We start from the raw sequence: 51,942 nt of genomic DNA, 5'->3' as shown, positions 1-51,942 counted from the left end.
TGACCCATACCCTCAAATCATAATAGTAGCCCGGATGAAGCACAGCGAAATCCGGGAAGCCTATGCGCAGCATAGTACCTTTTTAATCAGTGCTCGCTTCGCGGGACTTCCCGGATTACGTGCTTCGCACTTCATCCAGGCTACTTTTGATTTGACGGCTATAGATCTCAACCTACGCTGCTATTTAATGAACGTTATTAAAAAATAATTAATTCACCATATACGTTTTAAAACATTCCTGGTTTTTAATGCGCGGACTTTTTACCCCATAAAACAAACCGGTTTCCATACTGTCGCATACTTCCTTTTTATTCATGGAATTTAAACATTGCGCCAGATCTGTATTCTTGCAATTGGGGAATATAGCATCTGGAGTTCCCATAGCATGATACTGTTCTGTACCCCAATCATTTAAATCAGTTGTGTAATACGTAATAAAATCTTTTATCTTAAAGTTTTGATCCAAAGAAAACACTTTCAGTCCAGGATTATTATGATGAATACGACTGACACCCGGTGTTGAGTAGTCATAAATATTCGTTCCATCATTTAAATGAATTTTTCTGAACTCATCCATATGCGTATGGGAAGCAAGCAAGGTAATTTGACCATAGCGATGATGATATTTATCCAATAACTGGATAAATCGAGCTAAATAAGCCTCATGCCAAAATGAGGATCCATTGTATGCCGTTCCAGGTGGCACATGCATTGCAATTAATAATTGCTTGGCCTGCTGAGTCTTCAACTGCTGCTCAAGCCAAAAAAGCTGGGTATAAGCATCACGTTGCTGATTTGGGTATTGAGGAATATAAAAGGGCAGCTTAGTAAATTGCACTGTGTTTAAAGCGAATAATATGATCTCTTTATTATCAGGGATTACATAACTGGAATAATAACCGTCTTTCCGCATATGGCTGTCTTCGATTGTTAGTCCCTCACAATGAACACAGGCTCCAGTCCAGTCAGTAGCAAAATTCAATGGGGATTTTCCATCCAGTTCAAAAGGTTGATAATTTCCGCTTAAGGAATCATTATTGCCTGTAATGTAAAACATGGGTTTTGAACTCTGATCTGCTTCAAATAAACCAGAAAATAAGGTCTTCTCATAAAGCTCTTTTTTTGCCGTAACAAATATCGAATGAGTAGGGAGATCACCCAGGTAAAGAATAAAATCTACATTTTTAGTCAACTCTTTAATCCGGTTCAGAGTAATGGCTAAAAACTCATTGCCAGTATCATAACCATCTAATGAAATATTATCGCTACCATAATGAATGTCTGAAACAGTTAAAAAACGAGGGGCGGCAATAACAGAATGAATAATACAGAGGAACAATAAAAAAACCTTAACCATAGAACGCAATTATATCTCTCCAACAATAATGGTGCCGTTAATATACTATGTAACCTATTATATGATGTAGTCCAATCAAAAGGTACTTATCAAATTATTGTTTTTACTCTACATATCAAAAAATAAATAGATTCAGGAAGGTGTGTTAACACCCACAATCAGCATTCACTGACTGCGGGCCATAAGTCAAATTAAATTGCTTCGCGAATTACCCAGGTTCTTCCTTTCTGATCTGCGTTAGCAGGTGTTTGTATCCAAAGCATCATGGGGTTTCCTTTAGGGGAAAAGTCTAATGAATCAGATGACAGGGCGACTGCAAATGGATATTTTCTTCCCAAAGGTTGCAATGCTGACCAAACTCTATTTGCATCGGATTGATTATCGGTAACGATTAACTCATTTCCTCTGTACACCACATTCACTGCTTGACCTTTAAGAGCCAATCGTACCGCGGATTCCAAGCGTCTCCACTTGGCTTGATGGCTTCGCTGTACTGCCCCTTGGGTAGGATTCGACTGAAAATTAATACGATTATGGGGTGCAAAAACTCTGGCAAATGTACTGTTGCCAGGACTTTGTTTCAAAAAATACGTCGTCAGTGCATCCAGTAATGGGCGTCCTGGGCCTGAAGATTTTCCAGGCAATCGATTAATATACATAGCAAAAGCCAAAGTATGGCCATTAACTGTATATAAATATCCGGAAAGGCTGTTCATCCCGGTCATTGTCCCTGTTTTTGCACGAACAAAACCCTGTTGACCTGGCTCCTTAAATCGTTTTTGCAAGGTACCATCCCTGCCTGAAATAGGTAAAGCCGCTATGTATTCATAGGATAATGGAAAACGTTGATACAAAAATTTCAACAAGGAAATTGTTTGTTCAGGAGTAACCAGATTATATCGGGATAAACCAGAACCATCGGTAAAAATTGCATTCGTCAAATCGATGCCAGTCTGTTTTTGCAAAAAGTTCTTGATGACCGGTTGCGCGTCATTCCAGTTGAGCGGGGACCCATTGATTTTAGCAGCAGCATGCAAATAAAGACTGTCAGCATACAAATTATCCGATGGCTTTAACGTATCCGCCATCAATTGGGTAATGGGTTTTGAATATTGTGTGGCAAGCAATAAAGTTCCCGCAGGGGCTTTACCTAATTGTACTTGACCATTTAATTGAATATCTGCTTTTGCCAATTCACTTTTTATCATTCCCTGGGCATACATTAATGGATTTATAATGGCCAGGCGTTGTTGTAAGGCCCATTGTCCTAGACCTACACAACCGCGAACAGTCAAGTGATTGTCTTTGTCCAGAGTGAATCCGACACCGCACCCCTTCTCACTGGCTTTTGTGGTTACCTGATTGTTTAAAACGATTGCTCCGCCACCGTCATCTACTTCAACAATTGCGGGAGAGCCAGTCTGTGCCCCAGGATTTACAGTGACAGTCAGTCGATTGGAATCAATCATCAATGGTGCTATCGGTGCGCCATAACTATAAGATAAATCCGATTTTAGCCAGCCGGGAGGATATGCAGTAACTGAGGCCAGGCTGCTGTCTATTATTACATTACCTTGAATAGAATGTATGTCCCACTCTTTAAGAGAAGTAAGGAGGGAATTTAAATCATCTCGAGTAAATGATGGATCGCCACTCAAATGCAAATAAAGATTTCCATTTAGAACCCCCTGGCTTATTTGTCCAGCACTGGTACTGAGTTGATTTTTAAACCGATAATCCGGTCCCAACGCCATCAGGGTCGCAGCTTCGGAGAACAACTTCATATTACTGGCGGGAATAAATAAACGTTCAGCATTACGTTTGTACAGTGTAGTTCCTGAAGTTAAATCTAATACTACAATTCCAAGATTTACATTAGGATTCAAACGTTTTATTAACTGATCTACGCCTGTTTGGAAACTGGCGCCAGATGATATCGACCATAAGGCCCACAAACAAACGCCAGTTAACGTCCTTTTCATCAATTGTGTTTCCTTAAATAATAAGAGTGAACGATACATTATAATCAACTAATCATATCTCAAGCCCAAGCGCTCCAAAAGCCCTGCAAGTGTATCATTATCAAAAAATTTAACTTTCAACCAACCGCCTTCGGCAGTATCGTTTACAATTTGAACAGGGGCACCGACCTGCTCGGATAAAATAGACTGCAATCGTTCAATATCCCTGTCTTTTTTGGCATTTTTGGGACGTTCTGAATCTTGATTTTTATACTCTTTCACAGCCTGTTCCAGCTGCCGCACCGACCATTGTTCTTCAATCACCTGTTGCGCAAACAGTTCTTGCTGATCGGTATTTAATCCCACTAGAACCCGTGCATGACCTAAAGATAACTGAGATTCACGAATCAGGTTTTTAACGGGTTCCGATAACGTGAGCAATCGTAAAATATTGGCGAGATGACTGCGAGATTTACCAACCAATACCGCTATTTCATCCTGATGATAATGAAATTCATCCATTAAGCGACGATATCCAGTTGCTTCCTCAATTAAATTCAAATCCTGACGTTGGATGTTCTCAATAAGAGTAAGCGCACAGGCTTGTTTATCAGAATACTCTCCCAAAAGACAGGGTACTTCTCTTAATCCGGCTATTTTTGCAGCACGCCAACGTCGTTCACCGGCAATTATCTCATAACGTTGTCTGGCAATGGCGCGAACAATCAAGGGTTCAATTAAACCCTGTGAGGCGATGGATTGAGCTAATTCATTTAAGGAATCAACATTAAAATCCTGTCTGGGTTGATATTGACCCGCATGCAATTGCTCTATGGGTATATAAATAAATTCGGTGTGCATGAGCGCGAAACACTAAAGAAGATTGATTATAATTGTTTCACAAACCAGGCAAGATTAACACTAGACTTTAGCCATTTATGTAAAACAGTAGATAATTGATTATTCTGCTGTAATCACAAGACGTGTTGTGATCACTTTAAGAACAGCACCAACACTCATCACCTTGATGTTAACGTTTTGCCTCGATTACAACAAATAAGAACTAAATTGCAAGATCATGGTGTAATTCGGCTGAATGATCGGTTGTTCTTTCCACTGCGCTGGAAAAGAATCTGATCTTGGAATTATAAGGTTCTGTTTTGACGTCACGTCTTAGTTCCTCAGCAAGTTCCGGATAAGCAGATAATAATACCCGGCTTTGTTTCATTATATGAGTATCCTTGGAGGCTTCTATCATCCTCATATAATATGCTGCGGTTTTCACATCGGATGGTGATCCTGACTTCAATAATAACTCAGTCATGGACAACATGGCATTGGTACACCCACTGGCAGCAGACTGTCTCATCATATTTTTATACTGTGGCGATGTAGGTGCGTATACTTGGGCCAAACGATATAAATTTAAAGGATTTTGTTTCGCCAAAGCTTTCATTTCTGCCATTCGGCTGACTACCTCCTGCTGAAGAGCAGGATTGTCTGGTTTTTTATGTAATTCCTTCACGAGTAGAGAAAAGTCACTACCGATGTTTAATAAACCAACCATAACTCAACCTTTAATTTTAAAAGTTAGTCTCAGAATAAATGCTTAAAATTAAGGCATCATTAAGGGGCAGTTTCTTTACAGTTTTTTTACACCTCGTGACATTTAATGGCTGATTTAATCCATTATTTGTTCAAAACTGATTCATCGTTTAACCTTAGTTTAAGCATCTATAAACTGGATATTTATCAAACATCCCATCGATAATTGAACTCTACAGCCTGAGTTAATAACCCTTTAATATCATGTTGAGCCACGTAAAAATTACTTTCACCAGGTAAACCAGGATTGGATTTAATGAGACTGTTACTTGCTTTAAATTCACTGGTACCCAAAAGTCGATATTGAATCAACAACGAACTATGCGCACTCATGGCACGAGAAATTCCTGCTTTAATTTGCCAGATAAAGGCTGTGCCATATAAAGAAGGACTGAGTTGGCTTGCTGGAGCAGTTTCATATATAGGTGTATTAGGATCATCAACTACAAGTATATTATTAGTCTGTACTCTTCCTGATTTAAGCCAGCTGACCCCAATTCCGCCACCAATAAACGGCGTCCAGTTTGCAAGACTGTTAAAATCGTAAGCAGCATTAGTCAGAAAAGAATATAAGTGGGCTCGAGTAGATACCGTACTGATTGGATTATTAACTTGTTGCGCATAAACCGCTCCGGTAACGCTGTTTTGCTCCATCCAACCATAACTGCCATAACTGTTGCGTTTAATATTCTGATAGAGGAATTCAGTTTCTGCACGCCAATGAGTATTAAAGTGATAACCCGCTGCAACATTAAGATCAAAACCATTTTTAAACTGATTGTTCCAATTTACATTAGGTAGAGAAAACAAGCTTGTTCCAATGGAAGTTGGCGAATACAGAATCGAAGTAGAGTTTTCAGTGAAACTGGTTTTTGTGTCGGAGAATGCAGCCCCTGCTCCCAGATTGATGTAGAATCCCGCATGTACTGTAGAACACCAGATAACAGGGATTAATGGTAACAGGTTTCTAATGGTATAATTCATAATTAAATCCTTTTATATTAATAAAAATCAAGAATCGATTAGTACAAATCAGAACGCATATTTTTGCTTATTTCTTATCATAATACCCCCAGGCAAGATGAAATAACATGTGACCCAGAATTGCTGAAACCAAACCATAGTACCAAAATAAAAAGCCAAAAAGTAACGATTGCCAGAGACTGAGCAATACTAATGAATACAGGAACCGTCTGCTTGCAATGCATCCTGCGGCAATGTACGCGGGAACTTGTCCGACTGCAAAGAGTAAACCACTAAGTATAATAGAAGTAACAATTACGGTATTATTCTTCTGTTTGGCAAACATTAAGCCAAAGTAAGCCACTACATTCATTAGTCCCCATCGTACAATAATTTCTTCAACGACCCCACCATAGAGCACGCAGCCATCGATACCTAAAGCCGCACGCAGTTTTGCCATAATTTGAAAGCTGTGTTCATCCAGGATGGAGCCTACTATTCCATAATAAAACACAAAAAAGATAACGGTACCGACGAGAGTATATAGAAATGTAGGAAATAAAATGGATTGAAATGAATCTAGTCCACCTTTCCCTGCTAAAATGGCCTCCAGCAAAGGGGCATTTAAACCCGTTTGCTCAGATAATACAGATCCGGCAAAACTCATAACAAAAACCATGAGCAACGTTTGCAAAACAGCGAAACGGCTGAACCGTTTTTTTAACACATCGCTATTTTGTGGCAATAAAAAATAAATGAGTCGGGACATGGCAATACTGACGCCAGGAATACACAAACAAAACAAAACAATTATTAGTGGCCAATTAATTATCATTCATTATCCTTAACTTATATTGAACAGCTGAATCGAGCCTAAGGGTTAGAGTCAACTGCTGAATTCAGATTTAACTAATACACTATAAAAAAAACCATCCATATCCTGTTCACCAGGTAAAATCTGCTGGCCATGGCCAGTTTTTCGCCCCCAGGACCAGTTACCCTGTGTCACTTGACAATCAGGATGGGTTGCCACAAATGCCGCAATTTGTTGTTCATTTTCAACAGCAATTACAGAGCAAGTGGCATAAACCATAATACCGCCCGGAGCAAGTAAAGGCCAAAGTGCATTCAACATCGATTGTTGAATTTGGGAAACGGCACGCACCTCTTCACTGGTTCGGAGTAATTTAATGTCAGAATGCCTGCGTATGACCCCTGTCGCGGAACAGGGTGCATCCAAGAGAATACGATCAAAAGGTGTCCCATCCCACCAGGTTTGGGGTAATGACGCATCCCCTTGCAACAAAGTGGCTTTAAGTTTTAATCTATCCAAATTCTCCTGCACTCTCTTCAGTCGTTTTGCATCGACATCCAAAGCGACGCATTGCGCCAGTTCCGGTTCTGATTCTAAAATGTGACAGGTTTTCCCACCCGGTGCGCAACAGGCATCTAACAGTCGCAATTCGGGCTTTAAGGACAACAAAGATACCGCCAGTTGCGCAGCACCATCCTGAACCGATACAACTCCATCAGCAAATCCTGGTAATTGACGAACATCACAGGGAGATACCAATGTTATACCCTGTGGGGCAACGGGATGAGCATTTGCCTCGATACCTGCCTTGGCTAATTCTTTTAAATAGTCTTCAACTGAAGTTGTTCTGACATTGACTCTTAGAGTCATTGGGGGATGTGCGTCATTCGCTTGAGAGACAGCCTGCCATTCATCTGGCCAGTCCGCCTTTAAACGTTGTAGTAACCATTGTGGTTGTCCATATATAAAAACAGGATGAGAGGCCAGCTTGGCTAAAATTTCCTGTTGTTGCCGGCAAAAATTACGCAAGACTGCATTAACTAATCCCTTTGCCCAACCCTTTTTTATTTTTTCAAGCAGCCCTACTGTTTCCTTGACTACGGCATAATCAGGCTTATTCATATAATGCAATTGATAAAGACCTATCAATAAAGCTATCCAGACCTCTATGGACTTTGGTCTTTTGTCTACCAGATAATCGGCTATTAGTTCCAGACGAAAATAATGACGGCAAAACCCAAAACACAGTTCTTTGGTCATTGGCGACACTTCTGCCGAAGCGGGCATCAATTGTGATAAAGAGGATTTTTCTTCCATCAATGCGGTTAAAATCTTTAAAGCATGTAACCGTTCATTATTTTTCATTACAACACTAAACCTACATGCAATTGTGTTTTTCCGGAATTCAACCAATCTGCTATGGAAATAGCTTTTCCTCCAGGAAATTGAATCACCTCAATTAAAATAGCCTTGTTGCCTGTAGCAACCAACATACCTTTCTTATCTATTTGAAGAATGGTACCAGGAGGTTGAGAACTGACTGTTTCGGATAAGTGCGCTTTATGAATACGGAGTATTTCATCCCCAACAAGGGTATACGCAATAGGCCAAGGATAAAACGCTCGAATTCTGCAATCAATCTGGTCGGCGGAATCATGCCAATTGATTCGTGCATCTTCTTTATTGATTTTACCTGCATAGGTGGCTAACTCATTATTTTGAGCTTCAGGATGCGCTTTATGTTCCGCTAACGCGGTCAAAGTCGACAATAAGGGTTGAGCTGACAACTGAGCGAGCTTATCATGCAGACTGCCTGCGGTATCGAACGAAGTAATGGGGCATTCGACCGTAGATAACATATCGCCTGTATCCATACCGACATCCATTTGCATAATGGTTACACCTGACTGCGCATCACCATATAAAATAGCATGTTGAATTGGAGACGCGCCTCTCCATCGTGGCAACAAGGACGCATGTACATTGATGCACCCTAAGCGAGGAATTTCAAGAACGGCTTTTGGCAATATAAGTCCATAAGCAATGACAATCATCACATCCGGTTTTAATGCCGCCAGCTCTGAAATTGTTTCAGGATTTTTAAAATTAAGGGGTTGATAAACTGGAATCTCATGAGCCAGAGCCCACTCCTTTACTGCAGAAGCCTGCAATTTTCGGCCACGGCCCGCAGGTCTGTCAGGTTGGGTGTATACAGCTTTCACCTGATGTGATGATTGGTATAAAGCGTCAAGGCATGGAAGTCCAAATTCAGGCGTACCTGCAAAAACAATCGATAATCCACTCATGATTTGCGTGCTTGCTGACGCTTGAATTTATCCAGTTTTCTACGAGCCATCATTCTTTTTAAAGGGGAGAGTAGATCAACAAACAATTTACCGTTTAAATGATCAATTTCATGCTGCAGACATTCGGCAAGTAAACCTTCACCCGATATTTCAAAAGGCTTACCTAAACGGTCCAACGCTTTTACTGTAACATGTTCTGCTCTGATAACGGTATCATAGGCACCAGGAACTGATAAACAGCCTTCTTCAAATTCTTTCTCGCCATGAGCTGATACTATTTCCGGGTTAATGATAACCATTTGTTGCGTTTTATCTCCGATAATATCAATCACCGACAACCGCAAACTAACCCCGATTTGTGGAGCAGCAAGCCCTACTCCCCGTGCGTGATACATAGTATCAAACATATCGTCAATCAAAGTTTGCAAACCATCATCAAAATTTACAACAGGTTGGGCAATCTTTCTTAAACGTTCATCGGGTAAATAAAGAATCTTTCTAATAGCCATTGCTTATCTGGTTCTCCACATCAAAGTCATGATATTATCTCCCATATAGAGTAATGCTGCAAGATGCCCTGAATCTTGGTCACAAATAAGGAAACTTGGGGAAAAGCCATATTTGCGTGCAAGAGCCAGAAGATGCCAAGGCCTGACAAAGGATTGATACATGAGATATTTGCTCATTTTATTATGTTTTTTATTATCTCCGGTGAACCATGCGTTAAGCCTGAGAGATGACTCTCCCCAACGGTATGTTGTTCAACATGGAGATAGCTTATGGAGCATTGCCAATAAATATCTCAAAAACCCATGGGAATGGAAGTCATTATGGAGGGCCAATCCCAACATCCAAAATCCCAATCGTTTATATCCTGGCGCGGTATTAATTCTGGATTATTATCAAAACCAGCCTTATATAAGAGTGTTGTCCAACGGCACAATCAAGCTTTCACCCAGAGTCCGCGCTCGTCCGGCTGATGAAGCGATACCACCAATACCCTTAGTGGACTTAAAACCATTTTTAGATGAATCATTAGTACTTGATGAAGATGTACTCACCCGCGCGCCCTATGTCGTAGCGTTCATGGGAGAGCACATGTTAGGTGGACAAGGAGATCAAGTCTATGTTAAAGGATTACATCCTTCTCCAGAAATGCCCAAAGGCGGTACGATTGCTTACTCAGTATTTAGGGGTGGAAAAAACTACATCGATCCAATTACCAATGAACTGTTAGGTTATAACGCCAATCTTGTTGGCTACGGTGAATTGGTTGCCGGTGGTGAGCCAGCTACCTTATTACTGACCAACATCCGGGTTGGAATCAAAAAACTGGATAAGGTACTGATCAACAACAGCCCAGAATTTGATATGTACTTCGAGCCCAAAGCACCCTCTCGAAACGTTTCAGGCTATATTATTGAAATGCCTGGTGGCATGCCCTTAGGTAACAGTCAGGTTGCGGTGGGTAGTGTCATCGTCATTAATCTTGGCGCAGTTTCGGGAATAGAGGCGGGTGATGTTCTTGGCATCTACGGTAAAAAAAGGATCATTCGCGATCCCAAGAATCCACTGATTCCAATTAATCTGCCTCCCGAACGGATTGGAGAAGCTTTGGTATTTCGCACATTCACCAAAACCAGTTTTGCTTTAATCGTTCGGTCTACCCGAGCTGTTTACTTAATGGATAGCGTTACGAACCCATGAACAATTTACCTTTTTTACTCGCATTAAACCGGATGAACAAAGTTGGTCCTCGCACTGTAAGGAAACTGCTTCAGCGCTGGCCGGATTTAAAGGAACTGTTTCGTCTCTCAAAACCAGACATGGAAGCAGCTGGCTTACCTTCCGTCTTAGCCCAAACAATTACTGAGTTTGATCTGGATCTGATTCAAGAGGATTTAGCCTGGCAAAATGCGGCATCCGATCATCATTTATTGACCTGGAATTCTCCGGATTACCCTGAGCTATTAAAAGAGATTAGTGATCCTCCCGTAATTTTATATGCAAAAGGCCAGTTATCCGCATTCGATCACCCCAGACTAGCCGTAGTCGGCAGTCGCAATCCATCTATTACCGGAAGTGAAAATGCCAGGAGCTTTGCTAAAGCACTTGCCTCCCATGGAATTACCATAGTCAGTGGATTGGCATTGGGTATTGATGGACAAGCACATACTGGGTGTATTGAAGCACATGGAACAACTATAGCCGTCTTAGGCACTGGAATAGATTGCATCTATCCCCGCCGACATACCAAACTGGCTGAACAAATTACTCAAAATGGTCTGATTTTGAGCGAATTTCCATTAAATAGTCCACCAATCGCTGGACATTTTCCACGCAGAAATCGTATAATAAGCGGTTTATCATTATGCATTCTGGTTGTTGAGGCAGCAATTAGAAGTGGATCTTTAATCACTGCCAAAATGGCATTGGAGCAAAACAGGGATGTATTGGCTATTCCAGGCTCCATCCATAACCCATTAGCCCGAGGCTGTCATTATTTATTACAACAAGGGGCTAAACTGGTGACCTCAGTAACCGATGTACTGGAGGAACTAAGAATTGAATCTCTGCAGTTAACTGCTGATAAATCATTTTTTTCCCTTGCCAGCGGGAATGAAAACCTAGTAAAGTTCATTGGCTTTGAAATGACGAGTATCGATCAAATCATTGTACGTAGTGGATATACTGTCGAACAAGTTACTGGTGAACTTGCAGAATTAGAATTACAAGGTGCTGTTAAGGCCGTACCTGGTGGCTATATAAGGTGTTAATATGAAAGATAACTTATTTGAAATGTTATTGAATTTATTTGAAAAAAGTCTAAATCAACTCCAAAAAAGCCATAAATCCAATGATCAGGGCATACCGGAACTCACAGAAGATGATGAGATATTCGATACAGAAGATCAGGCTTTATTTATTAAAACAGCCCAGGAAAAATCGATACGCATTTTTACTTATGAAGAACAAATGAAATTGACAAAAGCCAGTTATCAATTTCTAATGCGAATGAAATTATGGGGTATAATTGATGTTAATCTGTTTGAATTAATAATCAACCAATTACACAGTTCTGAATCTCGTATAGTCACTTTGCAGGAAACAAAATGGACCATCAGAAACGTTCTGGAAAACCACATGGATGAAGAACATTTGGCTTTTCTTGATCTTGTGCTATACCAAACAGAAGATGAACTAACATTAAATTAAGTATCTTTAATACATAGTCACCAATTATTTATAGTGTCAACGCTTGGTGAACACAAACTACCAATTTTAAGGAAAGGTTTATTTCATATGAGTAAACACCTGGTGATCGTAGAATCGCCTGCTAAAGCCAAAACAATTCAAAAGTATCTGGGTAACGATTATGACGTACTCGCATCCTATGGCCACGTTCGAGATTTGCCTGCACGTAAAGGTTCAGTCAATCCAGATAATCACTTCAATATGACTTATGCACCTATCGAAAAGAATGCACGACATATTGAAACTATAGCCAAGGCACTAAAAAAATCAGACTCATTACTGCTCGCAACTGACCCTGATAGAGAAGGCGAAGCCATATCCTGGCATATATTTGAATTAATGAACGATCGAAATCTGATTAAAGATAAACCTGTACATCGAATTTTCTTTAATGAAATCACCAAATCAGCCATTCAGGATGCCATCAATAATCCACGCACCATTTCCATGGATTTAGTCAATGCGCAACAGGCACGACGTGCACTGGACTATCTGGTTGGTTTTAATTTATCACCCCTGCTTTGGAAAAAAATCCGCCGCGGACTCTCAGCAGGACGAGTACAAAGCCCTGCTCTTCGCCTGATAGTCGAGCGAGAAGAAGAAATTGAACGCTTTATTTCGCAGGAATATTGGAAGATCCTTGCTCAATGCCATCATGCAAATACAGGATTCGAAGCCAGATTAACCCAATATAAAAATGAAAAAGTACAACAATTTACAGTCACTCAGCAAGAACAGGCTCACCAGATAAAAGATGAGTTAATTAAACAGGCTCAAGGTTATTTATCTGTTACTCAGATCGAGAAGAAACAACGTAAACGAAAGCCTTCCCCACCATTTATTACTTCAACCCTACAACAGGAAGCAGCGAGAAAACTGGGATTCACTGCTCGCAAATCAATGATGGTGGCACAGCAGTTATATGAAGGTATCGATATTGGAACAGGTACAGTAGGTCTTATCACCTATATGCGTACCGATTCAGTTAATCTAGCGGCTGAAGCTATAGATGAAGTTCGAGAATATATTACTCAACGCTATGGCGCAGACAATTGCCCTAAAACACCTCGACTATACAAAACAAAATCCAAAAACGCTCAGGAAGCGCATGAAGCAATAAGACCCACTTCGGTTAAACGTTCTCCTGAAATGGTACAGGAAGCATTGACCACCGATCAGTTCAAACTCTACAGCCTAATCTGGAAACGAACCATAGCGTGCCAAATGGAAGATGCGATTATGGATACGGTCGCAGTAGATTTTAGTTGTGGTGAAGGTAATCTGTTCAGGGCGAATGGTTCCACTGTCACATTTCCAGGCTTTCTTACTGTATATGAGGAAGGACGTGATGATTCTAAAGATGATGATAACGAAGGAAGCATACTCCCTCCATTTACAGTGGGTGATCAAGTTAAAATTGTTGATATTGAAGCCAACCAGCATTTTACAGAACCACCTCCACGATATTCCGAAGCGACTCTTGTAAAAGCGCTGGAAGAATATGATATCGGACGGCCTTCCACTTATGCGGCCATTATCCATACCCTGCAACAACGGGAATATGTAGTAGTTGATAAAAAACGTTTTCTGCCAACTGATGTTGGCCGTATAGTCAATCGTTTTTTGACCAGCTATTTTACCCGCTACGTTGACTATAAATTTACAGCAGGCCTTGAAGATACACTTGATGCAGTAGCTCGAGGAGAAAAAGAATGGATCCCCGTATTGGAAGAATTCTGGCAGCCCTTTGTACAACAAATTCAAAATATAGATGAACAGGTGCAGAGGAAAGATGTAACTACTGAAATTTTGGAAGAACTATGCCCAAAATGCCAAAAGCCATTATCAATACGACTTGGTAAACGCGGGCGCTTTATTGGGTGCACTGGTTACCCTGAATGTGATTACACTCAGGATATGGGTGGTCAGGACAGTGAAAAAACAGAACCTGAAATTGTAGAAGGCAGAAATTGCCCTCTTTGTTCCAGTGTTTTGCATATTAAAACCGGACGCTATGGTCGATTTATTGGATGCAGCAATTACCCTCAATGCAAGCATATGGAGCCTCTGGAAAAACCGGCTGATACTGGCGTTGTCTGCCCTAAATGCAATCAAGCCAAAATTCTGCAGAGAAAATCCAGGAAAGGAAAAATTTTCTATTCCTGCGGAGACTATCCCAAATGCGATTATGCTTTGTGGAATGAACCCATTGATAAACCCTGCCCTCAGTGTGCATGGCCTATACTTACTGTAAAAGAAAGCAAAAAATTTGGTCGTCAAATTTTATGCCCACGCGAAGGTTGTGGATATTCCCATAAGGAAGAATAGAGACTGGGATTTTTTCGCAAAAACAGGACTTACGAAAAAAGCCCAAGGTCGAGGCAAAAATTTCTTTTAACGAAGAGATTGGGAGATTTTTCATAAGTCCTGTATAAGGAATGCACATGTTTAGGGAACTAATAAACACCATACCATTTAACCTGTTAGTCATTTTGTTAATGTTGTTGTTTATGTGTATTACTTATATTTTTTCACGTATTTCAACTCCCTGGTTTCATATTTCTGCTGATACAGAACATGTAAAATTAACGAATACACTAATGGGTATATTGGCCAGTGGTTTTTTTGTTTTGCTTGCATTCATTATTATTAACACATGGAATTACCAGCAGGAAGCCAGGAATGCCGCGTCTAAAGAGGCCTATTATCTGGCAGTTATGCTTAGAAATATCGCCGCGTTTCCTCCCAAATATCAGCAAGAACTCAAACAAAGTATCATTAATTATACAGTCCACGTCCGAGTTGATGAATGGAATTCCATGCGTCATGGACAGGAAAGTCCTGCGGCATGGAAGAGCCTGGACAAACTGTATACTCAGATACAAAATTTACCGGCAAGTACTTACCAGGATCAACTTTATCATTCCTTGGTGACCACAAACGTGAACAATATTCTAATGAGCCGCAGGGACAGACTTAGTAAAATTGACAGTATTATCCCTAAAACCTTAATCAATACTGTATTTGCATACTCCATATTTTTGGCCATGATAGTGGGTTTGATTCGAGGGAAAGACAACATCATTAATCTGACACCAATACTTCTTTTTTCTGGCTTATTGGGTTTAAATTTAGCTCTGGCGCTTAATTTTGATTACCCTTATTCGGGAGAAATTAATGTAACCAATATCGATTATTATAAGGGAGCTTTGAGTGAGTTCCCTGATAAAACGACCGATTAGATTAAACCGATATAAGACAGTAGAGTGCGCCAGTGAGGTCAGGAAGTAGTATTCCCAACGCTCATTTATGGCAATTATTGAGGTTCATTCATCAACTGTTCAATGTAACGTCTACAGGTTAATGGATGATGTAAAAAATTGATTAAATGGCGTGTTCCACCTGTCCCAGTAATTACCAAAGAGCCGTATCGCAAAATACTTCCTAAAATGGATTGACGGATGTCTATGGTTTCAATTTTACTCAATGGGATGTCAACTGTCTGCCTGACTATAATTCCGGTTCGTAAAATAACCTGTTTTCTTTTAATTGTTATGGAAGAAAAATAGAAGGTAACCCAGGTCATCAAAATCCAAATTAATGCAAATACTACCAGGATGAGGCTAACTTGTCGCAATTGGACAATGTACACATAAAGTGCAATAGCTATTCCCAAACCCAGTATGGGTCCAAAAAATATAACCCAATGCAATCGGGTAAAGTAGATAACATTACTCTCTGTATTTGTCTCAGCCATTACACACCTTCATTTATGCTCTGAAAATAAACGACGCGATTGATAGTCTTTTGCTATTCTACACATAAAACAGTTTATTTAGCGATAGTTCCGTTCTTTATGTTACTATCAAACATAATGGGAATACAGTTTTGCTTAAGATCATTTTGAGAATAAATATATGCGTTCTATTAGTCGATGCCTGAATAAACAGCTTCTGGACATATGCCAGCGCTCAATGCAGCTGGAAGAACTGTCCAACAAGGTATCCCAAATCCTTCCTGAAAATTTAGCCTCTGTATGTCATGTTGGCAGTTTTTCAAAAGGTTGTCTTGTTCTGACCACATCCAGTTCAGCCTGGGCATCACAATTACGCTATGCCATCCCCGAACTACGCGACAAGTTAAGAAAAGAAGCCGGTATGTACCAACTCTCATCGATAAAAATTCAATTGGTTGAACCTGCCGTTCAATACACAAAACCACAGAACTCCTCTCATGAGTTAACGGAGAAAGCCAAAGCCTCAATCATTCGTGAAAGCGAACAATGTTCCTATCAACCCTTGCGAAAAGCCTTGCTTCACCTTGCCAATGGCGAAGAAGAAATTTAATCCTACCTTATTCTTATTCACAAACCTTCTTCCTAATTCTGTTCTTTACAATGTGCTTTAAAGACCTCATGAATAATAATCCGCTTTATCTATCTCTTCTTAATAATTTCTTAACCTTGACTCAATATAATAAGCTATTATTTTTTAACGAAAAGTACTCTTAAGTCAGGATATATTTTAAATGATTGATGTAAACATCTGGTTATCAACAACCGTTCTATTCAAAAAGCGTATTACCAACGGAATTTTTGGTCCTCTGTTTGCATCAGAATCTTCAGGGGAGAATGTAGGACATGCGAATCTGACTTTAGATGTCAATGAAAGTTCTGAACACTATCATTATATAGAAGCACATTTTGGTACACTGAATCCCAAAAAAACCTTGAGTATAATTCCCACTCCAGTAACAGCTAAAGAAAACTGGTCACATTTAGCACCAAAAACAGTTAAAAGCTATCAATTCACTCACAGTAAGTGGCCCAAATCCATACCCAGTTTCGGAAGCATTTTTATAAAGGATACCAAACGCCGTATGCATCTGAGTAGTGGAACAGTAGGCATAGAAGCTGATTTTAATACTCATGACAGTGACATGATGAGAGAAGATGAGGGCAAAACATCTCATGTAGTGAAACATAAGAAACCCAGTAAAGAGATGATTCAATCTGAAAAAAGCACGAATCTTGAACTTCTGACCAATGTAAGCACCCTGGAAGTTAATTTTGAAAATTTAACCAAATGGCAAAATAAGCTGGAACAACTTCAAATAGAGAGAGCACGTCTCACCGGACACCTCGAACACATTACAACTTCACATAAGAATGAAATTAATGCACTTAAATCAAGTATTCATACAAATTCATCCTGTCTGGACCAGATCAGCAAAAAATTAACTGCTTTAGGAAGAACTCACAGTTATTTAAACATCGTTCAAAATAGAGACCCAGATACTCAAAAGCAATTTTTAAGCATCAGAGCGCAAATTGAGAGTTTACAACAGGAAAAGGAACATCTGGTACATGACAACCAGGAATCCCTACGAGCCATTGATGAGCTTGAATTAATTTTTGCAGAACAAATCAATACAATTAACGAAGATATTAAGAGCAATGAAAACGCTATTCATTATTATGCTGACAGAATAGAACAGGTTCAGCAGGAAATTAATGGAAGAACCCTTGAAGATCTGGAGTTAATGCGTGCGGAATCTCGTAAGCGAGTGGATTACACCTCTCGTAAAGAACAGTTTTTACTGACCCATGAAAAAACTGAAGGCAGGCATCCTGATCACATCATCAAGCTACCCATTAAATCGGACGGTTGGGAGTATTATGTAGATGAAATTAAAATGCTTGAAGCCATGCAAAAAGAACGTCAAAACAGTACCTATTCCTTTATTTTCAATAACTGCGCTACCAGTGTTAAACGGTGTATATTAGCCGGTATAGACGATACTTTGCGTGATCATTTAATCGAAGCAGGATTGAAACAATCCTTTTTTAAGTTGAATACAATTGAAACGTGCAAAGGTTTAAGAACCTGGGTAAGGGCGTTGGAAGCCTGTTTGATACGACTGAATTTTCCACCCCTGGAACAAGAACATTCCAAACCAGTAAACCATCGTGCATTGGGAGCTTAAATCAAACAAATTTAAGCTGTCTCCAGGCTTCGAATAAAATAATAGCCACTGCATTGGATAAATTCAGGCTGCGGCTGTTCTCAACCATTGGAATACGAATGGATGTATATTGCGTTCTAATCTCGGCAGGCAATCCACGCGTTTCTGGTCCAAATAATAACACGTCTTCTGATTGAAAATGGACGTCGCTGTAGGTCTGCTCTGTCTTTGTAGTACAACAAAATATTCTACGTCCCATGTGCTGTGTTTGAAAATCGCTCCAATCCTCATAATGTTGAACTGAAGCCCATTCATGATAATCCAAACCAGCACGGCGCATCCGTTTATCATCCAAATCAAAACCTAAAGGATGAATCAAATGAAGTTGGGCGCCACTGTTTGCACATAATCGAATGATATTGCCAGTATTAGGAGGAATTTCAGGCTGATAAAGTGCAATATGTAACATGTGTTTGTTCCTCTTTCTGTTTCCAGGTTGATTAGCCCCATATTAATTGGCCGTAATGTACATGAAAAACGATTTACTGAATACTGTTGATTAAACAGGTCAAATAATTGGGTGGTTCTGTACGTGGATACCACGCCAAAGCGACTGAATTTGCATAAATTTTATTCTGGTTTAATACGTGGAGCTCACCAGATTTTAAATAAGGTTCTGCGAATTCTTTAGTTAAAACACCGTAACCAAAACCTGCGATAAATAATTGAGCGATACTTTCAGTATTGTTGATAAAATGACGTTCCGTTTGAATTTCTTCAAGCAAATCAAATTCTTTTAAATAAGTAAACGTCATGTCATCTGATGTATCAAAATCAATGATGTGTTCCGTCCTGATAATGTCCTTTAATTTTCGGTGCTTCCATTTGGAAGAACATACCAATAAATACTCTTCTTCAGCGAGTATTTTATGTGTCATTTCTGGTGAAATCTGTTCTGGTTTTAACAGAACCAAGTCACAGTCACCTGATTTAAGTTTTTGGCTTAAATCAGGTGAATCATCAATTTGATAGGACATGAACAGTTTAGGGAATTTTGTCATTACTGCCGCACATTGAGGGACAATTCGTGAACGAATAATACTGGCTGGACCAGCTATTTTGACACGAGCATTTGAAGTAACTCCTGAGCCATGAATATTAGCCAGCAATTCTCCACCCATCGCCAGTACCTGTTGGCAAAAACGATGTAACTCCTTACCTTCTGCTGTGAGCTGCATACCGCGTCGACTTCTAATAAATAAAGTCGTCCTCATCTTCTGCTCCAACATGCGCAACCGTTGAGTTATTGCGGTTTGAGTTAAATGTAATACAGCAGCAGCGGCATGAACCGTACCTTCTTTGATAATGGCTTCAAATGCGATTAACTGAGGGTCGAGTAAAATCAATTTATTTCATCAAATAATAAAATTAATGAATTATATTTGTTTTAAGCTCCTGAGTACAATAGAACCCTCAACATAATCATTTTTTATACCCTATAGAAGGAGTCCTATATGACAAAACTAACTTATGCTGAAGCACAGGATCCCGGTGCACCTTGTATTGTATTCGGCGCCAATACTCAGAATGCAGGTACGGCACCAACCTTTTCCAAAGCATCCGAACGGGAGATATTCTCTGCTGATTTTATTAGGCAAGTGGACAACACGTTATATTCCCTTCCAGAAAATTTTAAATCAGGAGCACAATTATTTGATGCCGGAAACCTAGAGATCAACCACCACAACATGGAAGAAGAAATAGAACTCGTCTCATCATTCATTAGCCAACAATTGAAAAATAAACAAATACCCATCTGCCTTGGTGGTGATCATACAATAAAATACGCCGCTTTAAAGGCTTTGGATCAGGTGATGCCCGGACAATACGGTGTTGTGTATCTGGATGCCCATCCTGATTGCGAAGAACAGAGCAGATTATCCTACAGTTCTATTTTACATCATGGGTTTTTATTACCGTCTTTGAAACCGCAACAGATCATGTTGACGGGTATTCGACAATTTACATCAAGTGAAGCTAGAGCACTATGCCGTTATCAACCAGAAATTGGCATCATTAAAGGAAGTGAGTTTAATTGTACCCATATTATAGAAATAGGTCAGAAAATTGTCGCGCAATTCAAACATCTGGACTATCTCTACTTTTCCATAGATCTTGATGGTTTGGATCCATCCTGCGCACCGGCAGTAGAAAGTCCATACCCAGGAGGACCTAATTTAAATCAGCTGATCTACCTCATCCATTATTTAAGGGAATATTTTACATACGTTGGAATGGATATCAGTGAATTCATCCCCTATCTGGATGCACAACACATTACTGCCTTATCTGCGTCCCGCATCCTGAAGGAATTTTATAGTGCACTTTGACCTATGAATGTCTGAGGTTCTTCATGCGAAAAGAAAGAACCGTTGGTTGATGTCTGTAGCTGATTGATAATCAGATTGTAATGATGTGTTCTTTTCCTACAATTCTGATAAAGAAAATGAAGGGAAGAAAAAGAGACGTATTTTGACAACACAACATCTGATTATCATGTTTCATCGGTTAAAGCGCTTGAAAACCGTCGTGCTACCCAATCCTGATCGAGATAATCAAAACAATCCTGCAAAAAATCAGTTAATTCGTCCTCTTCCAGGACATGTTCAAAACCTATTGGTTCTACGTCGTGGTGAACATATTCACCAAAATAATGCATTGAAAAATCAATATAATCCCGTGTATGCAAAATAAACGTATGCCACATCTCATCTAAAATCAATAATGGACCAAAAAGATAAGTTTTTTTGCCCAGTTCAGATCGCTTATTGTTCAACCACATCCAGGATAATAAATCTTCTAATAAACACTGGCCATCATCCAAAGAAAACTCGGGATGATGGTGACAGAAATAAGTTATAACTTTATGATTTTTATATTTTTTCAGTTCGTCAAGCTTGGAATTCATTATCTACAACAGGTCTTTTTAGCACTAGGCTTCTTTGTAACAAAACGTATAATTCGGCACATCATTTCTTCTTTAGTCATAATCATCTCAATAAATGAATAAGAAGTGATAGTTTATCCTATTGTTTAGAAAGGACGCAATTGGATGTTCTTATTTTCATCAATTAGCAGCATGTGTTGTTCGGGCACATCCTCCCACCCTTCAGCCAAATCATTGAGTTTTTCAGAGGATACGACAATATAAGCAGGTTTTCCCTCTTCCTTGATCCATAATCCATGAGTCGCTAAAACATATCCAACCAGATAATGTAATGTTAAAGGTTTCTTTTTTTTATGACTGGTATATCGTGTTGCGACTATTCTCTTTCCATCGGTAAGACATACATTATAATAAGAAACTCCAGTATGTCCGAACTCTCTTATTACATCCTCAATTCTAAGTATCGTTTCCTGCAAAACATCGGCAACAACTGTCATTTGACTTAAATCTCGCCCTTTAGCGAGCTGCAAAAATAAGCCAAATAAATGCTCGGAATCCGTATCACCTTTTACCCAGTGATAAATATCATCATCCAATAAATGCCGTATATGTCGTTTAACGTCGATAAAATCATTAATTTCACCGTTGTGCATTAACATCCAATCGCCATAAACAAAGGGGTGGCAATTAAAATTGGTAACTCCACCAGCGCTGGCGGATCGGACATGAGCAAAAAAACAAGGGGATTGAATTTTGGCGGTTAAATTCAACAAATTTCTATCATTCCAGGCTGGAAAAACAGAGGTAAATAAAGCAGGATCAGAGCTGACTTCAGGAGCATACCATCCGACGCCAAAACCATCGCCATTAGTTCGTAAATTGGTTTCACGGGCATGCAGGCTCTGCATTATTATTGAGTTTTTAGGCGTGACTAATACATTTTCCAATAAAGTTGGACGTCCCAAATATGCAACGAGTCGGCACATAATAACCTCCATCAATCAATAAACTAACTATAGCAAATTTAACCAGTTCTGAAGATGTATCGACAACTCAGAGGTCGAAGTTCCGCAAACACGCCCTGCGCGATTCTCACAAAATTGAAGCATCTTTTAAGTGCCTACCTACCGCGCTTTATGCGCGATATCCATAGTGATGGTAGTGCTATGCACATACTTTTTTCCTTAGGATCAAGATCTGGATACCGCGCATAAAGCGCGGTACGTAGGCTTCAGGACCAAATATCAAGAGACCCTGGTTACCATCACATTCTGTGACCATCTCTCAGGAACAAGCTGCGAGAGGCTAAACGTCATTTGATGAATTGTCTACCCTAATCATTTACCAAATAACACATCTGTTTTTATTCACCATAGGACTGTTGTCCGGAAGTTTATAGGCTTCTTGAAATTGAGGCATATTGGCAAAACTTCCATTAACTCGATATTGAGCTGGCGGATGAGGATCAGTTGTTATCTGGTTCTGTAATTGTTGCGGCCTAATATTTTTTGCCCAAACATGTGCTGCGCCCAGGAAAAACTGCTGAGAGGGGGTAACACCATCAATTGTTTTGGCATGTTTGTAATCATCTGATTGTAAAAATGCTTTATAAGCTAAAATCAGACCACCTAAATCGGCAGCAGCTTCACCAACAACCAATTTACCCTGTACGTTCAGATTACCATCAACCTTATACTTGGAAAATTGATCTGCAATGCATTGAGTCGCTTTTTTAAATTTAGTCAAATCTTCGGGCTTCCACCAATTATTCAGATTTCCATAACCATCAAATTGTGCCCCCTGATCATCAAAACCATGGGTAATTTCATGCCCCATAACAAATCCTATAGCGCCATAATTCACTGCTGCAGGTGCATCAGGGTCAAAGAAAGGAGCTTGCAATATCCCGGCGGGCATATTGATGTTGTTCATGGAAACATCATAATAGGCATTGATCGTTTGTGGTGTCATCTCCCATTCGGTTTTATCTATGGGTTTACCAATTTTATCCAGATCTCTATTGATTAAAAATTCATTAGCTCTTATGACATTTAAAACATAAGGTCCTCTATCCACTTTAAGTTTGGAATAATCCCACCACTTTGTAGGATAACCAATACGCTCCTGCATTAAATCGAGTTTCTTTAACGCTTCTTTTCGAGTTTCTGGTGACATCCAACTCAAGGAACTTAAATCTTGCCGCAAAACACCGCGAATGTTCTTCAGGATTTCTTCTACCTGCTCTTTAGCCTTGGGAGGGAAATACTGTTCTACGTACATTTTACCAATTGCAAATCCAAGAGCGCCATTTTCAGTACTCACTACTCTTTTCCAGCGAGGTAATATTTTTTCAATGCCAGTAAGAGCGCTAACCATTTTAAAATTCTGCTCAACAAAAGGCTTTGAAAGATATGAAGCAAAAGCGTCAATCAAATGCCAACGCAAATAGATTTTCCACTCATCCAGACTGATGGTTTTTAATAGGTTATTCATTCCCTTAAAAAATTCCGGCATGGCTAAATTAATACTGGTAAGTTGACCCTGGCCTATAGCCTTTAAGTAGAATTGCCATGAAAAATCAGGAGTAATTTGCTCCAGCTCGTTAAGAGTCATAATATGATATACAGCTTTAGGCTCACGACGCTCTATTATAGGCATGGAAATTTTGGCAAGTTTGGTTTCGATATCCATTACAATTTTTGCTTCCTTGGCCGCTTTCTCAGGGCTATCACCAAGTAACTGAAACATCTTGTCCAGATGATTTACATAAGCCTCACGAATTTTTTTAAATTTTGGATTGTCGCTTAAATAATAATCTCTTTCAGGCAAACCTAAACCACTCTGTACGGCAGCCCCTATCATCAACGTACTGTTTTTATAATCCTGCATACTGCCAAAACCGAATAAAGCATCAACACCAATTTGATGTAAATGAACCAGTTCTTTTTGTAGATCTTCTAGAGTGTTTATTGCCTCAATTTGAGCAAATTCGGATTGAATAGGCGCAATACCTACTTTATTGATGGTTTCTTCATCCATACCACTAAAATAAAAATCCCCTACTTTTTGTTCGATACTGCCCGGTTTGGCATTGGTATTTTGGGCGGCCTTGATGAGCATCTGATGAATAATATCCTGAATTTTTTCATTAAGAATATTAAAACTGTCCCAAGAAGCATATTCAGCAGGAATAGGATTATTTTTTTGCCAGGTTCCATTGGCGTAAGAATAGTAATCCTGGCCTGGTGAGACTTTAGAATCTATCCATTGCAGACGCAGAGCGTTACGTTGTTTCGTATTAATATCTGAATCTGCTGAACAAACTACTGAACTATATATCAGTGGAAGAGCAATTAATCCTATTTTGAATTTCATCGTGCGACTCCTTTGCCTTTATATCGAGAGTATTTTACTAATTAATAGAATACAACCAATCAATTCAATAGTATTGAGATTTATACGTATCTTTTAAAGAACTAATTTAATGAGAACCATCATATAACAGTAATGGAACTCTATTACTGCGGGGAACAACTGATTAATAAATCGTACCATCACAGTTTATCAGCCTTTATTCCAGAAAAAGGCTAAAAATTAACCAGACGGTACACTTTATCTTGTATTAGGCTTCGACAGGATAATATTCAGATTGCATTGATGGCAAATAATTTTCTGCATCAAAATAGGTATATTCCCAAGCATCTTGCCTGACCATTAATTCACGTAATAGCCTGTTATTCAGTTCGTGACCTGATTTATACCCTTCAAATGCACCAATTAAACTGGAACCCAACAGATATAAGTCACCAATGGCATCCAGAACTTTATGAGTCACGAATTCTGACTCAAAACGTAATCCATCTTCATTAAGGACACGGTAATTATCAACAACAATCGCATTATCCAAACTACCGCCTTTAGCTAAATCACATTCCCGTAATTTTTCATAATCGGAAAGAAAACCAAAAGTCCTGGCTCGGCATACTTCTTTAACGTAGGAAGTGCCTGAAAAATCAAAACATACAGTCTGTGGCTTGTCATTAAATACGGGGTGATCAAAATCAATCGTGAAAGAAACCTTATACCCTTTGTGTGGCAGGAACTGCACGTATTTACCATTGTCTTCAACACGAATAGGCTTAAGAATACGGATGTACTTCTTGGCAGCATTTTGCTCTTTGATACCAGCAGATTGAATTAGAAAGACAAATGGTGCTGCGCTGCCATCCATAATGGGCAGCTCGGGTGCATTAACATCAATATAGGCATTATCAATACCTAAACCAGCCAAAGCAGACAGAAGATGTTCCACAGTTGCAATTTTAACGCTTCCATGATGTAGCGTAGTACAGAGCATGGTATCCCCGACATACTCGTAGGAGGCTGGAATTTCAACAACTGGTGACAGATCCACTCTTCTAAAAACTATCCCTGTATTAACAGGAGCGGGTCTTAAGGTTAAAAGCACTTTCTCACCGGAATGCAACCCAACGCCAGTAGCCTGGATTACCTTTTTAGGAGTTCTTTGTTTTATCATTCAGTGCTCACCTTTCTTCTTTATTTATTTTGCGCGCAAAAACCTCTTGATCTTAGCAACAATTTATTGATTAGTCTAATTTTTTTCTATACTTAAATAGTATAGAACTATTTTATTCCTAATAAAATTGTCGGGACTTACGAAAAAAGCTCAATCTCTTCGCGCTTCCTGAAGGTATCTCAAATCTAAAATCAAAATCTTTAATCAAGAACAAATCACTTAATTGAACAACCCAATTCAAGTGTCATTCAAAAGATTACAACCTTAAAATACACAGCCTACCCAAGGCTGTGCTCTTTTTTCTGATTCATAATCGTTCAAAATACACTTGAGTGAACGTTCAACTAGGCTTCCTCTTCCTGACGACGAAGAAAGGCAGGTATATCCAGATAATCAACATCCGGAACACTGTCACTTACAGAACTTTTTTGTTTTGCAGAAGATGTAGATACAGCGGCACTCTGGGCTTGTTTACGAATTACTGCAGGTCTATCCAATTGATGATAATCAAGAGAACCATCACTTCGAGTGGATTCCATTAATCGAGCACGTTGCCCTTGTTGTTGTGGCTGTTGATGACGTTGTCTCATATCACCCAAACCAGTAACGATCACAGTAACCCTCATTTCATCAGTCATTTCAGGATCAATTACAGTACCTACTACTACAGTCGCATCATCAGATATAAATTCTTTAACCACGTCACCAACTTCTTCAAACTCGCCTATAGACATATCAAGGCCGGCTGTAATATTGACCAGTATTCCTCGTGCTCCGGAAAAATTCACATCTTCCAATAATGGAGAAGCGATTGCAGCCTCAGCTGCCTGTCTGGCTCTTTGCTCACCGACGGCACTTCCTGTTCCCATCATGGCCATGCCCATTTCTGACATTACAGTTCGCACGTCAGCGAAATCCACGTTGATTAAACCGGGACGAGTGATTAAGTCAGAGATACCTTTTACAGCACCAAGCAATACGTTGTTTGCCGCTTTAAACGCATTCAGCAAACTGATATTTTTGCCTAAAACACTTAATAATTTATTGTTAGGTATCGTGATCAATGAATCGACATGTTCTGCCAAACGACGAATTCCGTCTTCAGCTGCAAGAGCGCGTTGTTTCCCTTCAAATGAAAATGGTTTGGTTACCACAGCAACAGTCAAGATTCCCAATTCTTTGGCAATCTCGGCAAATACTGGAGCAGCTCCTGTTCCAGTCCCGCCTCCCATACCTGCTGTAATAAAAACCATATCAGCACCACTTAATATTTCTCGTATATGATCTCTATCTTCTTCCGCAGCTTCACGACCTATTTGCGGATTAGCTCCAGCACCCAAGCCTTTAGTCAGTTCGTCGCCTAATTGAATATGAATTTTGGCATTGGAGCCTTTCAATGCCTGAGCGTCTGTATTAGCACAAATAAACTCTACACCGTCTATATTTTCAGCAACCATATGTTCCACAGCGTTACCGCCGCCACCGCCAACACCTACAACCTTTATTACAGCATTATTATCTTGATGGCTGCTTTCCATTAATTCAAACATAACCCCGCTCCCCTAGTGTGCTGCTTTTTTTCTGCTTATCACTTTAAAACAGTTTTGTGTATGTTGCATTTTGATGCAACCCCTAATCATTTACTTAATCTTCGTGAGTAATCTCTAAGCGTTTACTTAATAATTTTTAAATTAATTAAAAATTACCTTGAAACCATTCTTTCATTCGTGACCAAATTCCCTTGGTATTATCATTCAATGCCGGCACATTATATCCTCCTTCATATTGCTGTTGGAAGCCATGAAGTAACAAGCCAACACCGGTAGCAAAAGATGGATTTTCAGTAGCTTCTGCCAAGCCTGAAACATGATGAGCGCATCCTTTTCGGACTGGCATTTCAAAACAAAGTTCCGCAAGTTCAATAGCACCTCTAACATTAGAAGCCCCACCGGTGAGTACAATTCCTGCAGCCATTCTGTCTTCAAATCCACTGCGTTTTAATTCATTGCGAACCAGAGAAAATAATTCTTCATATCGAGCGGAAACTACATCAGCCAGCGCCTTGGCTGATATTTTTCTACCTGGTCGTTCATTGACACTTGCAACTTCAAGCATTTGGTTTGAATTAGCCAATTCAGGTAAAGCACACGCATGACTCAATTTAATTGCTTCGGCAGCCTTGGTTGGCGTTCTTAAGGCCATGGCAATATCATTAGTCACCTGATCTCCTGCGATAGGTATTACTGATGTATGTTGAATTGCTCCTTCACAGAATATGGCAATATCAGTGGTACCCCCACCAATGTCAATCAAACAGACACCCAGATCTTTCTCATCTTCAGTGAGTACTGCATGACTGGATGCCAGTTGCTCCAGAATGATGTCATTAACCTCCAGTCCACATCGACGTACGCATTTTACTATATTCTGAGCAGCGCTGACCGAGCCTGTGACTATATGCACGCGAGACTCAAGTCGGACTCCAGCCATACCTATAGGTTCACGAATACTTCCCTGGTGATCAATGATGAATTCCTGAGGCAGAATATGTAGAATTTTTTGATCTGCCGGTATGGCCACAGCCTTGGCTGCGTCAATAACCCGTTCGACATCAGCCTGAGACACTTCCTGATCCCGAATAGCAACAATTCCGTGAGAATTCAAACTGCGTATATGACTACCAGCGATCCCTGCATAAACAGTTCTGACTTCACAGCCAGCCATTAATTCAGCTTCCTGCACTGCACGCTGTATGGAATTAACTGTGGCTTCTATGTCAACGACGACTCCACGTTTTAAACCGCGAGAAGGATGGCGGCCAATTCCAATTATTTCAATCGCTCCATCGGAAGTCACTTCACCAATTAAGGCAATTATTTTTGAAGTGCCAATATCCAATCCAGTGATAATATTTTTTTCAATTTTTTTAGCCATTATCGTCCCGTTTGTTGTTTCCACTGCACTGCCATACCACGCGGATAACGTAAATCCACGCTTGCCAACTGATCTGCTTTTTCAGCAAATACTGCAGGATATGCTTTACAAAAACGCAGCAATCGCGCCTCTAACTCTTTCTTTCCCAAGTATATTTTTACGCCATTACCCAGTATTAATACCCAGGCCTGATTGTCTCTTAAGCTCAATCCGGAAGCATTTAAACCATACGATGATAATATCTTACTCAATTTTTCGTAAACTTGTAAGACGTCTAATTGTTGACCTGTCGGTCCTTTTAGTTTTGGAACGTTTAAATCTACTGGAACATTGCCTTCATTAAACAATGTGCCATCCTCAGTCATCAAGGCATTTCCCCAAATGGCAACTGGATTCTTTTCCACAAGTTTTATTTTTATAGTATCAGGCCAGACTCTTTCTACATAGGCACTGTCTATCCAGTTTATTGCATTAAGCTCATTCTGTAATCGACTCACCGGCAAAGCAAAAAAACTGGCACTTAAATGTTTTGCCAACACGGCTTCCAATTCTTTATGACTCACATGTTCATAACTGGCAGCTACTTTAATCGTAGTAATTGGGAAACGATCTGCATCAGCAAGATATAAATAGCCCAGGCGCCCGGCTAATAGCACAGCGCTTAGAATTAATAACCCCAACAGGCCGACATAGCGCAGCCCATCGGAATCAACATCCTTTCTCTTGATGTTCTCTTTCACAGGTAATTGGTCACTAAATGTTGTCGACAATTTTGATGTGTCATTGCAATTTGAATCAGTTCATCAAGCAGATCAGGGTAAGTCAAACCACTTGCCTGCCACAATTTTGGATACATACTTATCGAAGTAAAACCAGGCAATGTATTGATTTCATTAAAATAGATTTCTTCTGTTTTATCATTCACAAAAAAATCAACTCTCGCCATTCCTTTACATTTTAATCGGGAAAATATCTCAGCGGCAGCCTGTTTTAATCGTTCGTCCAGTTTATTATTCAATAGCGCTGGAATAATTAAATCGGTCTGACCACTTTCCAGATACTTCGCAGTATAAGAATAAAAGCCATCGGGATGATTCACCCGAATTTCTCCCACAACACTGACTCGTGGCTTGGCAGAAGGTTTGATATTTTCTAATACCGCCAATTCAATTTCTCGACCCTGAATGAATTCCTCAACCAGGATTTCCTCGTCATAACGTAAGGCATCATCTACAGCGGCAACCAATTCAGCCATATTTTTGGCTTTATGAATACCCACACTGGATCCTAACGAGCAGGGTTTTACAAATAGGGGCCAGCCAAACTCCGCGGAAATTTCGTTACAGAATTGCTGTCTTTCAGCCGAAGTGGTATGCCATGATAATAATTTATACTGAGCTGAATGAAGACCATTAATACATGCTACTCGTCTTGCCATATCCTTATCCATACCAATGGCTGAAGGCAATACATCACAACCAACATAGGCAACTCCCGCCAGTTCGAGCAAACCTTGCAAACTGCCATCTTCATATAATGGACCATGTACTACAGGAAAAACCACATCGGCTTCAACGGCCAGGCGACCGTTACTTACCAGGCTATCCAAGGGTTTCGAATGTTCTGTTATTACAGGGAGTTTTTCTTTATAGTTCAGTAAATCAGCATAAGTGTGCAAATGAAACTGGCCATTTTTATCCATTGCTATGGGAATAATATGATATTTCTCTGAATTCAAATGCCTGAGAACCGATGATGCTGAAATTAATGACACTTCATGCTCACCTGATTTTCCACCATAAAGCAAAACAAGGTTGATAAGCTTAGACATTAACAGTCTCCAATAATATGTACTTCGTGCATCAACTCTATAGTTGTTTGCTCTTTAACTTTAGTTTGCACCAAATGAATCAATGCTTCAATATCCGCAGCAGATGCAGTACCCTCATGATTGATAATAAAATTAGCATGCTTCTGAGAGACAACTGCTCCTCCTATCTGAAATCCTTTCAAACCACATGATTCGATAAGCCGCGCAGCATAATTTCCAGGAGGATTTCTAAATACTGAACCACAATTGTATTCATTTGTTGGTTGAGTATTGGTGCGATGTGCCAACAAATCTTTTATTACCTGTAGCGAAGTCTCTTTGTTACCCGGGGACAATTTAAAAGTAGCGGAAATAAACCACTCATTGTCTAATCCTGCCACATGTCTGTAAGCGACTTCAAATTCTTCCGGTTTTCTTACTCTAATCTCACCATGACGGTTAATTGTTTGAACCTCGATTACTGATTGCCATGTTTCGCCACCATGACAGCCCGCATTCATTCTCAAAGCACCGCCCATAGTACCGGGAATACCAGCCCAGAATTCTCCGCCGGAAAGATTATTTCGTGCAGTAAACCGTGCCATACTGGCACAGGACACGCCCGCCTCAACTCGGACAGTATCCGCATCTAACAGGCTTATTTCTTTTAAACAGCCCTGAGTAACCACTACTGTACCTGAAAAACCTTTATCACGTATTAAAGAGTTAGAGCCTAAGCCCAACCATAACAAAGGTTCATTCTTGGGAAGCTGGCGAAGGAAAACAACTAAATCAGCCAGATGAGCTGGCTTATAGAGTCTGGTTGCAGGCCCGCCCACACGCCAGGTTGTATAATCAGCCAACGGCTCATTAAACAGCAATGTACCCTGGCATTCAGCAGCAAGACCACAATCCTTTTCCATTATGCTCATGTTAATTGTCACCCTTTTTTCATCAGGTTTACTGCCATTTGGCCAATATTTCCAGCCCCCTGCATCAGAATCACATCGCCGTCCTTAATAGATGCATCCAGCTTTTCTTTCAGAGACTGTTCAGTAACCATGGTCACTCTTCTGTCTTTATCCCTGATTCCTTTGGCTAATCCCTCACTGGAAATACCTGGAATTGCTTTCTCACCGGCGGCATAGATATCAAATAAAAACAGCTCGTCAGAAAGACTTAAAACATCTATAAATTGATTATATAAAGATTGTGTTCGTGTATAACGGTGCGGTTGAAATACATGCACCAACCGTTTATCTGGCCAAACACGTCTGAACGCATCGATAGTCGATAATATTTCTTGTGGATGATGTCCATAATCATCAACGACTATAGCTGATCCGTGTTCAAACTGTCTTTCACCCAGCATTTGAAATCGTCGTCCTACACCCTGAAATTTTTTCAGACCACGAATAATGGAATCATCATCGACACCCAGCTCTGTTGCAATTGCAATCGCAGCCAGGGCATTCAAAACATTATGACGACCAGGATACTGGAACTCAATCGATAATTGCGAATAAGGTGCAGGTCTAATCACTGTGAACTGGCTGAGCATTTCATTTTGTGTCCAATTTACAGCGCGATAATGAGCGTCCTCTTTAAATCCATAAGTTAGAGTAGGTCTTTGGATTGCCGGGAGAATTTTTTGAATTTCTTCGTCTTCAATACACACCACAGCCAAACCATAAAAAGGTAAATGGTGTAAGAACTCAAGAAAGGTGGTTCTTAATTTATCAAAATCATCCTCATAGGTATCCATATGATCAGCATCGATGTTGGTAACCACCGCCATCATAGGTTTTAAAAATAAAAATGAAGCGTCGCTTTCATCTGCCTCAACTACAAAATAAGCTGATTTACCCAGTTGCGCGTTGCTGCCACAGCTGTTTAATTTTCCACCAATAACAAAACTGGGATCGAGTCCCCCTTCAGCAAGCAGGCTACTGACCAGACTTGTAGTCGTAGTTTTACCGTGAGTACCCGCAATAGCGATCCCATGTCTGAATCGCATTAACTCAGCCAGCATTGCTGCTCTTGGAATCACGGGAATCATTAATTCACGTGCGGCAATAATTTCCGGATTGTTCATATCAACGGCCGAAGAACGCACGACAACATCAGCACCTTGAATATTCTCAACTCTATGGCCTATATGAACCTGAATACCCAGTGATTTTAAACGCTGTACCGTGCTGCTTTCACCAATATCAGAACCCGTGATACGATAACCTTGATTATGCAACACTTCTGCAATACCGCACATGCCAACGCCACCAATACCAACAAAATGAATTTGTTCTACACGCCCCATCCTTGTAGATAAAAATGGTCCTGAATTATTCACAATTCCCCCTTATGCCGTTTGCGTTCTCAATCCAAGAGACTGCCAACGATTTTCATGGTCTATACGCAATAACAATGCGACAACCACACAATTAATCACCATACTGGCACCGCCATAACTAAGTAATGGCAGAGTTAACCCTTTTGTAGGCAACAAACCCGCATTTACCCCCATATTGATTGCAGCCTGCAAGGCCAACCAAAAAGTCAGACCGTATGCCGTAAATGAAGCAAAAAGGCGATCTTGTACATGAGCTGTATATGCGATATTTAGTCCCCTAAATACAAGTATACTATACAATAGCATTACTACTAAAATTCCAAACAAACCTAATTCTTCAGCAAGTACAGCAAATAAAAAATCTGTGTGTGCTTCGGGTAAATACATCAACTTTTGAATGCTTTCCCCCAGACCTGAACCAAACCAGCCGCCACGACCAAACGCGATCAACGACTGGGTGAGCTGATATCCGCTGTTATATTGATCAGCCCATGGATCCAGAAAGGCTGTTAACCTGGCGACACGATAAGGTGATGAAATGGCAAGAAGCGCTAGAGCACCGATCACGACTATCATTAAACCAATATAATACCTTAATTTCACTCCCGCCAGGAAAAGCATGGCCATTACCGTACCTGAGATAACAACAGTAGCTCCAAAATCCGGTTCAAGCAGTAATAAGAATGAAACAACGCCCAGAATCATCATTGGCTTGATAAAGCCGAAAATACTTTCACTGACTGCTTCCTGCTGCCGTACCAAATACCCGGCCAGATAAAAAATCATGGTTAATTTTGCCATTTCCGACACTTGAATGCCTATTGGTCCAAAGGCAAGCCAACGTCTGCTCCCATTCACGGTTCTACCGATCCCCGGAACCAATACTACAAGCAACATGACCAAACAGATGATCAGCATGGGCATGCTTATTTTTTCCCAAAAACTGCTGTCAGTACGCACCACAACCAAAGCCAGCATCAGGCCAAAAAATAAATAACAGGCCTGACGAATTAAAAAATGAAACGGTTGATGGAAGTATTTTGTCGAGATCATCACCGAGCTGGAAGCGACCATCATCAAGCCAATAATCAACAAACCAAAAACAGCGCCAATCAGCCACTTATCATAAAGTGATATCGGTTTACTTATTGGTTTACCTCTTTGATTTAAATGTCTCGGTCGCATTCTGCCTACAATCCATTTACGGAGGAAGCAAATACATCCCCCCTATGATTAAAGTCACGAAACATATCCAGACTCGCGCAGGCTGGCGATAACAAAACAACATCGCCCGGTTTTGCACAGGTTTTTGCCAAAACCACAGCATTATCAAGCGATGACGCACGAACTACAGGCACAACATGAGCAAGTGCGGCCTCCATTTTGTCAGCATCCTCACCAATGAGCACTATAGAACGAACGAAATCCGCAATCGGTTTTGTCAAATCGCTAAAATCAGCGCCTTTCCCTTGCCCTCCCGCGATAAGAACAATTTTTCCTTGCATAGCCCCCCCTATTCCATTAATGGCAGAGATTGTTGCACCTACATTTGTTCCTTTTGAATCGTTTATCCACTCTACACCATCCAGAGATCTCACCCATTGACAGCGATGAGGTAATCCTGCAAATGTTTTTAAAACATGAAGAATATGGTGTTCTGGAACTCCGGCTGCTTCAGCCAGAGCACATGCTGCAAGCGCATTGAGCCAATTATGTACTCCTTTGATCAATAAGGAGTCTACAGACAAGAGACATTCACTGCCTTTTGCCAGATAAATGGTTTCATCTTTGGAAATTAAACCCCAATTCCCCTGGGTAGGAACATCACTACCAAAAGTTACAAGACGTATACCTGGATTCGATGTTTCATTGGGGATAGTCACCCCATCTTGACGATTTACGATGGCTGCTTGAGCCCGATGATAAATACGTTGTTTGGCCTGTATATAGGCTTCCATAGTATGATGTCTGTCTAAATGATCAGGAGTTACGTTAAGAATCGTTGCCGCGACAGGAGATAAAGAATAAGTCAGATCCAGCTGAAAACTGGATAACTCCAGAACCCATAAATCATACTGATGCTCATCATCCAGCATATCCAGTACGGGTGTACCAATGTTACCTGCGACAGCAACACGAAACCCAGCAGCCTTCGCCATATCGCCTACAAGGGTGGTCACAGTAGACTTGCCATTTGTTCCTGTAATCGCTATTACTGGTGTATTAATCTCTTTAGCCAAACATTCAATATCGCCATAAACGGCTACACCTGACTGTATCGCCTGTTTTATAAAAGGTGTATCAAGCGATAATCCAGGACTGGTAATAATATCCGTTAATTGGCTTAATTGTTGATCGGGTAGCGATTGAAGATAAACAGGAATATGAGGAAATTCTGCTTTAAATTCAGCCAGACCAGGTGCCTCTTTTCGAGTATCAAACACTATAAAGGATTTATTCTTCCTATGCAGATACCGTGCTATCGATAATCCTGTTTTGCCTAAGCCTGCGACTAAATATAAAGAATGATTCATGAATGCACCTTGCCTATCGTAGTTTTAATGTAGCCAAACCGCATAACACAAATACAACAGTAATAATCCAAAATCTGACTATGACTTTAGGTTCTGACCAACCTTTTAATTCAAAATGGTGATGTAACGGAGCCATGCGAAACAATCGTTTACCGTGAGACATTTTAAAATACCCCACTTGCAAAATAACCGAGATTGTTTCAATAACAAATAATCCACCCATTATTAATAACACAAGTTCCTGTCTTACGACTACAGCCACTATTCCCAATGCTGCGCCTAAAGCCAGTGAACCTACATCTCCCATGAATACCTGCGCAGGATAACTGTTATACCAAAGGAATCCTAAACCTGCTCCGACAATTGACGAGCAAAAAATGGTTAACTCACCTGTATTGGGTACAAACGGGATAGCCAAATAATTGGAATACACCGAATTACTGGAAGCGTATGCAAAAACACCCAAGGCGCCCGCTACCATAACTATAGGCATAATTGCCAATCCATCCAATCCATCCGTTAAATTTACTGCATTGCTACTACCTACAATAACAAAATAAGCAAGAATTGGAAATAAAATACCCAGATCCCAGGTTACTGTTTTAAAAAATGGTAAAATCAATTGGGTGTTCACTGGCAAATTGGCATTCATATATAAATAAAGTACTGCAATCAGCGCAATAACGGACTGCCAAAAGTACTTCCAGCGACCTGGAAGACCTTTACTGTTTTTTAATACCAGCTTTCGATAATCATCAACCCAACCAACGACACCATTACCCAGAGTAACCAACAGTACCAACCACAAACTGGATTGTCTTAAATCACACCAGAGCAAACAGCTGACTGTAACAGCCAATAATATTAATACGCCCCCCATAGTGGGCGTGCCTGCTTTAGATAAATGCGATTGAGGGCCATCATTACGTACCATTTGGCCAATCTGCAATCCACGCAACCAGTTAATCATCAAGGGACCGCACAATAGACCGACCATTAATGCCGTTAAGGAGGCTAATATGGATCTGAATGTCAGGTATTGAAAAACTCTTAACGCATGATACTGTCCTTGGAATAGCTGCGTTAGCCAATAGAGCATAATTTTTCCTCATGTTAATAATTAGGGCTGTGCTTTTTTACACTACTGACAAACACAAACCCTGAGTGGGGCAAAAAGCGACCAAGCATATCACATTCAAATCGAATCAATTAAGCAGTTTATGCACAATTTTTTCCATAGCGCTAGAGCGGGATCCTTTTACTAATACAGTTGTATTATCTGAAAGCTCCTCGAGCAAACTTTGAACCAATTCTTCCTGGCTGGAAAAATGTTGTCCTTTGTCGCCAAATGCCTGTGAGGCTAACAGACTATGTGTTCCACAACTCAACAATTGATCAATTCCTAATTGGTTTGCAGCTAATCCAACTTCCTGATGGTGTTGTGTCGCCCAATCACCTAATTCACCCATGTCTCCAAATACAAAAATCCTTTTTCCTGGCCGCATTGCCAATACTTCCAAAGCAGTTAACACGGAGCGTAAATTTGCATTATAAGTATCATCAATAATCGTTGATTTATTTTTCCCGGGTAACACGGTCATTCGCCCTTTTACCCCACTGAACTGGTTTAAACCTTTTTGAATGTCCTGAATTGAAATACCAACAGCATAACAACAGGTTGCAGCCGCCAAAGCATTCTTGACATTATGTAGACCAGGAACCTGTAATTCAATATCAGTCCTGGCGTTAGGCAATACTAAAGAAAAATGACCTCGTCCATGTGTGTCCAAACGCACATCCTGCGCATAAACATCTGCTGAATGAGTGGCTGAAAATCTTAATATTCTCTTATCAACAATCAAACTATCCCAGAAATGGGAATATGCGTCATCATCATTGATAACAACAGTTCCATGAGCTGCAACACCTTGATGTATCTCTCCTTTAGCACGGGCAACACCATCAATAGAACCAAATCCCTCAACGTGAGCCGGAGCAATATTATTAATCAAAGTTACATCAGGATGAACAATTGCCACAGTATGAGCAATTTCTCCAGGATGATTTGCCCCCAATTCAAAAACAGCGTACCGATGTTGATGATTTAACTGCAACACACTCAAAGGAGCGCCAATATGATTATTTAAGTTACCTTTAGTTGCATGTGAAGGAGGAGGTAAAATAGCGGCTATCATTTCTTTTACTGTAGTTTTTCCATTTGAACCAGTTAATGCAATGACTGGACAATGAATTTTTTGTCGATGTGCTTCCGCAATTTTGGCCAGAGCCAAAACAGGATCATCTACGACAAACTGAGGTATCTGCACACCGGGGATAGCTCGGTTAACCACCGCAGCGATAGCTCCCTTTGCTTCAACTTCCTTGATGAAGTCATGCCCATCAAATTGTTCTCCTTTAATGGCAACAAACAGATTTCCTGGCTTAATGGTGCGGCTATCGATACAAACACCAGTAACTTCAGTGTTTATCGGACAGGTTTGAGAAAGCAATGACGCAATAGTATTTAGATTCATGGTATCAACATAAGGCTAAAAGTCTAGTGTACTAACACTCGCGCTAAGAGTTCAAGATGAATCGTGATCAGAAATTCTCAGAATGTAATGAACATCATTAATTTACAGAATTTCCACCACGTATTAATGCTGAAATTGAGAAGAACGTTCAGGCTAAATCCATGGCACATAATGGACTGATTCACAACGACCTGCAAATTACTCAGGCCGTTGCACAATCTCTTTCTAATTGATCTATTTTCAACATTCTGTAATAACGGGCAACACGCTCTTCAGTCAATGGTTTTCGTTGATCATCAAGTAAATGAGCATCCAGGCCTTCACTTAATTGTCGTGCTGTCTCTAGCATTATTGCAAAACGCTCTGCGTCGATACTTGGATTTTTAGAAGTTTGCATGAACAGGCATAAACCACGCACACTAAATGCACCTATATTCTGTAGATCAAAAACCCCTGTAGAGGTAGCTGCTGCCAGGCTGCAAATCACCGGTCCCTGACCATTTGCACTTTGATGGCGATGAAATAAATGTCCTTCACCAAAACGTAATCCCGCTGCGAGAACTGTTTGTAATAACTCATATCCAGCGAATTGTCTGTTTTCTTTTGCCAATAAAAACATCATTAGGGTTGCAGGAGTATGTGCTTTTGATTCTTCCGCCACGAGATCCACTCTGATTTCTTCCTGAGGAATCAATTGAGGCTGAGAAGGTCTGGAAGCTGGATTTTTTAATATGTGCGATTCCGGTTCGTCTTCGTGAGTCAAATCAAGCGAAACGTCTTTATTTACTTTTCGCACCGCAATAATATCATCATTATAAGGTTGTGCATCATAAGGACTATTCACTACAGGACCTAACGACGGTTGATACTGCTCTGGATTTAAACTCTGCTTTCTCGCTTTCATTAAGCGTCCAATGGCTACTATAACGCCAATTAACAACAGGACATTAAGAATTAAGCTCCAATTTGCCTGCATGATTTACTCCATAGTCAAAGCGTTTTTCACGTCTACCGCAACCAAACGCGACACCCCAGGCTCACGCATAGTCACCCCAATTAAATGATCTGCCAATTCCATAGTTACCTTATTATGTGTAATAAACAAGAATTGTACGAATTGTGACATCTCTTTCACTAAATCGCAAAATCGCCCCACATTTACGTCATCTAATGGTGCATCCACTTCATCTAACATACAAAATGGTGAAGGATTCAGCTGAAAAATCGCAAACACCAATGCAACAGCAGTCATCGCTTTCTCGCCACCGGATAACAAATGAATCGTACTGTTTCGTTTTCCTGGTGGTTGAGCCATTACGATTATGCCCGCTTCCAACAGATTATCACAAGTTAATTCAAGCTGCGCCCTTCCACCTCCAAATAATCGAGGAAAAAGAGCTTTAAAAGAAGTATTCACCTCATCAAAAGTATTTTCAAGACGTAAACGCGTTTCTTTATCCATTTTTTCAATGGCCGTTTCCAAAGTAGCCAAAGCCTGACTTAAATCGTCATGTTGCTCATCCAGATAAAGTTTTCTCTGCTGCTCGGTAGCAAACTCTTCGATCGCAGCCAGATTAATTGCTCCGAGCCGTTTAATCCGCTCAGTAATAGCAATTAACTCATCTTCACGCATACTTTGAGTCGTTCCGGAGGGAATTTGCTCCAATAGAGTCTGAGCCTGTAAACCTAACTCATCAAGCGACTCCTGAACCGAACTGGCACGAACAGATAGAGCCTGTTCATCCATTCGGGTTTGTCCTATGACATCCTGTATCCGTTTTACCTCCAGATCATGATTGATTGTTAATTTTTCCAGAGCTTCCAATTCCATTCTGATGTGTGCCAAACGCTCCCGGCTTGAAGTTAATTGCGATTCGACCTCACCATGTTTCATTAAATACTCAGCCAATTGTTCTTGCAATACGGCATCGGGTTCTGCTGATTGCAAACAAAGCATGGCTAAATGTTCCAATCGTTCCTGCAAAACATCAAGACGCTCTTGTTCTCGATTGATGCGATCTGTAACCTGTTGAATTTTTGTAATTTCTCTATCGTATTCCAATTCGGTCTGATGCAGAATTCTGCGCAACTCATCAACAAGCTTGTTCTGTTCGGTCACGGAATCCAGCCAGGCTTGTTTTTCTTCGATAACCTGAAGTTGTTGTTGCTCCGCTTCTTTATATTGATTTTCCAAACGATTTAATTGTTCGTTTAGTTCTAATTGTTCTGCTGCCAAATCTTCAACTAAGGCCAGTAACTCATCATTTTCCGCAGCAATATTGGCCATAAGTCGTTCAGCATGTTGTATCGCCTGTTCGTTTCCTGTTAATGCAGAGATATTTAATCTTAAGGCTTCATTGCTGGCATTCAGATTTAACTGATAAATTTCCAGATAATTTAAACTCTGTTGTAACTGTGCATGACTCTGATCGCGAAGCAACCGAATGGATTCAATTTTTTGCTGTAATTCTTCAACAATTAATGTCAGCTCAGCAATCCTTTGCTGTCGAGCAAGCAGCCCCATGTCATCCTGCTCCCCAGGATTGACCAGCTTGACCCAACCTTTCCCTAGCCAAAATCCATTCACGGTCACTACAGACTCATGATCCAACAAATCCGGCAACCAATTTCTCGCTTCATCCAAATGCTGGGCAGTATAAATATGCTGCAGATTATTGAGTGTGGCCGGAACCGTTCCTTTAATTTTATCAGACAGTCGTGGATGTGTGCTTTGATTACCCGGTGCAGCGTTCAGGGTTACGATACTTTCTCCCAAACTGGCACACTCCGACCACTGAGGCCATACTTCCTCAAAATCCTCTAAAACATAAGCGTGCAAAGCTTCTCCCAATACCATTTCGCAAACGGATTGCCATTGGGGTTCAACCTGGAGAATATCCATTAATCTGGATTTATCTGCCCACGCCTTAATGCCTTCCTTATTCGTCCTATTGGCTTGTCTTGCTGCTTTTTGCGTCGCAATTAAAGCAGCATGCTCACTATTTAAACGATGAAATTCATCCTGCAATTGATGCAATTGCTGTTCTGTTTCCTGCAGCTGAATACGGTGTTGATTGATTAGTTCATTACCCAATCTTAATTGGTCTTCATCAAACAATTGAGTTTCTTTCAATTTTATTTGTTTCTGTTCCAAATCGAGTTTACTTTCCTGCAAGTTCTCAAGGGAAATTGAATTGCGTTCTGAATCCAGCTTTTCCAGTCTGATCTGGGTTTGATGACGTCTTTGTTCTAAATGCTGCAAATTGATTTGTGTTACCTTCAATTCACTTTTTATAGTATTAGTATGTGTTTGTACTTCCTGCCAACGAAGTTCCCATTGCTTTTGCTGCTGTTGGGCATTCTGCCGTTGCATGTCCTTTTCTTTAAATTCACTCTTCAGTCGGTGTAAATCAATCTCGAGATTCTGTGCGCTTTGCTGGCAATTAAGTAATTCTTCCTTATCTCGTTTTATTTGGCCTTCAGCAATTTGCCAATCCTCCTGCATTTGTTGTCGGTCCTGTTCAAGACGTTTTTTATCTCGCTCTTTCTGCTGTATGGTTTCTTCGAGACGAGCTATCTCTGTACCTAATTGGTAAAAGGTTTCCTGAATCTGTTGTGATTGTTCCGTTGCATCATGTAATTGTTCATTTAACAGAGTTCGTTCTTTATTTGATCCGGTTAACACACTTTGCTGTTCTTCATAACGGACGGCCCAATCATGCAATTCACGTTGTTTTATTAACTGTTGCTCAGTTAATTCATGCCATCTGAGCGCCAGTATTTCAGCCCGGCATAATTGTTCTTCTTCTTTAAGCACAGTATAACGCTCAGCTGATTTAGCCTGACGTTCCAAACGTTGTAATTGTTTATCCAGTTCTTCTCTGATGTCCGCGACTCGCGTCAAATTCTCACGCGTATGTTCTATACGCTGCAAGGTTTCGCGCCGTCGTTCTTTATATTTTGATACGCCTGCCGCTTCTTCAAGAAAGGCTCTTAACTCTTCAGGTTTTGCCTCAATCAATCGAGAAATTGTTCCCTGACCGATAATCGAATATCCTTTTGCGCCAGCTCCAGTACCCAGAAAAATATCGGTAATATCCTTCCGTCGGCATCTGCTGCCATTTAAATAATAAGATGAATCACCATCACGGGTTACAATCCGCTTTACAGCAATCTCTCCATAACTGGCAAATGGTCCTGTTAAACGCCCCAGGCTGTTATCAAAAACCAACTCGACGGAAGCCTGACCTACAGATTTACGATTAGACGATCCATTGAAAATAACATCGATCATGGATTCACCACGCAAATTTTTTGCTGAACTCTCTCCCATGACCCAACGTACCGCATCGATTATATTAGATTTTCCACAGCCATTAGGACCCACTACTGCCACAAGCTGGCTGGGAAAATGAACTACAGTAGGGTCTACAAAAGATTTAAAACCAGCTAATTTTAGTTGCTTCAAATGCATGGTGATTGCAAAAATAATAAATTATTGACCATTATAACTTAGGATGGAGAGTATGACTATTTTAGAACCGATGGAATGACAATAATTGCCACAACGAAAGTCAACATGAGCAATTGACAAACAGTATTATCATTATATAATGCACCATTCTGTAAATTTATGGATGGACAATGAAACAACAGTTCAATGTATTGCCAAAATTATTAATTACCCTATGTCTTACCCTGTTGATTTCAACACCTCTATGTTCAGAGCCCCCTAATCTGAGTCTGGTCAGAAAAGAAATAATAAATTACTACGACACAGGCCTCTATTACAAAGATCTGGAAAACAAAATAAAGCAAGCGCAACAATACATTATTGACCAGGCTAAAATTCATAAACACGATAAATCATCCAAAAAGCTGGCGCTGGTTCTTGATATTGATGAAACCAGTCTGTCCAATTATGACAAAATGGTTAAACGTAATTTTGTTGGCACCAAAGAAGAGATACATCAAGAAATTATGGCTGCAAATGCTGTTGTAATAAAACCGATGTTAGATCTGTATAACACTGCCTTAAAACACAATATTAAAGTATTTTTCGTAACCGGTCGTCATGAATCGGAGCGTGATGCCACAAGAAAGAATCTTATTAACGCAGGTTATAAAAAATGGTCAGGTCTCTATCTGCGTCCCAATAATTACCCATACCCTTCAATCATCCCTTTTAAATCAAAGGCAAGAGAAACAATAACAAATCAAGGGTATACGATTATTGCGTCTATTGGTGATCAATTCAGTGATATTCGTGGTGGCTACGCAGAGAAGGGATTTAAATTACCTAATCCATTCTATTATCTGCCTTGATTTAAGAAGTCGCTGTTTCGACAGTTTTAATCCCCCTCTCCCCCACGATACGCGTAGTGGAGAGGGGAACGAGTTAGAGAAATCTGCAAAAACGCCAGTCATCCCGCGAAAATTCCACAGAGATGTGATTAAGAGACAGTCCTTAACGGAAGGTCTATTATTCTAACTGACTTGCACTCTATGCCGTTTTACCTTTCAAACGAACTGCCATTACTTCCAAAGCAAGGAACTTGACGTAATCATAAGTAACGTAATAATCGCCTTGATCTCCTGCTAATTTGGACCAGGAGTTACGCAAAGTAAACACACCACGATTCACATGACCTTCATTATCAGTTACTTCCAGATCATCATCATATCCAGTGATAACGAGTTCGTGACCAGCATAAATGTTTCCATTCATTGCATCCATCACAATTTCAGGAGTCAACATCCAGGTGTCGTTGTAAGCACGGTTAGTACCAACAGCTCCTGCATCGCCCACATAGACATCTAACAACATGCCAACAGTCAGACGATTGCCTTTAGCCAGTTCTTCTTTAATTTGAAAAACAATCTCATTCATATCTGCTTTAGCAGAAAATGCTTCTTCGTCCTGTAATAACGCTTCCCAACTGATTACATTGGACACAGGAATACTATGGGATAGAAACTCACTATCAGACATTGGCTTGCCTTCATTGTTTTCTTCTTGCAGTGGATAGTCTCTAACGCCCGCACAACCGTTAAGTTTTTGATAATTTTTGCTAATAATGCCGTAATCAGAAATTTGCTGCAGAACCCATGATCCATAAGAACCATTCCAACCACTGGCTTGAGCCTTATCATGAATAGCTAAATAACTGCCTAATTCAAGACTGCATAATTGACTGATATAGTCACCGGCACCCAAAGTAGCATCCAGTGCCGCAGTGACTGCGAATGTCACACAGCTGCCATGATATCCTTGATCCAGAACTGGAGTTAATTGCATCCCTACATTTACTTTTCTGGGTAATTCAGACGCAAAAGAAGCCGTAGATACAGCATTTTTGGGATATTGAGATAATTGATCATGCAAATAAGATTTGGCATTCGCGGATAATTCATACTGTGGAAGTTTGAATTTCAGAGTTTTAGAAACACCGCTAAGATTTTTAGGAGTGATATTAACTTCAACCTCTCCTTTGAGATTCACCTGACTGGCAAAAGCCAATGAAGTAGATAACGACAAAACAGCTAAATTAATCAATTTATTCATAAATTATATCCCTATAGTTAACTCTCTAGCATCATATCAAGAGCAAAACTAAATGCAACCAATTATAGGAAGGCAAGCTCCACAGAATAATTAAAAATCAGAGGGAAACCCAACCTGGCGATCCTCAATTTTGACTGTATTAGCGTGTGATTACGAGCTAAACTTATCAATACATTCAAGATTCACATACGCTATGTACCTTTAAAACAAAACATTCTGAAATCCTCTACTTGTGGTACAATATTGCCCACTATTGATTTTTATTAGACATCGGTAACGAAGAGAATTATGCCCAATACCCTACAAATTATTAATCCAACTCTCGAAAAAAATATGAATCTCACGGTTGAATTGATGCGCTCAATTCATGGAGAAAATCCGGGACATTTAATTCCTTACGAAGTCTATATCCTGCCCAATATCGATGGCGAACCCATAAAATACGTCTTAACGCATGGTGTGATACAATTTGTTGCTGATCCATTGATGCTCTCTGATGCTCCCCCGATACGACTTGATGTGATTGAACTTACTTTTGAATCAAAAGGTCATTACGGTTGTATTCTCCCGGTCATTCAATCCATTATTTTTAACAACGGACAACCTGTTTTTGATACTACGGGTAACTATGTTGTTAAACTTATTTTTTTCGATCCTGAAGAACCAACAGATAAAGCAGACAAGCCAAATTATTCCATTCGAGCGGCTTATAGAGAACACTATTTAGCCAGTAATATGCCGCGGTTAGGTGCTTATTACCGTTTGGTACACGGTTCATCATCGTCTTATCTTCACATGAATCGCGCGCCCGGTTTACCTCTCCAGTCTTATTTTAATAAACTGGATGCTGAATCATTTTTAAAACTGGCCTGCGCATTACTGGAACAAGTACCGCAACAAATGCAAGAAATAATCCGCTCCGGGAAACATGCAGGCAAGCGTATTGTTCACCGTGATCTGAAACCGCAAAACATCCTGGCTGAATACAAGGATCACAATTGGATTATTACCGTCATCGACATGGGATTAGCTAAGGCATTACCAGGGGAGCACTACACAACAGAACGTCCCAGAGGTAACTTGATGGTATTAGATCGCCTCATGTTTAAAGCAATACAAAACCATCAACCAATCACCTATTCTTCTCAAACGGATTTGTATGCACTTTATATGATAATATTTACCCTCGCTGGCGCAAGCTACAGATATAACCTTAAAAGTATTTCAGCTTTAGCCAAAGATATTGAACACCCCAATTTTCATGGATTATTCTACTCCATGATTCTGGATGCGCCTATTCGAACAAAACTACAGGAACTATTTGAACGGATACTAGGTTCAAATTCTGATGAAATGCCTTCATTGGACGAAGTATTAACCAGTTTTCAAGAAGCACTTTTAGCTCATCAATCCAAAGCAGTACACGACGTTTGTGAATTACATCCTGCTTCACTGCCTCCCGTTACCGCTGAAATGTTAAAAAGCAGTTTGGAAGAAAATCTGGATTATACTATCGGTGAGCAAGTGTTCTTGGGAAATAAACCTACCGCAACACTAATGTCCTGGATATCCAGACACCATGCACTTCTAGCCAGGGCTTCAGCAGAGGAGCTGGAACGATTTAAATCCTTATTAACTATTCCAGATCACATAAAAATTAGCAGTCACTATATTTTGAATCTTCTACGATTCAATTTAATTGATGAGTGCGATGATAATGCCTGTGTCCGTTTAATATCCCGACATCATGAATGTCTAAAACCAGTTAAAAAATCACTGTCTCACAATAAGCATAAGCTGCCCGCAGAATGGTTTACTTTATTTACACATATTCTTAATGAATTCCCACTTCAACTCACTATCGAACAGGAGCAGTTTTGTATTAAGTTCAGCAAGTTAATCAAAAATACGGCAATAATTTTAAATTTGAACCTTGAACCCACTATTTCTCCAATCATTCAAACACTAAAAGCAACTCTTGATTCGTGTTTCGTCATGGAACCTGCGGAGCGAGGCAAAAAATTATCTGTTTGGGTTGAACAGGTTAACGCGCAATTTCATTGTTTAGAGCAAATCGCCGAGATTCTTAGTAAATACAAAACAACGAGACATTGGAATGACCAATGGCAAAAAAAAACAGAAGAGTGGATTCACTATTTCAATGAACACCAGCTTAGTGAAGCAGGAACAAGGGATCTCTCCCCATATTTTGCAGCACGAAGTACTTTAGCAACTCAATTAGCCAGGATTTCTGAAAATCAACTACACCTTAGATCCCTGTTCGTACAATACCCATCATTAAAACAATCCCCTTACAGTATGGACGCCCTCAATGAATCGATTCGAACACTGCGCATTCAAGACGATCATGACGTTTCCCATCTTATTCAAAAAACACATATACTATTCCTTTTATTTAATTTACACGTGGTTTTTTCAAACAGCGATCATCCGCTAAAACAACATAACGATATTTATGAGCACTGTTTCAATCAGTTCAAAGCACAAATCGAGCACTATTCTATTTTGGATGAGTTTCTTTTAAAGAACTTATTCATTTATTTATGTGCCATAGAAAAGCTGCTGCATTTTATTGATAGACTTCATCGATATGGAACCTATCAAGTAATTGAACAGGTGTTAACTCACTTAATGACTGATCAAAAACTAATAGGAGATCTTAATAAACTACTGCTTAAAGGTATTAATTTAGTCCATTTAAAAAAATTAAATTTTGGATTAGAAACACTTTTATCACAACCGAAACAAGACCATTTGAATCAAAGATTATTTACTGAAATTGCACAATATTATGCGTCTCCTGAAAATTATCGACCATACTCTCCACCAGTTGCAGCTTCAAGTTCTTCTTTTGGTATGTTCCCGATTCAAAAAATAGCTGATTATTCAATCTCAGCTATTGAATTGCAATTATAAAAATAGGGTGACAACAGATCACGAGCAAGTTTCTTTGTGTTCAGATATAATGACATCTCAAACTACAATAGGGTGTACTAAAATGCGTAATTTCCTTTCATGTTTATTAATTGCATTACTGTCTTTTGGTCTGGTCATTAATGAAGCGTCTGCAAAACGCTTTGGCGGCGGAAGAAGTTTTGGTGTGCAACGGTCACAAAGCAGCCTGTTTTCATCACATAAACCACAAAATACTGCATCAATGGGACAAAAAACCAATAGAAGCAAATGGGGTGGTATGTTAGGTGGACTTTTGGTTGGTGGACTTTTGGCCAGTCTGTTCATGGGTAATGGTCTGGCGAATGGGTTAATGACCTGGTTAATTCTTGGTTCAGTGATCTTTTTTGCAGTAAGTTATTTACGCAGAAGAATGCAGCCAGGACTTCAATCCTCCCAATCGAATGCATTCAGACACAATTCATTTAATCAATTTGCTCAACCTAATTCAGACAGCAGCAGTAGTAACAGCACTCATTTCAGCTCTAATGCAGTCGACTTTGTTTCAGAAAGCTTTTTACGTAATGCCAAAGTGAATTTTATACGTCTTCAAGCTGCATACGACACAAAAAATCTCCAGGATATTCAAACCTTTACGACTCCTGAAGTCTTCGCTGAAATTAAAATGCAGATTGATGAGCGCGGTGATGAGCCCAATAAAACTGAAGTTATAAATTTGAATGCTGAATTACTGGATGTATCCAAACAAACACTGTCTACTATTGCCAGTGTTCGGTTTACTGGATCAATAAAAGAAAACGATGAAGCAATCGCGCCTCTTGACGAAATCTGGCATTTTTATCAATTTACCAACAGCAAAGAATGGGTGGTTGGCGGAATCCAGCAAGAAGTGTATCAACCTTAATCAAACTCAGTATTAATACTTGCATAAAGGATACAGCACTGTTAAACCCTGAACAGTGCTGGTCTTGATACGGTAAGCTCAGTTTATGGCGTTGCTTGCTTTATCCATCCTTCTATTTCGTCCAGTTGTTTTGAAGAATCTGTTTGATGTACATAAAAGAAGGATCTATTAAACGCCAGGTTGATCCCCCCTTTTACAATAAGACCCAATCCCGCAGTAATAATCCCAATTGCCAGATTGATCAAAAATTCAGACCAACCTCTGTGCACATCCAGTATTTTATGCGCTTCCTTGATATGACGATCGCAATTCGCTTTAAAAATCGAATAAGTTTCCGTTGTGGGATTGGCAAAATACACATCTCCATCTGTTTTTAAAGCCTGATGAAGTTTTAGTACCGCGTTATAAGCTTCATTCAGAGCATGGAATGTCCCCTTATGCTGTATTTGATCTACTCTATCTCGACGTAATTTAAAATCACTTCCTTTATTGAGGAGCAATTTAAGTTGCTTATTAAAGCTTCTTTCTTGCGGCGATTTTTCTCGAGTCGTAGTTCTATTCCTTTGTTGATCACCTTTATTCTCAATGGGTTTCTTCACTTTTGATTCTTCGTGCCCTGTGACCAAAAGATCTTCAGAGTGATTTTGCAATTGCTGTTGATCAGCCAATTTCTGCAGACGTTGTTCTTCTTCAATTTGTTTTTGGATGCGCAGCTGTTCTTCTGCAAGCTTTTGCAGACGTTGTTCTTCAACCTTCTTTTGTTGAAGATGTTGATCAAGCAGAAGTTGATTGGGATTTTTGAACTCAATACCTTTGCTTGATAGTTGAATGCTCTCATTGGGCTTAAATACTGTAATTACAGGATTAGAATCAGGACCATGAACCTTGGCAGTAATAAAATGTACGTCCTTTGCGGCCATCCCTACTCGTTCATTAAATGTGATTTTATTATCAATGATTACATTTGCCCCAAAACGAATGAATGGTTGATCGGTAGCTAATATTGTTGTGCTTATTCCTTGCTTTGCGAACTCACGCACTAATTTATGAGCAAAACTAGTACCATTCCGGTGACTGTCTAAAGCGCCATAACAAATACAGAGCAAAATAGTTACGCTGTTACCACTTTTTAGTCCAGACTCCATTGCTGAACTGACTATATCGTGTGGACTACGTTCTATTTTTTCATCATCCGGTCGGGTCTCTTGCTGAAAGTCAATGTTGATGTAGGTTCCACTCACTGCATTACCCACTTGACTGCCATGCCCAGTTACAACTATTAATCCATTATCACCAATATGATCCTTTAATTTATTATTTGCTTCTTCGCGATTTTCCTGTGATCGTAAAACTGCAAATGGAGCGTTTGAAACCGCTGCCATTGCAAATCCTGTATGCCCATCGCCTGATTTTTGTAAACCCGGATTTTGCTGTGCATGACTCTGTACTTCCTTCGCTGTTAACGCGATTTTTTTCTTATCCAGGCTTTGTGTACTCAGTACAACAATTGTTCCATTATGAGCAAGTTCATTTGAAAGCTTGAACTGATTCCAACGGATTTCATCAGCCGATCTCATTCTATTGTGTAGCTCATCCCAGGCGCGCTCAAAATAACGACTTAACGAACCTGTTTCAGTAAAGTTCTTATTTTCATAATTGTATAATTTAAATTCCTCACCATCTAAATCAGGTGGTAAAACTAATATATGGGTAAAACTTTGTCTGTCTTCACTGGGAATATCAAAAGCAAAATATCCTGGGATGCTTGATTTGCGAAATATAAACGGTACGGATTTATTATTTTTTAAATACTCAATTGCCTGCGCACGATTCAAATCGTATTGAAAAACAGATGAAGGAATATTCAGTTTTAATTTATTAAGTTCACGTTCCAAACGTCTTTTAGCAGCTTCTTGGGGCATATCAACAACCAAAACAATATGTTCAGATCAAACGATTATTGTACCATAATTACACACATTTTAAACTAATTATTTATTTTTATTACTAGGTAAGGTGCTTACATAACACAAAAGAGGAGTATTTAGGACTGTATCTATTATTAACAATATGGATTATCAAAATGGTTAAATAGTGAACCACATACAGAGATAAAGCCACAACAACTAGTTTGTACCAAGTATTACACCAGGAATTAATGACCATCAGACAGGCATCAGTACAGTGAAATGAATTATTACATTAAGGCCCTATACACAATTCGTTGCCCCCCTACTTTAATTCATATTCCAAATTAATATCTCTTTAATCACCACCATTTATGATGTTTGCAAAACAATTGTTGTTTTTGTTTTTAAATTAATCAAAAATGGAGTCAAATAAATGTCAAATTTGCAGTGTATTATTGATGAAATGAAAATTCATTTTTCAAGATTATATCCAAAACCCAACTTCACCCCATATGAAGTAGCTCTTATGCAAGAGGCGTCAGCAAAATGGAGAGCTCCTTTCGGGAATATCGGATTTTCTGGACGAGATGCAATCATGCTTTCGTTTTTTAGAAGCCCGGAATTTAAGAGAATATGTGTATCACCTGGATTAATACAAAAAATCATTGCCGCAGAAAATCATCTGGGCGAACTTCATTCATCCATCTATCCAAGGATAGACAGTGAAGGAATTTCTGTAACTTTTGGCTCCATTCTAAAATTTGGCTTACCAATGGCTGGTAGTACTGACTATTTACGTTTAGGAACTGAAAACGCTGATTATGGTATACATATTGCCGATCCTAACGCAGGTAGCAAGAGATTAGCATTGGCAAATGATAGAGAACGAAGATTTCTAGAAAATACATTGCCCGGTTTGCAAGCAATAGCGGAAGTATTGGGGCTAAGTGCTCGTTTTGCTCAAACCCCATCTGAGCCAGTCTGGAAAGCGAGTTTTGGTGCACGATGGCACGCAATCAAAAATTATTTATTATCATTAAATGATATACAACGAGGCGAAGTAATCCATGTGCCCAATTACGCAAACACCTCAATGATTGATCAAGCTCATTGGTGGATGACAGGTACATTGGGATGTACAGACAGCCCCAATAAGGTTGCAGTCAATACATTTTTTCGAGAACAAAAACACGCTTGGGATTGTTATTCAGGCGCTATACAGACTCATTATCCAGTATATAGCGCAATTCCAAATCAATACAGAACTCTGGATGCTTTGATAGATCACTTTTTAGATAATCACCTTTTGTTAGACGAATGGTTTGGTCACATGATGACAGATCGAGCCCATCTTGAGTCATTAGTATTCGCAGAATACCCTGAATATCTATTTGGTGACGGTTCTCACTATAAAATGCGTGACATTATTGAAGCGATGTGTAGAAAAGTTCAATCAGCCCCAGAAACCTATCCAGCGGCGTCGCAACAATTAAATTTACGTTTAGGGCGTGTAGAAGACCATTTGGCAAAATTGTATTCCTATAACCCAGGAGTTTTGATAAGACCTGAGCCAAAGTTTGAACCAAGGGTTGAGGCAAGATTTGAACCCAGATTTGAGCACAGAGTTGAGCCCAAAGTTGAGCCCAGAATTGAGCCAAGAGTTGAGCCCAAAGTTGAACCCAAAGTTGAACCCAAAGTTGAACCCAAAGTTGAACCCAAAGTTGAACCCAAAGTTGAACCCAAAGTTGAACCCAAAGT

General features: G+C 39.9%; 43 protein-coding genes. 13 read left to right on the top strand and 30 right to left on the bottom strand.

Features of this window, described 5'->3' with window-relative positions; translation table 11 throughout:
- Nucleotides 1-208, top strand: a 208-nt coding sequence (locus IZU94_RS11450; protein WP_238400701.1) for a hypothetical protein, incomplete at its 5' end; no start/stop codon positions are given.
- Here the strand turns inward: IZU94_RS11450 and IZU94_RS11445 are convergent.
- The 9 genes from IZU94_RS11445 to def all read right to left on the bottom strand — a co-directional run bounded on the left by IZU94_RS11445 (nt 209) and on the right by def (nt 9,515).
- Nucleotides 209-1,357, bottom strand: a complete 1,149-nt coding sequence (locus IZU94_RS11445; RefSeq protein WP_203110739.1) for a metallophosphoesterase — start codon at nt 1,355-1,357, stop codon at nt 209-211.
- A 191-nt stretch (nt 1,358-1,548) separates the two neighbouring features.
- On the bottom strand, nt 1,549-3,339 hold the full coding sequence (gene dacB, locus IZU94_RS11440; RefSeq protein WP_203110738.1) for a D-alanyl-D-alanine carboxypeptidase/D-alanyl-D-alanine endopeptidase: 1,791 nt from the start codon (nt 3,337-3,339) through the stop codon (nt 1,549-1,551).
- A gap of 48 nt (nt 3,340-3,387) precedes the next feature.
- Nucleotides 3,388-4,179 (bottom strand): ParB/RepB/Spo0J family partition protein, encoded by a 792-nt coding sequence (locus tag IZU94_RS11435; protein WP_203110737.1) that lies wholly within the window; start codon nt 4,177-4,179, stop codon nt 3,388-3,390.
- Between the two features lie 202 nt (nt 4,180-4,381).
- Nucleotides 4,382-4,885: a type IV secretion protein Dot gene (locus IZU94_RS11430; protein ID WP_203110736.1), complete on the bottom strand. Its 504-nt coding sequence runs from the start codon at nt 4,883-4,885 to the stop codon at nt 4,382-4,384.
- A 185-nt stretch (nt 4,886-5,070) separates the two neighbouring features.
- Entirely contained in the window at nt 5,071-5,907 is an 837-nt protein-coding gene (locus IZU94_RS11425) for an outer membrane protein (RefSeq protein WP_203110735.1), read from the bottom strand.
- Between the two features lie 67 nt (nt 5,908-5,974).
- On the bottom strand, nt 5,975-6,721 hold the full coding sequence (locus IZU94_RS11420; protein ID WP_203110734.1) for a CPBP family glutamic-type intramembrane protease: 747 nt from the start codon (nt 6,719-6,721) through the stop codon (nt 5,975-5,977).
- 51 nt (nt 6,722-6,772) lie between these two features.
- On the bottom strand, nt 6,773-8,065 hold the full coding sequence (gene rsmB / locus IZU94_RS11415; protein WP_203110733.1) for a 16S rRNA (cytosine(967)-C(5))-methyltransferase RsmB: 1,293 nt from the start codon (nt 8,063-8,065) through the stop codon (nt 6,773-6,775).
- Nucleotides 8,065-9,006, bottom strand: coding sequence for a methionyl-tRNA formyltransferase (fmt, locus tag IZU94_RS11410; protein ID WP_203110731.1), 942 nt, complete (start codon nt 9,004-9,006; stop codon nt 8,065-8,067). The genes rsmB and fmt overlap by 1 nt, the downstream gene beginning before the upstream one ends.
- On the bottom strand, nt 9,003-9,515 hold the full coding sequence (def, locus tag IZU94_RS11405; protein ID WP_203110729.1) for a peptide deformylase: 513 nt from the start codon (nt 9,513-9,515) through the stop codon (nt 9,003-9,005). The genes fmt and def overlap by 4 nt, the downstream gene beginning before the upstream one ends.
- A gap of 160 nt (nt 9,516-9,675) precedes the next feature.
- On the opposite strand from def, the gene IZU94_RS11400 reads away from it, so the two are divergent.
- The 5 genes from IZU94_RS11400 (at nt 9,676) to IZU94_RS11380 (ending at nt 15,503) form a co-directional block, all read left to right on the top strand.
- On the top strand, nt 9,676-10,713 hold the full coding sequence (locus IZU94_RS11400) for a LysM peptidoglycan-binding domain-containing protein (protein ID WP_203110727.1): 1,038 nt from the start codon (nt 9,676-9,678) through the stop codon (nt 10,711-10,713).
- Nucleotides 10,710-11,783, top strand: coding sequence for a DNA-processing protein DprA (gene dprA / locus IZU94_RS11395; RefSeq protein ID WP_203110724.1), 1,074 nt, complete (start codon nt 10,710-10,712; stop codon nt 11,781-11,783). Before IZU94_RS11400 ends, dprA begins: the two co-directional genes overlap by 4 nt.
- A 1-nt stretch (nt 11,784) precedes the next feature.
- Nucleotides 11,785-12,222, top strand: a complete 438-nt coding sequence (locus IZU94_RS11390; RefSeq protein WP_203110723.1) for a DUF494 family protein — start codon at nt 11,785-11,787, stop codon at nt 12,220-12,222.
- Between the two features lie 87 nt (nt 12,223-12,309).
- The gene (gene topA, locus IZU94_RS11385) at nt 12,310-14,589 is read left to right on the top strand and encodes a type I DNA topoisomerase (RefSeq protein ID WP_203110722.1); all 2,280 of its coding nucleotides are present in this window, start codon (nt 12,310-12,312) and stop codon (nt 14,587-14,589) included.
- Between the two features lie 116 nt (nt 14,590-14,705).
- Complete coding sequence (locus IZU94_RS11380; RefSeq protein ID WP_203110721.1) at nt 14,706-15,503, top strand: bestrophin-like domain; 798 nt, start codon at nt 14,706-14,708, stop codon at nt 15,501-15,503.
- 74 nt (nt 15,504-15,577) lie between these two features.
- Here the strand turns inward: IZU94_RS11380 and IZU94_RS11375 are convergent, their stop codons facing one another.
- Entirely contained in the window at nt 15,578-16,018 is a 441-nt protein-coding gene (locus IZU94_RS11375; RefSeq protein ID WP_203110720.1) for a PH domain-containing protein, read from the bottom strand.
- 160 nt (nt 16,019-16,178) lie between these two features.
- On the opposite strand from IZU94_RS11375, the gene IZU94_RS11370 reads away from it, so the two are divergent.
- Both IZU94_RS11370 and IZU94_RS11365 read left to right on the top strand, forming a co-directional pair.
- Nucleotides 16,179-16,607, top strand: coding sequence for a DciA family protein (locus IZU94_RS11370; protein WP_203110719.1), 429 nt, complete (start codon nt 16,179-16,181; stop codon nt 16,605-16,607).
- A 181-nt stretch (nt 16,608-16,788) separates the two neighbouring features.
- Nucleotides 16,789-18,246 (top strand): hypothetical protein, encoded by a 1,458-nt coding sequence (locus IZU94_RS11365; RefSeq protein WP_203110718.1) that lies wholly within the window; start codon nt 16,789-16,791, stop codon nt 18,244-18,246.
- Between the two features lies 1 nt (nt 18,247).
- Here IZU94_RS11365 and trmL read toward each other — a convergent pair whose 3' ends face one another.
- A complete protein-coding gene (trmL, locus tag IZU94_RS11360) occupies nt 18,248-18,694 on the bottom strand; it encodes a tRNA (uridine(34)/cytosine(34)/5-carboxymethylaminomethyluridine(34)-2'-O)-methyltransferase TrmL (RefSeq protein ID WP_203110716.1) in 447 nt (148 codons plus the stop codon).
- 73 nt (nt 18,695-18,767) lie between these two features.
- The gene (locus tag IZU94_RS11355) at nt 18,768-19,631 is read right to left on the bottom strand and encodes a LysR family transcriptional regulator (RefSeq protein WP_203110714.1); all 864 of its coding nucleotides are present in this window, start codon (nt 19,629-19,631) and stop codon (nt 18,768-18,770) included.
- Between the two features lie 108 nt (nt 19,632-19,739).
- Here IZU94_RS11355 and IZU94_RS11350 point away from each other — a divergent pair, with 108 nt between their 5' ends.
- Nucleotides 19,740-20,615: an arginase family protein gene (locus IZU94_RS11350; protein ID WP_203110712.1), complete on the top strand. Its 876-nt coding sequence runs from the start codon at nt 19,740-19,742 to the stop codon at nt 20,613-20,615.
- Nucleotides 20,616-20,779: 164 nt separating this feature from the next.
- On the opposite strand, the gene IZU94_RS11345 is transcribed toward IZU94_RS11350, so the two are convergent.
- The 16 genes from IZU94_RS11345 to smc all read right to left on the bottom strand — a co-directional run bounded on the left by IZU94_RS11345 (nt 20,780) and on the right by smc (nt 42,345).
- Nucleotides 20,780-21,193: a UCP032817 domain-containing protein gene (locus IZU94_RS11345; protein WP_203110711.1), complete on the bottom strand. Its 414-nt coding sequence runs from the start codon at nt 21,191-21,193 to the stop codon at nt 20,780-20,782.
- A 125-nt stretch (nt 21,194-21,318) separates the two neighbouring features.
- Nucleotides 21,319-22,158: a class II glutamine amidotransferase gene (locus tag IZU94_RS11340; protein WP_203110710.1), complete on the bottom strand. Its 840-nt coding sequence runs from the start codon at nt 22,156-22,158 to the stop codon at nt 21,319-21,321.
- A 355-nt stretch (nt 22,159-22,513) separates the two neighbouring features.
- Complete coding sequence (locus tag IZU94_RS11335; protein ID WP_203110709.1) at nt 22,514-24,547, bottom strand: M13 family metallopeptidase; 2,034 nt, start codon at nt 24,545-24,547, stop codon at nt 22,514-22,516.
- 247 nt (nt 24,548-24,794) lie between these two features.
- Complete coding sequence (lpxC, locus tag IZU94_RS11330; protein WP_058474994.1) at nt 24,795-25,709, bottom strand: UDP-3-O-acyl-N-acetylglucosamine deacetylase; 915 nt, start codon at nt 25,707-25,709, stop codon at nt 24,795-24,797.
- Nucleotides 25,710-26,053: 344 nt separating this feature from the next.
- Nucleotides 26,054-27,259, bottom strand: a complete 1,206-nt coding sequence (gene ftsZ / locus IZU94_RS11325; protein WP_058474995.1) for a cell division protein FtsZ — start codon at nt 27,257-27,259, stop codon at nt 26,054-26,056.
- Nucleotides 27,260-27,404: 145 nt separating this feature from the next.
- Nucleotides 27,405-28,643 (bottom strand): cell division protein FtsA, encoded by a 1,239-nt coding sequence (ftsA, locus tag IZU94_RS11320; protein WP_203110708.1) that lies wholly within the window; start codon nt 28,641-28,643, stop codon nt 27,405-27,407.
- Nucleotides 28,643-29,383, bottom strand: coding sequence for a cell division protein FtsQ/DivIB (locus IZU94_RS11315; RefSeq protein ID WP_203110707.1), 741 nt, complete (start codon nt 29,381-29,383; stop codon nt 28,643-28,645). The genes ftsA and IZU94_RS11315 overlap by 1 nt, the downstream gene beginning before the upstream one ends.
- Nucleotides 29,380-30,474 carry a D-alanine--D-alanine ligase family protein gene (locus IZU94_RS11310; protein ID WP_203110706.1) on the bottom strand — a complete coding sequence of 365 codons (1,095 nt, stop codon included), beginning with the start codon at nt 30,472-30,474 and terminating at the stop codon, nt 29,380-29,382. The genes IZU94_RS11315 and IZU94_RS11310 overlap by 4 nt, the downstream gene beginning before the upstream one ends.
- A complete protein-coding gene (gene murB, locus IZU94_RS11305; protein WP_203110704.1) occupies nt 30,474-31,385 on the bottom strand; it encodes a UDP-N-acetylmuramate dehydrogenase in 912 nt (303 codons plus the stop codon). Before murB ends, IZU94_RS11310 begins: the two co-directional genes overlap by 1 nt.
- Before the next feature lie 8 nt (nt 31,386-31,393).
- On the bottom strand, nt 31,394-32,803 hold the full coding sequence (gene murC / locus IZU94_RS11300; RefSeq protein WP_203110702.1) for a UDP-N-acetylmuramate--L-alanine ligase: 1,410 nt from the start codon (nt 32,801-32,803) through the stop codon (nt 31,394-31,396).
- A gap of 9 nt (nt 32,804-32,812) precedes the next feature.
- The gene (gene ftsW / locus IZU94_RS11295; RefSeq protein ID WP_203110700.1) at nt 32,813-33,988 is read right to left on the bottom strand and encodes a putative lipid II flippase FtsW; all 1,176 of its coding nucleotides are present in this window, start codon (nt 33,986-33,988) and stop codon (nt 32,813-32,815) included.
- Between the two features lie 5 nt (nt 33,989-33,993).
- Complete coding sequence (gene murD / locus IZU94_RS11290) at nt 33,994-35,337, bottom strand: UDP-N-acetylmuramoyl-L-alanine--D-glutamate ligase (protein ID WP_203110698.1); 1,344 nt, start codon at nt 35,335-35,337, stop codon at nt 33,994-33,996.
- Between the two features lie 13 nt (nt 35,338-35,350).
- The gene (gene mraY / locus IZU94_RS11285) at nt 35,351-36,436 is read right to left on the bottom strand and encodes a phospho-N-acetylmuramoyl-pentapeptide-transferase (RefSeq protein ID WP_203110696.1); all 1,086 of its coding nucleotides are present in this window, start codon (nt 36,434-36,436) and stop codon (nt 35,351-35,353) included.
- A 106-nt stretch (nt 36,437-36,542) separates the two neighbouring features.
- Nucleotides 36,543-37,871: a UDP-N-acetylmuramoyl-tripeptide--D-alanyl-D-alanine ligase gene (locus tag IZU94_RS11280; RefSeq protein ID WP_203110694.1), complete on the bottom strand. Its 1,329-nt coding sequence runs from the start codon at nt 37,869-37,871 to the stop codon at nt 36,543-36,545.
- A gap of 202 nt (nt 37,872-38,073) precedes the next feature.
- Nucleotides 38,074-38,847 (bottom strand): cell division protein ZipA C-terminal FtsZ-binding domain-containing protein, encoded by a 774-nt coding sequence (locus IZU94_RS11275; protein WP_203110692.1) that lies wholly within the window; start codon nt 38,845-38,847, stop codon nt 38,074-38,076.
- 3 nt (nt 38,848-38,850) lie between these two features.
- Nucleotides 38,851-42,345 carry a chromosome segregation protein SMC gene (gene smc / locus IZU94_RS11270; RefSeq protein ID WP_203110690.1) on the bottom strand — a complete coding sequence of 1,165 codons (3,495 nt, stop codon included), beginning with the start codon at nt 42,343-42,345 and terminating at the stop codon, nt 38,851-38,853.
- A gap of 170 nt (nt 42,346-42,515) precedes the next feature.
- On the opposite strand from smc, the gene IZU94_RS11265 reads away from it, so the two are divergent.
- On the top strand, nt 42,516-43,196 hold the full coding sequence (locus tag IZU94_RS11265; RefSeq protein WP_203110688.1) for an HAD family acid phosphatase: 681 nt from the start codon (nt 42,516-42,518) through the stop codon (nt 43,194-43,196).
- A gap of 178 nt (nt 43,197-43,374) precedes the next feature.
- Here the strand turns inward: IZU94_RS11265 and IZU94_RS11260 are convergent, their stop codons facing one another.
- Entirely contained in the window at nt 43,375-44,436 is a 1,062-nt protein-coding gene (locus IZU94_RS11260; RefSeq protein WP_203110686.1) for a C1 family peptidase, read from the bottom strand.
- A gap of 288 nt (nt 44,437-44,724) precedes the next feature.
- Between IZU94_RS11260 and IZU94_RS11255 the strand changes: the two genes are divergently transcribed.
- On the top strand, nt 44,725-47,373 hold the full coding sequence (locus IZU94_RS11255) for a protein kinase domain-containing protein (protein ID WP_203110684.1): 2,649 nt from the start codon (nt 44,725-44,727) through the stop codon (nt 47,371-47,373).
- An 82-nt stretch (nt 47,374-47,455) separates the two neighbouring features.
- Nucleotides 47,456-48,274 carry a Tim44 domain-containing protein gene (locus tag IZU94_RS11250; protein ID WP_203110682.1) on the top strand — a complete coding sequence of 273 codons (819 nt, stop codon included), beginning with the start codon at nt 47,456-47,458 and terminating at the stop codon, nt 48,272-48,274.
- Nucleotides 48,275-48,357: 83 nt separating this feature from the next.
- Here IZU94_RS11250 and IZU94_RS11245 read toward each other — a convergent pair whose 3' ends face one another.
- Complete coding sequence (locus IZU94_RS11245) at nt 48,358-50,196, bottom strand: hypothetical protein (RefSeq protein WP_203110680.1); 1,839 nt, start codon at nt 50,194-50,196, stop codon at nt 48,358-48,360.
- A gap of 421 nt (nt 50,197-50,617) precedes the next feature.
- Here IZU94_RS11245 and IZU94_RS11240 point away from each other — a divergent pair.
- A partial coding sequence (locus IZU94_RS11240) for a procyclic acidic repetitive family protein (protein WP_203110678.1) occupies nt 50,618-51,942 on the top strand: 1,325 nt, incomplete at its 3' end.

Origin of the sequence: Legionella bononiensis, assembly GCF_016786215.1 — a bacterium.
GTDB classification, from domain to species: Bacteria; Pseudomonadota; Gammaproteobacteria; order Legionellales; family Legionellaceae; genus Legionella; species Legionella bononiensis.
Note: the sequence above shows the minus strand (reverse complement) of the source record. Positions and strands in the feature narration are given on the sequence as shown.

Coding starts and splice junctions, on each gene's coding strand:
- IZU94_RS11445 (WP_203110739.1), bottom strand. CDS start 1,357: ATGGTTAAGGTTTTTTTATTGTTCCTCTGTATTATTCATTCTGTTATT.
- dacB (WP_203110738.1), bottom strand. CDS start 3,339: ATGAAAAGGACGTTAACTGGCGTTTGTTTGTGGGCCTTATGGTCGATA.
- IZU94_RS11435 (WP_203110737.1), bottom strand. CDS start 4,179: ATGCACACCGAATTTATTTATATACCCATAGAGCAATTGCATGCGGGT.
- IZU94_RS11430 (WP_203110736.1), bottom strand. CDS start 4,885: ATGGTTGGTTTATTAAACATCGGTAGTGACTTTTCTCTACTCGTGAAG.
- IZU94_RS11425 (WP_203110735.1), bottom strand. CDS start 5,907: ATGAATTATACCATTAGAAACCTGTTACCATTAATCCCTGTTATCTGG.
- IZU94_RS11420 (WP_203110734.1), bottom strand. CDS start 6,721: ATGATAATTAATTGGCCACTAATAATTGTTTTGTTTTGTTTGTGTATT.
- rsmB (WP_203110733.1), bottom strand. CDS start 8,065: ATGAAAAATAATGAACGGTTACATGCTTTAAAGATTTTAACCGCATTG.
- fmt (WP_203110731.1), bottom strand. CDS start 9,006: ATGAGTGGATTATCGATTGTTTTTGCAGGTACGCCTGAATTTGGACTT.
- def (WP_203110729.1), bottom strand. CDS start 9,515: ATGGCTATTAGAAAGATTCTTTATTTACCCGATGAACGTTTAAGAAAG.
- IZU94_RS11400 (WP_203110727.1), top strand. CDS start 9,676: ATGAGATATTTGCTCATTTTATTATGTTTTTTATTATCTCCGGTGAAC.
- dprA (WP_203110724.1), top strand. CDS start 10,710: ATGAACAATTTACCTTTTTTACTCGCATTAAACCGGATGAACAAAGTT.
- IZU94_RS11390 (WP_203110723.1), top strand. CDS start 11,785: ATGAAAGATAACTTATTTGAAATGTTATTGAATTTATTTGAAAAAAGT.
- topA (WP_203110722.1), top strand. CDS start 12,310: ATGAGTAAACACCTGGTGATCGTAGAATCGCCTGCTAAAGCCAAAACA.
- IZU94_RS11380 (WP_203110721.1), top strand. CDS start 14,706: ATGTTTAGGGAACTAATAAACACCATACCATTTAACCTGTTAGTCATT.
- IZU94_RS11375 (WP_203110720.1), bottom strand. CDS start 16,018: ATGGCTGAGACAAATACAGAGAGTAATGTTATCTACTTTACCCGATTG.
- IZU94_RS11370 (WP_203110719.1), top strand. CDS start 16,179: ATGCGTTCTATTAGTCGATGCCTGAATAAACAGCTTCTGGACATATGC.
- IZU94_RS11365 (WP_203110718.1), top strand. CDS start 16,789: ATGATTGATGTAAACATCTGGTTATCAACAACCGTTCTATTCAAAAAG.
- trmL (WP_203110716.1), bottom strand. CDS start 18,694: ATGTTACATATTGCACTTTATCAGCCTGAAATTCCTCCTAATACTGGC.
- IZU94_RS11350 (WP_203110712.1), top strand. CDS start 19,740: ATGACAAAACTAACTTATGCTGAAGCACAGGATCCCGGTGCACCTTGT.
- IZU94_RS11345 (WP_203110711.1), bottom strand. CDS start 21,193: ATGAATTCCAAGCTTGACGAACTGAAAAAATATAAAAATCATAAAGTT.
- IZU94_RS11340 (WP_203110710.1), bottom strand. CDS start 22,158: ATGTGCCGACTCGTTGCATATTTGGGACGTCCAACTTTATTGGAAAAT.
- IZU94_RS11335 (WP_203110709.1), bottom strand. CDS start 24,547: ATGAAATTCAAAATAGGATTAATTGCTCTTCCACTGATATATAGTTCA.
- lpxC (WP_058474994.1), bottom strand. CDS start 25,709: ATGATAAAACAAAGAACTCCTAAAAAGGTAATCCAGGCTACTGGCGTT.
- ftsZ (WP_058474995.1), bottom strand. CDS start 27,259: ATGTTTGAATTAATGGAAAGCAGCCATCAAGATAATAATGCTGTAATA.
- ftsA (WP_203110708.1), bottom strand. CDS start 28,643: ATGGCTAAAAAAATTGAAAAAAATATTATCACTGGATTGGATATTGGC.
- IZU94_RS11310 (WP_203110706.1), bottom strand. CDS start 30,474: ATGTCTAAGCTTATCAACCTTGTTTTGCTTTATGGTGGAAAATCAGGT.
- murB (WP_203110704.1), bottom strand. CDS start 31,385: ATGAGCATAATGGAAAAGGATTGTGGTCTTGCTGCTGAATGCCAGGGT.
- ftsW (WP_203110700.1), bottom strand. CDS start 33,988: ATGCGACCGAGACATTTAAATCAAAGAGGTAAACCAATAAGTAAACCG.
- murD (WP_203110698.1), bottom strand. CDS start 35,337: ATGAATCATTCTTTATATTTAGTCGCAGGCTTAGGCAAAACAGGATTA.
- mraY (WP_203110696.1), bottom strand. CDS start 36,436: ATGCTCTATTGGCTAACGCAGCTATTCCAAGGACAGTATCATGCGTTA.
- IZU94_RS11280 (WP_203110694.1), bottom strand. CDS start 37,871: ATGAATCTAAATACTATTGCGTCATTGCTTTCTCAAACCTGTCCGATA.
- IZU94_RS11275 (WP_203110692.1), bottom strand. CDS start 38,847: ATGCAGGCAAATTGGAGCTTAATTCTTAATGTCCTGTTGTTAATTGGC.
- smc (WP_203110690.1), bottom strand. CDS start 42,345: ATGCATTTGAAGCAACTAAAATTAGCTGGTTTTAAATCTTTTGTAGAC.
- IZU94_RS11265 (WP_203110688.1), top strand. CDS start 42,516: ATGAAACAACAGTTCAATGTATTGCCAAAATTATTAATTACCCTATGT.
- IZU94_RS11260 (WP_203110686.1), bottom strand. CDS start 44,436: ATGAATAAATTGATTAATTTAGCTGTTTTGTCGTTATCTACTTCATTG.
- IZU94_RS11255 (WP_203110684.1), top strand. CDS start 44,725: ATGCCCAATACCCTACAAATTATTAATCCAACTCTCGAAAAAAATATG.
- IZU94_RS11250 (WP_203110682.1), top strand. CDS start 47,456: ATGCGTAATTTCCTTTCATGTTTATTAATTGCATTACTGTCTTTTGGT.
- IZU94_RS11245 (WP_203110680.1), bottom strand. CDS start 50,196: ATGCCCCAAGAAGCTGCTAAAAGACGTTTGGAACGTGAACTTAATAAA.